Source organism: Acidocella aromatica, from assembly GCF_014201825.1.
Lineage (GTDB): Bacteria > Pseudomonadota > Alphaproteobacteria > Acetobacterales > Acetobacteraceae > Acidocella > Acidocella aromatica.
This window is the reverse complement of the sequence record NZ_JACHFJ010000015.1, coordinates 1-44,188: the sequence shown is the minus strand read 5'-3', so window position 1 is coordinate 44,188 and position 44,188 is coordinate 1. Positions and strand designations below refer to the sequence as shown.

Here is a 44,188-nt window from a genome sequence, read left to right as displayed (position 1 = left end):
AATCTGCTCTTCAGAAAATCGGCTGCCCTTCATCGGTCTATCCCCCAGGAACAGACTCTACACAAAAACGGTCACATTCCAGGGGAGCACGTCAAGGGTAGTGATGCACGCCCAGTTTTGTTTTTAGGAAGTGGCGTATCTCGACGATATCTTGGTAGCCCTGGGTGGATGGAATTGTTGAAGCAAATTGCATCTTACGTGGGGGTGGGAGAGGATAAATTTAATTATCTTGCGCAGAAAGTCGACAATGACCCGGCTGCTTTGGGTACCAGTCTAGTTGAAGTTGTACATGAATGGGCCTGGACTTCTGGCCGAAACGAGTTTCCGGCAGAGTATTTTAATTCGTCTACAGATAAATCTGTTTTTTTAAAATTTTTGGTTGCCAATTATCTCAAAACATTTGGAAAAATATCTGAGAATCACGAACTTTCATCTGAATTTGATCTGTTCAGAAAGTTATCTCCGCACGCAGTCATCACTACAAATTTTGATGAATTGGTGGCGGATATGTATCCACATTTTGAAAGGGTTGTCGGAGAAAAGATAATTCCGATGTCCATGAATATCACGGGTGAGATTTATCAAATTCATGGAACTGTAGACGAGCCGCAAAGCTTGGTTCTAACCAAGGAAGATTATGAGCGCTTTATGAAAAAGCGTCGATATATCAGCAGCAAAATGATGACGTACTTTGCGGAGTATCCGGTTTTTATATTTGGTTACGGTTTAGGGGATGCCAATATCAACGCAATCATATCTGATTTAGGTGAGGCGCTAAAAGACTCTGGGGGTTTTATTGATAACATATTCTACGTTGAATGGGTCGAAGATATACTTCAACAGAAAAGTTTAAAAGAAGAGCATGTCGTTCCTGTTGATTTTGCGGGGGCTCCGGCTCTGAGGGTTCGCTCTATCGTCACAAGTGATTTTTCGTGGATATTAGAGGCTCTTTCGGATCTTTCATCTCCAATTTCGGTCAACACAAAGGTATTGCGTCATTTAGCCGCCCGTGTTGTGGAGTTGGTTCGCGTTGATGCGCCTAAAAAAGAAATGCAGATCGATTATAGGGCGGTTGAAAATTTGTCAGATGATCCTGAAGCTTTAGCGTCTGTCTTGGGTATTACTAAGGTTGCAAACCCAAATATAACACATCCATATCTTCTTTCGCAGTTGGCCGGTAAGGTGGGGTACAAAAGTTGGAATAAATTAACGCCTCTTATGTCAAAGGCGAATGATGTTGTGGGCTTCGATATTAAAAGTTCAGATAATGACTATCATATTGCGATTCCGAATGGAAAATCCACTATAACCCGTAAATACTCTGAGAAAATGTTGGGGCTTTTGAAGGAGCTTAAACAAGAGAAGAGTGGAGGGCTAATATAAGGCTACTCCCCCGCCTCCCTAGTCACCCGCACGCGCTCAATCCGCCGCCCATCCATGGACAGCACCTCAAACTTCCACCCGCCAAACACAATCGCATCGCCCGTGCGTGCGGGGCGCAGCAGCAGTGCCAGGATCAGCCCGCCCAGCGTGTGGTAGCTGCCTTCGTTCGGCAGAGTTGGCAGATGCAGCCTGGCTTTTGTCTCATCCACCGGGGTCAGGCCGTCCAGCTCGTACACTGAATCGGCGGCCGGTTCCGGCGCGTGGGCCGAGGGGCCGGAATCGTCGGCGTCGCCCACGATGGCTTCCAGCACGTCGGCGGCCGTGACCATGCCCTCGAAGCTGCCATACTCGTCCAGTATCAGGGCGATGCCGAGTGTCTCGCCCTTCAGCCGCTCCAGCGCCTCCAGCGCCGTTACGGAATCGGGCAGGGCCAGCGGCTGGCGTAGCGCCTCGGCCAGCGAAAACTCCTTGCCGTCCAGCACGCGGTCGAGGATCTCCTTGGCCTGCACCACGCCCGCCACGTTGTCGATCGCGCCGTCGCACACCACGAAGCGCGAATAGGGCGAGGTGCGCAGCCGGGCGACGATGTCCTCCCTCGGCGCGGTGCGGTCGATCCACACGATCTCCGTGCGCGGCGTCATGATCGCGCGTACGGGCTTGTCGGCCAGGCGCAGCACGCGCTCGATGATGTCGCGCTCCTCCATCTCCAGTACGCCGGTCTCGGCACCTTCCACGAGGATCGCCTTAAGCTCTTCCTCGCTCACCGCGCGGTTGTTTTCCGGCGCTTCGCCAAAGACGCGCAGCACCAGCGATGTCGCCTTGCCCAGCAACCACACCGCCGGGGCCGCCACGCGGGCCAGCAGGTTGAGCGGCCCGGCCATGATCGTGGCCACGCGCTCCGGGTGGCGCAGGGCGAGCTGCTTGGGCACCAGCTCGCCAAATACCAAAGTGAGGAAGGTGATGACGATGACCGTGCTCACAACCGCCACCGGCGCGGCATAGGGGGCAATATAGGACAAGCGGGAGAGAGGTTCCTCCAGCCGCGCGGCGAGTTGGTCCCCGCCGAACGCGCCGGTGAGAATCGCGATGAGCGTGATGCCCAATTGCGAGGCGGGCAGGAAGCTCTGCGGATCGTCCGCCAGCTTGCGCGCGTGGGCGGCGCCGGGCACGCCCTCGCGCTCCATGAGGCTGAGCATGGCCCGGCGAGCCGAGACGAGGGCAAGCTCGGCCAACGCAAAGGCGCCGTTGAGCAGGATGAGCAGAGCCAGGATGAAAATCTGAAGTGCGAGGGCCATGGCCATGCTTGTATCGAAAATTTGCGGGGCGTGCAGCCATGCCGCGCATGGCTGACGTTCGTTTTGCCTTAGTTGGGACACAATCGCGCCCAGCCGACGCCTTACTGGAACGTCATAAATCGTTACACGCGGGGCTAGTCCCGGGGTTTTTGGATCGCAAGGCCATGACGTACCAGTCACCAATCCAGCGCCAGGAGGCGCTCATCTCCACCGCCAAGCAGCGCAAGGGCTGGGCGAATCCGGCATCCTGGGCGGCTGCGCTCGGCGTTGGCGTGGTGGCGTTTGGCTTGTGGGGGGCGGCCAACCGGCCCGCGACCAATATCGCTCCCTATCACGGGGAGATCGGCGGTTTCGCCTTCTCGCCCTTCCACAAGGGCGAGAGCCCGGAGAGCGGCAAGTACCCCAGCACGGTTGAGATCAAGTCCGACCTTGCCCTGGCCGCCAAATACACCCACAACATCCGCACCTACACGGTCGAAGGCGATCTCGGCCAGATCCCGGCCCTGGCCGAGGGCATGAACCTCAACGTCACGCTCGGCGGCTGGCTGGACCGCCACCCGGACGCCAACGCCAAGGAGTTGGCCAAGCTGGTGCAGGTGGCGAACGCCAACCCCGATGTGAAGCAGATCATGGTCGGTAACGAGACCATCCTGCGCACCGACCTCACCGTTCCGCAGCTCGTCGCTGACATCAAGCAGGTGCAGGCGCAGACGCATGTGCCCGTCTCCACCGCCGAGCCCTGGCATGTTTGGTTGAAACATCCTGAACTCGCGAACCAGGTCGATTTCATCACCGTGCATCTGCTGCCCTATTGGGAAGGCGTGCCGGAGAACATCGCGGTGCAGGATACGATGAACCGCTTCGAGGCGGTGCATAAGGCCTATCCGAACAAGCGCATCGTCATCGGCGAGGTGGGCTGGCCCTCCGACGGTATCGACATCGGCGCCGCCCGCGCGAGCAACATCAATCAGGCCCGCTTCCTGCGCGATTTCTTCAACCTCGCGCAGCAGAAGCACATCGACTACTTCGTGATGGAAGCCTTCGACCAGCCCTGGAAGACCAGCTTCGAGGGCCGCGCCGCCGGCTACTGGGGCATGTTCACCCTGGACCGTCAGGCCAAGTGGTCGCTGACCGGCCCGGTTGAGAATAATCCGCACTGGATGGACTACGCTCTGGGCGCGACCCTGGCCTCGCTGGCGGCCACCATGCTGCTGCTCTCCCGCCGCCCGGATATCCGCTTCCTCGGCAAGCTCACCTTCGCGGCGCTGGTGGAAGGCTTCACCGCCATCCTGGCTCTGCTGTTCATGAACATGAGCGAGACCTATCTCTCGCTGGGTGCCGCCGCCGTGTGGGGCGCGCTGGCCGCCGGGCAGGGGCTGCTGCTCTTCCTGCTGATCGCCGACAGCTTCGATCTGGTCGAGACCATCTTCGGCCGCGTCGCCAAGCGCCATTACGAGCCGATCCCGGCCCCGGCTGGCGCGAAGCTGCCCAAGGTCTCCATCCATCTGCCCATCTGCAACGAGCCGCCGCACATGGTGAAGCAGACGCTCGATGCCCTGGCTAACCTGGACTATGACCGCTTCGAGGTTCTGGTCATCGACAACAACACCATGGACCCCGCTGTGTGGGAGCCGGTGGCCGAGCATTGCGCCCGCCTGGGGCCCAAGTTCCGCTTCTTCACCCTGGGCAAGTACAAGGGCTACAAGGCCGGCGCGCTGAACTTCGGCCTGCGCGAGACCGCCCCGGACGCCGAGATCATTGGTGTGATCGACTCCGACTATCTGGTGGAGCCCGACTGGCTGCGCTCCATGGTTCCCGCCTTCGACAACCCGAAGGTCGGCTTCACCCAGTCGCCCCAGGACTACCGCGACAATGACGGCTCGCTGTTCAAGCGGATGATGTTCTGGGAATATGCGGGCTTCTTCCACGCCGGCATGGTCACCCGCAACGAGCGTAACGCCATCATCCAGCACGGCACGATGACGCTGGTCCGCAAGCAGGCGCTGCTCAACGAGCACGGCTGGGCGGAGTGGTGCATCACCGAGGACAGCCAGCTCGGCCTGCGCCTGTTCCGCGCCGGGTACGAGGCGGTGTACTCCAAGAAGTCCTTCGGCAAGGGTGTGATGCCGGACGACTACACGGCCTTCCGCAAGCAGCGTTTCCGCTGGGCCTATGGCGCCATGCGCATCGTCCGCGCCAATGCCGACGCTCTGTTCAACCCCTTCAACAAGGAGCTGACGCTCGGCCAGCGCTGGCACTTCATCACCGGCTGGCTGCCCTGGTTCGGCGATGCGCTGGGGATTGTGTTCCTGGCCATGGGCCTCGCCTGGTCGGCCGGGCTGATCCTGGACCCGGTGCGCTTCGAGTTCCCGATCGTCCTCTTCATGCTGCCCTCGATCGGCCTGTTCTTCTTCAAGATCGCGCAGATCCTCGCCCTCTATAAGAACCGCGTGCCCTGCGGCTTCGGGGACCGGATCGGCGCCGCGGTGGCGGGGCTGGCTCTGTCGCACAGCATCGGCAAGGCGGTGTGGAAAGGCCTCTTCAGCAACAAGCTGCCCTTCCTGCGCACGCCCAAGATGGAGAACGCCCCGGCCCTGGTGCAGGGTCTGGTGATGGCCCGCGAGGAGCTGGTGATCCTGGCTCTGACCTGGGGGGCGGCGCTGGGGGTCGGCTTCGGCCACCACTGGGCGACGCTGGAGGCCAAGCTCTGGGTGGCGGTAATGGTGATCCAGTCCATGCCCTACCTCGCCTCGGTCGGTGTCTCCATCCTGGCCTCCATGCCGGCCAAGGCCGCCAAGCCGGTGATGGTCCAGGCCCCGGCCAAGGCGCCCGCCAAGCTCGGTGCCATGCATCCGGCGGCTGGCGACTAAGCCGAAGTGAACTTAGACCTAAGCAAAGGGCCCCTTTCCGGGGCCCTTTTTGCGATTAAGCTTGCATCGCCGAGCCTATCCTGTGCATAAGGCCGTCACCAACCGCGAATGCGCGACCAGGGCGTTTATGTCCCTGGCCTTGGCGGCTGGTTTGTCTTTTGGGGGCGGGGACGTCCCTTCTCGGGCATTTTTGTACCCGTCCTTTTCCAATATCGCGCGTGGAAGCCGGACAATATCGCCATGGAGCTGTTCCTTGGCGCCGGAGACGTTTGTTTATGACTGATACGACTTTTGAAGCTTTTGGCTTCGCTACCCCCATTCTCGCCGCGCTGAAGCATGCCGGCTTCATCAAGCCCACCCCGATCCAGGCTGGCGCCATCCCGCATGGCCTCGCCCGCAAGGACGTGCTGGGCCTCGCCCAGACCGGCACCGGCAAGACCGCCGCTTTCGCGCTGCCCATCCTGCAGGTCATGGCCGGGCATAAGCTGCATAACCGCCGCTTCTCCACCCGTGCGCTGATCCTGGCGCCGACCCGTGAGCTGGCCGTGCAGATCGAGCAGGAATTCAAGAAGTTCGGCGCTGGGCTCGGCCTGCGCGTGGTGCTCATCGTCGGCGGCGTGGGCCGCTCCGGGCAGGTTACGCGCCTTTCTCGCGGGGCGGACATCGTCGTCGGCTGCCCAGGCCGCGTGCTGGACCTGATGAACACCAAGGAGCTGATCATCGACCAGTGCGAGTTCTTCGTGCTGGACGAAGCCGACCGCATGCTGGACCTCGGCTTCTTCCCCGATATCCGCAAGATCGTGACGCATCTGCCCACGCGCCGCCAGTCTGCCCTGTTTTCGGCCACCATGCCGGCGGAAATCTCCAAGCTGGCGGAAGGCCTGCTGCGTGACCCGGTGAGGGTGACGGTGGCGGCGGTGTCCTCCACCCCGGCGCGCATCGCCCAGAGCGTGCATTTCGTCGATGGCTCGCAGAAGCGCGACCTGCTGGTGGACCTGCTGCGCGACCCGGCCCTTACCCGCTCCATCGTGTTCACCCGCACCAAGCGCGGTGCGGACCGCGTGGCCCTGCAGCTGAACGCCGTGAAGATCCCGGCCGTGGCGTTGCATGGTAATCTCGGCCAGAACGCTCGCCAGCGTGCGCTGGATGCCTTCAAGTCCGGCGAGGCCCGGGTGCTTGTGGCGACCGATATCGCGGCCCGCGGCATCGACGTTTCTGGTGTGTCCCACGTGGTGAACTTCGAGCTGCCGAATGAGCCGGAGAGCTATGTGCACCGCATCGGCCGTACCGCCCGTAACGGCGCCGAGGGCGTGGCCGTGGCCTTCTGCGATGCGACCGAGCTGCCGTACCTGAACCAGATCGAGAAGCTCACGGGCATCAAGATGGAAGTAGCGGGCGGCACCCGTCCGTCCCAGGCGATGCCGGTGAAGAAGCCGCAGCGTCACCCGGACATGGTGGTGCGCAAGGTGAAACCCGCCAAGCCCCGCCGCCCGCAATATGGCGAGCAGCGCAAGACGCGAGCTGCGTAAAACAACCAAAGGCGAGGGCATTGCTCCTCGCCTTTTTTAATTATAGCGGCCTGACACCTGCTTCGGTGGCGATGGCGTGCAGGTGCAAATCCATCTCCTCCACCGGCACATGCGCCACTTGCTGCGCGGCATAGGCGCAGCCCAGGCGGAAGGCGTGGGGCAGTTCGGCTAAAGTGCGGTCGTAATACCCGCCGCCATAGCCCAGCCGATGGCCCTTGGCGTCGAACGCCACCAGTGGCACCAAGATGAAATCAGGCACGATCGGAGCGCCCTCGGGGTAGAGCGTACCGAAGCGTCCGCGTAGCAGTTCGGCTTGCGGCGTCCAGGCGCGGAAGATTAGCGGGTTACCGCGTGGAGGTGTTTCCGGCAGGCCGATGACATGGCCGCGCTCATGCAAGCCATGCAGCAGCGGGCATATGTCGATCTCATGCGGCATCGGCCAGAACCCGGCCACCACAGCGCCCGGTGGCACGATGCCCGAAGCCAGCACATGCTTGGCTAATTTCGTGCCCAGGCTCGGGTCCCAGCCCACGCGCAGGCCCAGTATTTCCGCCCGCAGCGCCGCTTTTTGTTCGGCAAGCTCCAAAGTCTTAAGGCGCGGTCAGGCGGAATTCGATCCGCCGGTTCTGCGCGTAATCGGCCGGGGTGTTGCCGGTGGCGATCGGGTTGTTCGAGCCTAGCCCCGAGGTGACCAGCCGGTTCTCCGGCACGCCGTCGGCGATCAGCAAATCCAGCACCGTCAGCGCGCGTGCCGAGGACAGGTCGAAATTCGACTTATACGGTCCGCCCTTGATCGGCTGCGCATCGGCATAGCCATCCACGGAGAGCACCCAGTTTACATTTGGCGGGATCTTCGCGGCGATCTCCTTCACCGCATTCGCGACTTCCGCGATCTCGGCCTGACCCTCCGGGGTGATGGTCGCCTCATCCACGGGAAAGAGCACGTCGCTCTCGAACACGAAGCGGTCGCCGACGACCTTGATATTCTTCTGGCCCTTCAGGCTTTCCGAGAGTGTGCGGAAGAACACGCTTTGGTATTGCTGCAACTCCTCCACCTTGCGGGCTAGCGCCTCGTTAAGCTGCTTGCCGAGGTCCACGATTTGTACCTTGTCCTTGGCGTCGGCGGCTTGGGAGGCATCCAGCGCCGTCTGCAGCGCGGCGAGCTGGGCGCGCAGCGCGGCCATCTGCTGGTTCAGCAGCGCGATCTGCGCCTCATCCTGGGCGGAGAGCTTCTGCGCGTCGGCGAGTTTCTGCTGCATGTCCGGCGTACCGGCGATGGCTTCCATCTGCGCCTGCAAGGCCGAGATGCGCCCGGTGGCCGAGGCGGCTTGGGACTGGGCGTCGGAAAGCTGGGCCTGGAGCGATTTCTGCGCGCCTTGCAGCGCGGTGATGGTGGCCGTATCCGCCGAGAGCTGCTGGGTGAGGCTGGCATTGGCCGTCTGCGTACTGGCGAGCTGCGCGTTCAGTGCGGCCAACTCCTGGCTCAGCGTCGCATCCTTGGTGGTTTCCATGGAGAGACTCTGCGTAAGCTCGGCGATCTGCTGCTTCAGCTTGTCGATGGTGTTGTTGGAGCCGGTCAGCGCCGAGGAGAGGAACGCCTCGGCCAACACGAACACCAGCAGCACGAAGATGGTGACCATGAGCAAGGTGGAGAGCGCATCCACATAGCCCGGCCAAGCCTCCAGCCCGTTGCCCGTGCCGCGCCGCCGGCTCATGCGCGGGCGTTATCCGCCAGCCCGGCGATGGTGCGGGTCATCACCTTCAAATCGCTGCGCAGCTCGGAGAGGTTCTGGGCGCGGCCCTGTTCGCTCTCGGTAAGCAGGCGGGAGAGCAGCAGCTCGATATTGCGCAGATGCGCGCGTGCCACCTCATCCGCTGGTTTGGGCTCGGCGAGGCGCGCGAGGGCCGGTGTCAGCTCCGTCTGCGCGGTGGCGATTTTTTCCATCAGCTGCTGGTTCACGCGCAGCGTGTCGGAAAGATGCGCGAGGCGCTCGGTCATCGCCACTACGGCGGCATGGCTTTGCACCCGGCCTTCCTCGCCGCGCGCCAGCAGGCGCTGGAGCTGGTCCATGTTCTCCGCCGTCTGTTCCAGCAATGCTTGCACGTAGATGGGGATGCTGCCATCGCCATCGCCCGAAAGAGCACCGGTGGAAAGCCGCGTCAGCCCCGCCAACCATTCTTCAAGCTCATTGAAGAAGCGGTTCATCGCCTGTCCGGCGGTGAGGTCCAGAAAGCCAAGGATCAGCGCGCCGGAGAGGCCGAACATTGAGGAGGAGAACGCCGTGCCCATGCCCGCCAGCGGTCCGGCCAGCCCGCCCTTGAGCTGCGCGAACATCCCGTTCACATCCCCGCCCGCGAGGTTCATGCCGTTGATGACCTCGGCCACGGAGTTGACCGTGCGCAGCAGGCCCCAGAACGTGCCCAGCAGGCCAAGGAAGATCATCACCCCGGTAACATAGCGGGAGAGTTCGCGGTTCTCGTCCAGGCGGACGGAGATGCCATCCAGGATCGTGCGCATCGCGGGGCCGGAGAGGGTGATGCGCCGCTCGCCATCGGCGCGGCCGTGCAGCATGCGCGCCATCGGGGCCAGCAGCACCGGCGGCGTCGCCTGCTCCAGCCGCTCGCGGTGGCGGCGGAAATCCTCGACCCACGCGGCCTCGGGATACAAACGCTGCACCTGACGGATGTTCCAGAACACGCCGAACAGCTCCACCGCCACGATGACCGTGTTGATCACCGGATTGGCCATGTAGAAGCGCGCCAGCTGTGGCGCGAGCAGGGCCGCGACGCTGTATACCACCACACAGAACAGGATCATGCGGATCAGGTAGTTGGTCGGCTTTGTCATTTTCCGGCTCCCGTGCCCGCGGCCACAATCGTCTGGTCGTCAGCATGCCCGGGTGTCGCGCCCGCGGCGCGGGGCACGATGTTCTGCACCGGCACGCCGCAGGCGGCGAGCACGGCCTTCACCGCAAGAGCGCGGGAGAGCGAGAGCCGCATGGCCGCCGAGGGATCGGAGGGGTTGGCCGGGGCATGGGCATCGATGCTGACCATGCCGCCCTCGTGGCAGAAGGGCCTGAGCGCATTGGCGGCGCTGGCTGGCAGGTCTGCGCTGCCGGGGGCGAAGTTGATCCGCACAGGGGCCAGAGCTTTCAGCACCTCCGTGGGAACGGAGGGCGGCGGCGGCGGCGCCTTGAGCGTTGCCGGGGCGGCTTGCGGGGCGGCGGGCGCGGCCTGGGGTAGCGGCGGTGGTGCGGGTTTGGCCGCCACAACCGCCGGGGCCGCGTGGTGATGATGCGCGATATGCGGCATGGGCGCTGTAGCTGCGGGTGCCGGCTTGGGGGCGGGCGGCGGGGCTGGCGGGGTGCCAGCCAGTTGCTGCAACGCCGCCGCGTTCACTGCCACCTGCGCCTGCGCGCATGGGGCAACCAGAGCCGAAAGACCTGCCAGGAGCAAAATTCGCTTCACGGCAGAAACCTTAACGTCAAGCCTTGGCCGCCGCCAGACCGTCCTGCACCACTTCCAGCAATTTGGGGTGCAGATGCGGGTTTGCCGCCACCACGGTGTTGGCGATCTCATCCTTGCCTTCGGCATCGGTGGCATAGCCGCCGGCCTCGCGCACGATCAGCATGCCCGCCGCGATGTCCCACGGGTAGATGCCGGTTTCCCAATAGCCATCATAACGCCCGGCCGCGACCCAGGCGAGGTCCAGCGCAGCGGAGCCGAAGCGGCGGATGCCCGCGACCTGCGGCATCAGCGTGCCCAGCGTGCGGGCGAAGGAGAGGCGGCTGCGCGAGGCGGAGACGGCGAAGGGAATGCCGGTGGCGAACAGCGCGTCCTTCAGGTCGCGCCGGGCGGAGACGCGCAGGCGCTTGTCGTTGAGATACGCGCCGATGCCTTTCTCGGCCCAGAACATCTCGCCGTTCACCGGGCAGTACACCACAGCGGCATGGATCTCGGAGCCGCCATCCGGCAGGCGCTTCTCCAGCGCGATCGAGATCGCCCAATGCGGGATGCCGTGCAGGAAGTTGGTGGTGCCGTCCAGCGGGTCGACAACCCAGCGCCAGGCCCATTTATCGGAGCCGGAAGCACCTGACTCTTCCATCAGGAAGGCATAGCCCGGGCGGGCCTTCTCCAAATCCTCGCGCAGCGACTGCTCGGCGCGCAGATCCGCCTGGCTGACGAAATCCCCCGGCCCCTTAACGGAAACCTGCAGATTCTCGACTTCCATGAAATCGCGCAGCAGACGCTTCGCCGCTTTGTTCGCCGCGGCGTGCATCACGGTCATGTGCGGGGAAAGACGTGGCATCATGGCAATGCACTCCTCGTGTCAGAATAAAGTGAGGGGGCCGTTGGCCCCCTCGTGTTGGAGATCAGCCCTTGGCGCGTTCCACGTAGCTGCCGTCCTCGGTGCGCACCACGATGCGCTCGCCAGCCTCGATGAAGGGCGGCACCAGCGTTTTCACGCCGTTGGAGAGCTTGGCGGGCTTATAGGAGGAGGAGGCGGTCTGCCCCTTCACCACCGGGTCGGCCTCGACGACTTCCAGCGTCACCTGCGGCGGCAGGGTGATGCCGACCGGGTCGCCTTCGACCAGCGCAACGATGACGGCCATGTTGTCCTGCAGGAAGGGGGCGGAATCGCCCAGGATCGCGGCGGGGACCATGAACTGCTCGAAGGTCTCGGGATCCATCAGCACGAGGTTCTCGCCATCGGTGTAGGAATAGGTGAAGTCCCGGTCCTCGGTGGTCAGGCGCTCGACGGTATCGGCGGTGCGCCAACGCTCGTTGGTCTTGTTGCCGGTCTTCAGGTTGCGCATTTCCACCTGGATGAAGGCGCCGCCCTTGCCGGGGGTGATGATCTGCTGCTTCAGCACGGTCCAGCGCTGGCCCTCGTGTTCGATGACCTGCCCGGCGCGGATAAGGTTAGCCTGCTGCTTCATGGGTTCTGCCCTGCCGATTGAAAACTTGAATGATCGTAAGGCGGGGGCTTACGCCGCCAGGGCGATTTCGGCAAGCCACCCCCTGGGGGCGCGGCAAGCAGGTTAACGGGAAAATAGCGATTCCGCAGGGTGGGGCTGGGAGATTAACACGCCGTTCATCGGTGCGGTTCTAGGTTGAAAGCAGCTTGTAGTCGTGAAGGGTTGCAAAAAGCCGCCCGGCCCAAGGATCGCCTTTCATGAACACGTCCTCCATCGGCATTGCCCTGGCGCGCAAGGGCGCCAATGCGTCGCTGCTGGTTCTGCCCGCCGCCATGGGGCTTGCCGCCCCGGCCGCCGCGCAGAGCGTGATCTCCACCAGCCACTATGCGCCCGTGAACCTCGCGCGGTATGGCAATGCGGGGGTGAGCATCGCCAACGGCGTGACGGTTGATAGCCAGAGTTGGGCGGCGCTGTGGGATTTGAGCCCGGCTCAGCTCAGCAATGCCGGGCAGGTGCAGGCCGCCAATGGCGCGGGCATCTGGCTCGGCGGGGGCGGCGGCGTCACCAATACAGGCAGCGTGGCGGGCAATAACGCGGTGGAGTTGTGGGCTTCGGGAAGTGTGGCCAATAGCGGCAACATCAGCGCCACGCGCTACGGCGTGGTGGTGAATGGCGGCGCCGGGCAGGTCAGCAACAGCGGCGCCATCAGTGCGGGGTTCGACGGCGTGAGCCTCAACCAGGGCGGCGGCGTGACCAATACTGGCTCCATCTTTGGCGGGCATATCGGCGTTTACACCGGCAACGGCGCGGGCAGCGTGACCAATAGCGGGCAGATTTCCGCCAGCCGGGGCGATGCCGTCTCGCTCTATTCCGGCGGCAGCCTCACCAATACCGAGACCGGGCGGCTGCTGGGCGGCTATTCCGGCGTGTATGCGGGCGGCGACGGCTCGCGCATCACCAATGCCGGGCTGATCAGCGGGCCGGATTTCGGCGTGTATCTTACCGGTGCGTCCTCGCTCAACAATAGTGGCACCATCGCGGGAGGGATCGGCGGCGCGATCGATACCGGGGGTGGCGGGGTGGTGGAGAATACCGGGCTGATCACCGGCACCACCGCCGGGGTGAAGCTGGCCAAGGGCGGCACGCTGGACAATGCCGGGACCATCGCCGGGGCGACCGGAATTATTGCCAGCGGGGCGGTGGATATTATCGACACCGGCAGCATCATCGCCACCGGGGGCGGTAATGCGATCAGCCTGTCGCGCGGGGCGAGCAGCATCACGCTGGGCACCGGGGCGCAGATCGTGGGGGATATTGCAGGCAATGGCACGGCGAGTTCCATCTCGCTCACCGGCGGCGGCACGCTCTCCAGCGACATCATGGGCTTCGGCAGTGGCGGGTCGCTCATTGTGGCGCAGGGGGCGAGTTGGGCCGGTACCGGCACCTGGAATGTGGCGCAGATGGTGAATAATGGTAGCTTCTCCGCCGGGCTGGCCACGGCCCCGCTGCGGCTGAACGGCAATTTCAGCCAGAGCGACACGGGCACGCTGGTGGTACTGGTGAAACCGGGGCAGGTTTCCAGCTTCAGCGTCACAGGCACGATCAAGCTGGGTGGCACACTCACTTATGTACTGGCACCGGGCACCTACACCCCCGCGAGCTACCAGTTCTTGGAGGCGGATGCCGGCCTGAGCGGCAGTTTTGCCCAGGTGGAACAGGTGGCGCAGCCGCTCACGCTCTCGCTGAACAGCCAGGCGGCGCGGCTGCTGGTGAACAGCAACTTCACCGTGGCGCCACAAGGGGCGGGGTTGCTGCCCGACCTCTCACAGGCCATGACGCTCGACGCCCAGACCATGGACGATCTGCTGCTTGGCCACGCCATGTCGCCAGGGGCGGGGGCGGAGTGCCGCAACGCCCCGGCCCAGGGGGACGGTAAGGCGGGTATCGCCTCGGCCATCGCCAGCGGGTTCTGCGCGGCCGGAGGCTGGGTGGAGGCGGCGGGCTCCAACCTCGCCACCGATGGTTTCAACATGACCGGCGGCGGGTTTCTCGCGGGGGTGGACCATGCCATCCCCGCGACGGACGGGCGGATCGGCCTCGCCGCAGGGTATGATGATGCCGCCATGCGCGGCAAGGGCACGGGAACCGCCGATCTGGAGACGGTCCGCCTTGGCCTCTACGCCAACCAGCCTATGGGGGCGTTCGTCCTCAGCGGCGCGGTGCTGGATGGTATCGTGAACGCCAGCACCGCCCGCCAGACCGGGGCGGACGCCGCGGTGGCGCGGGAGAATGGCAATGTGCTGTCCCTCGCGGCGCAGGCGGCGCTGCCGCTGGCCTGGGGCGGATGGGACATCAGCCCCGCCGCCGGGCTGCGGGTGACCCGCGTGGCCATTGGTGGGCTGGCGGAAGGCGCTTCGGTGCAGGCTTTCGCGCTGAATGGCGGCGCGTCCTCCGGCGCCACGGTGACGCCGTTCCTGCACCTGAATTTGGGCCGCGGTTATGTTGCCGCCTCGCACATCGTCATCACCCCGCGCGTTACTTTCGGGGTCGAGGGCAGCTTGGGCAATCCTGGCGTGGGGCTGGGGCTGGCCACGCAGGACGGCACAGCCTTTACCCTCAACCCGCAGGAGCTGTCGCCGGTCTCCGGCGTGGTGGGGCTGGGGCTGCGCATGGCCAAAGGCGATTGGGCGCTGGATATCGGCTATAGCGGCCGCTTCGCCGGCAACTGGTCGGCGCAGAGCTTGCAAGCGGCAGTCTCGGCGCGGTTTTAAGGGACTGGTTCAGACGAAAAAATTCTTTAGTGAATTGAAATTATTGAAAATTTTTACGGGGTTTGGCGCGCTTTTTATAAAAAGCGCGCCAAGATTCACAGCTTATGTCAGCGGCGCGCCGCTTGCACAGGCGGGGCAGCTGACCAGCCCACGGCGATGGTGAACCACTACCGTGGTCCCGGCGGGAATTTCAGCATGGCAGTAATCGCAGATCAGGGCGATCGGGAACACTTCCTGGCCGACGCCTTCAAAGACGATATCCTGGCCCCCCATACGCTTAGGCCACGTCTCTTGCTTGACGATATCGCCGCGGAAATGTTCCTCAAAACGCACCCACCGGTCAATTTGATCTTGGGTTAGGCCATTGGCGCGCAATGATTTCAGCATGAGCGCCTGCCGGTGATCCATCAGCTCATCTGAGATGATCATCCAGTGATGCGCGTTGCGCGGGCGATTGCCAAAATAGACTTTCTCGCCGAGCAGGCAGCGTTTCATGAACACGTATTGCTTGTCGGTCACATGTTCTTTTTGGACATTTTCGAAGAAGGGGGCGAGTTGCTCGTCGGCATAGACCATGTCGTAGAACGCTTCCAAGATTTTGCGAACCTTGTCGCCGTCTTGTTGCAGTTCCATCCATAGGGCGGGGTCGGTTTCCGGGTAGGGGATCTCGGATTCCGTGGGGGCGGCACTGGCTTTCTCGGCCAGCAGATCATCCGCATTCACGGGGGCCAGCTGCATATCGCCCGCGGGCTTGCAACGGCAGGGCATGAAGTAAGATTTGGCCCGCAAGGTTTCCGAGAGGCCACGCTGTGTCCGCTCGGGCAGTTCGCCTTCCAGGCACTTCAATAAGCACGTCTGGCAGCTGCCGGCCTTGCAGGAAAACGGCACTTCGATCCCGGCCCTGAGCAGGGCGTTGAGCACGGTCTCGTTGGTTCGTACAGCAACGGACCGTCCCATATAGGTAACGACGGGGGCGTGCGTTTCAGTCACCACATAATTCCGATCTTGCGTAAGGGGGCTGTGAGCAGGCTTGGCATATTCATGTCTCTGGGCGGGAGAGAAGCCGGAAAATTACGCGGGTAAGTTTGGCTGTTTTGATGAAGTGGCGCTTGCGTGCTGAATGAAATGGAAGCAGGGAGGAAGCTGCTTGTAGGTGATGTTCTGATGAATGTTAATTTTTGTCAAGATTTGTGCCCGCCGCAAGCTCCCCAATGGGCTCTCAGCATACGGCATGGCATACCGGATTTGCCGAAGACCCGCGTGAGGGTGGGCATGCGATGCGGGCGGATAGAGGCAAAGTTCCCAAAAAGGGGCGAAGCCATGATTCAAAGTGGGGCAGGGGCGTTATAGCGGCACTTTCCCCAGCCCGCCGGGACGGTCGAGGATATAAATCGGAAACGCTGTGCCGCTGATCTTGCCGCGCAGGTTGCGCAGAAGCTCCCGCCCGCGCTCCGGTTCCACATGGAAGCGCGCGGTGCCGGGGGCGGGGTCTAGCTGGTGCAGGTAATAAGGCTTGATCCGCGCGCGCAGCATGGCGCGGAACAAATCGGCCAGCGCGGCTTCACTGTCGTTCACGCTGGCCAGCAGCACGGTCTGGCCCAGCAGCGGAATGCCCAGCCGTGTCAGCTTGCGGCAGGCCTCGTTGGCGTCCGCCGTCAGCTCCCGCGCATGGTTGCTGTGCACCGCGATGTAGAGCGGCTTCTCGATCTCCAGCGCCTCCAGCAGCGTCTCGTTCACCAGCGACGGATCGGCCACAGGCACGCGGCTATGGATGCGCAGCAGCTCCACATGCGGGATCGCCGCCACTCGGCGCAGCATTTCGCCCAGGCGGCGGGGCGAGAGCATCAGCGGGTCGCCGCCGGTTAAAATCACCTCGCGGATGCCCGGATGCGCCGCAATGTAAGCGTAGGCCGCCTCCAGCTCATCGGCCGAGAGCACCCCGCCATCCGGCCCCACCTGCTCGCGCCTGAAGCAGAACCGGCAATAGACGGGGCAGGCAAGCAGGGGTTTCAGCAGCGCACGGTCCGGGTAGCGGTGCACGATGCCGGGGAGGGGCGAGAGCGCCTCGTCGGCGATGGGGTCCGTGCTCTCATGCGGGGCGGTGATTAGTTCGGCGGCGCTGGGGATGAATTGCAGCCCCAGCGGATCGTCCGGCGACTCGATGAGTGCGGCCAGGGCGGGCGGCACGGCAATGGCGTAGCGCGCGCCGACGGCCTCGGCCTCGGCGACGCGGTTCTGGGGCAGCAACCCGGCGCGGGCCAGCTCGTCGGGGCGGCGCAGCGTGCGGGGCTTGGGGGAAATACCATCCGGCATCGGGGTGATGTAGAACGTGCGCCATGCGCTCTCAACCCTGGCAGACACTGCCCGACCGTTTTCCCCGTCTCCTGCGCCGCCAGCGCCTGGCCGCCGCCGTGCGCGCCTTCTTCGCCGCGCGCGGCTATACCGAGGTGGAAACCCCCTACGCCGTGGCAGCGCCGGGTGAGGAGGTGCATCTGCGCGCCCGTCCGGCGGGCGACAAATGGCTGAACACCTCGCCCGAATTCGCCATGAAAAAGCTGCTGGCGGGCGGCTCGGGGCCAATCTTTCAGCTCGCCCGCGTCTGGCGCGACGAGCCCTGGTCCGACACCCACGCCCCTGAGTTCACCATGCTGGAATGGTACTCGCTGGGCGCGGACATGCAGGCGCTGATGGACGAAACCTTTGCCCTGCTACGCGCCACTCTGCCGCCCGAGGTGAGTTGCCGGGGCATCACCACGCGCCTCGACGAGCCGGAATTCCTCACCGTGGCCGAGGCCTTCCAGCGCTATGTGGGGGCGGATGTGTTGGCCACCGCCGATGACGCGCCCGCTTTGGCCGCCCAGGCTGGTGCAAAACTGCGCGAGGGCGAGGATTGGGAGGATTTGTTCTTCCGCCTGCTGCTGGAGCGGATCGAGCCGCATCTGGGCCGCGAGCGCCCGACCTTCCTCACCCATTGGCCCGCCGCCCAGGCGGCGCTGGCGCGCAAATGCCCGGATGACCCGCGCGTGGCGGAGCGGTTCGAGCTGTATGTTTGCGGCATCGAGTTGGCCAATGCCTTCGTCGAACTCACGGATGCCGAGGAGCAGCGGGCGCGCTTTATCGCCGACCGCGCGCGGCGGCATGCGCTCTATGGCGAGGATTGGCCGATGGACGAGGAGTTCCTTACCGCCGTGGCCGCGCTTCCCGCTTGCTCGGGCATCGCTCTGGGGTTCGACCGGCTGGCCATGCTGGCCACGGGTGCCGCGCGCATTGCCGATGTTTTGTGGCTGCCTTGACGTAAGTCATCAAATTGTTACGTGCAAATGGTATATCCCAGCGCTTAGGAGGGTTTATCCATGCGCCGTGCCGTTCTCGCCTTGCCGCTAGCTCTTGCCGCCTGCGCCCACGGGCCGAGCCTGCAATCGCGCATGGCCGCTTATATCGGCGCGCCAGAGGCGAGTCTCGTGCAGTCGCTGGGCGTGCCGGACAAGCAGATCACCGTGGATGGCGTGCAGTATCTCGCCTATGTCCATGGTCATGCTGAGGTCATGCCAAACAACATCGCCATGGGTGGCTTCGGGCCTTGGTACGGGCCGTACTGGGGGCCGTATTATGGGGGGTACATGCAGCCCTTTCCACAGAATATCCAGGTCTGGTCCTGCGAGATCACCTTCGCCCTGAAGGATGGCAAGGTGGCGGGCTTCACCCTTAAGGGCAATGATTGCCGTTAAGCTGCGGCGATGGCCTTGAGCATCGCCTGAACACCGGCGGCGGGACCGTCGGGGTGGTTCCATACCGCGCCGACCACGGCCAGGAATTCCGCGCCCGCACGCACCAGCGGCGCGCAATTTTCAGCCGTGATGCCGCCGATGGCCACACAGGGCACTTCCATCGTCTCGGCCCAGATCTGCAACGTCTCGATCTCCGCCATTTCCGGCGGCTCCTTGGTGGAGGTGGGGAAGAATGCGCCAAAAGCCACGTAATCCGCCCCAGCCTCCGCCGCCTCCATCGCGAGATGGCGGGAGTTATGACAGGTCACGCCCAGCGTCAGCTCGCCCAAAATCTTGCGCGCCTGCTTGAGGGGCATGTCCGTCTGGCCGACATGGGCGCCGTCGCAGCCGAGCTTCATGGCCAAGTCCGGCCGGTCGTTGAGGATGAAGGCGACATCCCGGCTCTGGGCGATGGGGCGCAGGCGGTCCACCGTGCGGGCAATCAAATCGTCCGGGACGTCCTTCAGGCGCAATTGTAGGGCGGCCACGTCCCCGGCATCGAGGGCGGCGGCAAGTTGGGCCTCGAAGTTATCGGGCAGAACCGGCGGGGTAATGAGGTAGAGGCGGCAATCGTTTGTCATGGCACCAGAAGCTGGAAAATAAAGAAGCGGCCTTTTTGGAAAAAGGCCGCCCCCAAAAACTTTTACAAATTGTTAGCTTAGAACTTGCCGAGATAGATGTCGATGATCTTGCCCAGCAGCTCCAGGACTTCCTCGCGCGGGCGCTGGAAGGTGTTGCGGCCGATGATCGAGCCGTTGGCGCCGCCATCGCGCAGGCCACGGATTTCCTCATACAGCGCGTCCAGGTTCTTGGCCTCGCCGCCGGAGAACACGACGATACGCTTGCCGGCGAAGCAGGACTGCACGACATGGGCGGTGCGCTTGGCCATGGTCGAGGCGTCGAACCCGGCATAGGACTTCTTGGCGGCTTCGAGCGAGATCACATCCGTGGGCGGCTTGACCTTGATGATGTGGGCACCCAGCAGAGCGGCCATGTGCGCGGCGTAGGCGCAGATGTCGAGCGCGGTTTCGGCGGCCTTGTCCAGGTTCGGGCCGCGCGGATAAGGCCACACAACCACGGCCAGACCGGCTGACTTGGCCTCCTCGGCCATCTCGCGGATTTCTTCCATCAGGTCGAACGCGAATTCGGAGCCTGGATAGATGGTGAAGCCGATGGCCGAGCAGCCCAGGCGCAGCGCGTCGGAGACGGAGCCGGTGATGGCCTGGTTCTTGTCGGTGGCGAGCGAGTTGGAGGAGTTGACCTTCAGGATGGTCGGGATCTGACCGGCGAACTCGGAGGCGCCGACTTCCAGCATGCCCAGCGGGGCGGCATAGGCGGAGAGCTCAGCGTCGATGGCGAGCTGGTAGTGGTAGTACGGGTCATAGGCGGCGGGGTTGGGGGCGAAGGAGCGGGCCGGGCCATGCTCGAAACCCTGGTCCACCGGCAGGATCACCAGCTTGCCGGTACCGCCCAGCTTGCCCTGCATCAGGATGCGGGCCAGATTCGCCTTGGTGCCGGGGTTGTCGCTCTCGTAATGCGAGAGGATTTTCTTAACGGTCTGCGTGATCGCCATTTTGTCCCAACCTATGAATAATTTTGCAACCGTGCGCCCTGTAGCCGATGGCTCGGCGGATGTCATCCGCCTTGGGGCGCGTCGTGGCGGCACAAAAGCTCAAAAAATGCGGCCAAATCATGGTGCCGGGGGCGCTGGCGGTAAAAAACTTCCGGTGAGCCATGCCGCGATGTGCCGGGGGGCGCCGGGTGTGGACAGATCCAGCGCCGGGGGCGGGGCGGAGAGCAGCAGCGCCCCCTGGGCGGCGGCGTATTCGGCCACCTGGCTCCAGGCCGGGCAGGGGGCGAGCACTACGCCCGGCAGGCCGAGCTTCAGCGCCTCCCAGGCGCGGCCGGGGGCGGGGCCGCAATCGAGCAGCGCGGGGCCAGTATATGCCGCCGCCGCCAGCAGCTCGCGCCACCATAAACCGCCCGCATAAAGCGCGGCACCGGGGGTGGAAAGCAGGGTGACGGGGTGGCCGCAGGCCATGGCGGCGCGGATATCGGGCAGCCCATGCACGATGACCGCAGGTGGTAAACTCATTACACTATAATCATGTTTTGGGCGTTAAACCTTACCTTGACCGCCCACGGCGCGGTCATGTTCTATAGTCGCATGTCTGAGTCTGAATCAGAAGACGAAATCCTGGACCGTATCGAAGCCGCGCTGCGCAAGATCGCCAGCCTGTCCAAGCCTGCTGGCGGTGAGGCTCTCGACCGCGCCACCTTGGCCGAGGGGCTGGATCAGGTGATCAACCGCCTGCGCACGGCGATCGATGAGGTCCACCCGCCCGAACCGACGGAGTGACGCCATGGCCCAGGTCACCATACGCATCAATGGTTTCGCCTATACCGTCGGCTGTGAGGACGGGCAGGAAGAGCATCTGGGCCAGATGGCCGCCGAGATCGAGCAGCGGATCACCAGCATCAAGGCGATTGGCGGGCAGTCCGGCGAGGCGCGGTTGCTGATGCTGGCCTCGCTGCTGCTGGCCGACGAACTGCACGACCTGCGCGGGGCGTTGGCCGCCGCCGAGGCTCGCGTGATCGAGGCGCAGGCCGCCAAGCCCGCACCCGCCGATGAGCAGCGCCGCGCCCGGTTGCGCCGGGTGGCGGCCCGGGCGGAAGAGATCGCCGCCGACCTTCTCGATAGCTGAGAGAAGGTTTTAAAACCCTGCCCTGGAGGTCGTCTGGGCGTGATTTTATGCGCTCCGGTGCGCGTGTAGCCCATATACGCTCTGTTCCGGTGCTCAAAAATCTCACTCATGCAACTCACCGAAGCGCGTTTTAAAGCCATCTCTGACCCGCGCATAGGACGCATTGCACCGGCGGCCATCGCCGCCTAAATAGATGGCTGGAGCTGCCCGGTGCGTCAGGCAAATCATCCCCAGGGCCGTTAAGCATCTCCCTCGGGGGCTGGCTCTGTCCGGACCATTGGTCCGGTTACCCGGCGCCCACCTGCACAAGCAGGCCTTGGGAGGATGTACACGCCAACGGCCAGGGTGGCTCCACGTTCCCCGGCAGCGTGGAAAAACCTACGTGTGACAATCGTTTATTGACCTGCCGCCGCGGTTTTGGCATCGTTACGCGGGGTGGGAGAGCTTTATGACACGTTCTGAACTAATCGCCGGGCTGGCGGAAGATAACCCTCATCTGACCGTGGCCGAGGTGGAGCGCATTGTATCGGCGCTGTTTGATGAAATGACAGCCGCGTTAGCGCGCGGCGAGCGTGTGGAGTTGCGCGGCTTCGGCGCGTTTACCGTGAAGAGCCGCCAGGCCCGCGCCGGGCGCAACCCGCGCACCGGCGAGACGGTGCAGGTGGCGCAGAAATCCGTGCCCTTCTTCAAGGCCGGCAAGGAGCTGCGCGAGCGCATCAACAAGCCCGCCCCGGCCCCGGCCAAGGGCAAAAAGAATGGTGGAGCGGAAACCTGACCATCCTGAAAACAATCGCCGGCTTTGTCCTCATCGTCGCGCTGGTGATTCTGCTTCTCTCCAATCGTGATTTCGTCCCGGTGAATTTCTGGCCGTTCGGCGGCATGCCTCTGCCCTTGGGCGGGGTGCTGCTCGGCGCACTGGGCTTTGGCTTTCTCTCCGGGCTGATTTTCCATCTGCCCCACCGTTTCCGTGCGCACCGCCGGGCCAAACGCGCCGAAAAGCGCGTGGCCGAGCTGGAGGCGCAGCTTACCCCGACACAGGATACCCCATGAAACGACTTATCGCCGCGATCGACACGCCCGAGTTGGACCGGGCGCAAGAGCTTGTGCGCGGTGTGGCGCCGCATTGCGGGCTGGTGAAGCTGGGGCTGGAATTCTTCCTCCGCCACGGCCCCGCGGGGTTCACCCAGGCGGCGCAGGGTAATCCGGTGTTTCTGGACCTCAAGCTGCATGACATTCCCAACACCGTGGCCGGGGCCGTGCGCTCGCTGCTGCCGCTGGGGGCGGATATGCTAACCATCCATGCCGGTGGCGGCGCGAAAATGATCGAGGCGGCGGCAAAGGCGGCCTCGGAAGGTGCGAAGCGCCCGAAGATCCTGGCCGTGACGGTGCTGACCAGCCTGGATACCGAGGCCCTGGCGGCGACCGGCGTCTCGGGTGGCCCGGCGCAGCAGGTGCTGCGTCTGGCGCGGCTGGCGCTGGAGAATGGCGCGGACGGGCTGGTCTGCTCGGCGCATGAGATTTCCCGCCTGCGCGACGCCTTTGGCGAGAAGCCGGTGCTGGTCGTGCCGGGCATCCGCCCCAAGGGCGCCGAGATCGGCGATCAGGCGCGGGTGATGACGCCGGAGGAGGCCGTCTCAGCCGGGGCGGATTACATCGTGGTTGGGCGGCCCATTACGGGTGCTGTGGACCCGGTGGCGGCTGCGGCGGCGATCGCCGCGAGCATCGCGTGACCAAGGTCAAAATCTGCGGGATCAACAGCCCCGAGGCGTTCGACGCCACGGTGCAGGCGGGCGCGGATTATCTGGGCTTTGTGTTTTTCCCGCCTTCGCCGCGCTACGTCACCCCGGCTGAGGCGGCGCTGCTCTCCGCCCGCGCTCAGGGTGGGCCGCTGCGCGTGGGGTTGTTCGTGAATCCCGGGTTCGACGAGATTGACGCGGTGCTGCAAAGCGTCTCGCTGGATATCTTGCAGGTCCATGCCTCGCCCGCCGCCGTGACGGCGCTACGGGACCGCTTTGGCCGCCCTGTCTGGCGCCAGCTGGGCGTGACCAGCGCGGCGGATTTCCCCGCCAAGGACGAACATGCCGATGGCTATGTGGTGGAGGCCAAGCCGCCGCCGGGGGCGACGAGGCCTGGTGGCAACGCGGTGAAGGCGGATTGGGCGCTGCTCTCCACCTTCCGTCCCGCCAAGCTCTGGCTGCTGGCGGGCGGGCTGAACCCCGGCAATGTGGCCGAGGCCATCGCCCAGACCGGCACGCCGGGGGTGGATGTATCCTCCGGCGTGGAGACCGCGCCGGGGAAGAAATCGCCCGAACTGATCCGGGCGTTTGTTAAGGCCGCGCGCGGTTAGCGCACGTATTCCCGCACCACCGGGGCCAATGCCTCGGCGATGCGGCGCATGCCCTCGGCATCGGGGTGCAAAGGCGGGTCTGGCGGGTTCAAATGCGGGTCAACGAACAGCGTCGGGTCGGTGTGTCCATCCGTTTGCAGCAGATGCCCGACATCCATGAAGGTGACGGTCTGGCTGTCCGCGTAATGCTGCGCCAGGGCGGCGTTGGTTGTCCGCGTCTGCGCGTCCACCCAGGGGGAGCGGATGGAGGGCAGCACGCCCAGCAGCAGGATATGCGCGCCGGGCAGGCGGCGATGGGTGTTCTCGACCACGGCCTCGATGCCGGGGATGGTCATCGCCGCGTCCCAATGCACCTTGCCGAAATTGTTCGCCCCGATGAGGATGATGGCGAGTTGCGGGTGCAGCCCCTCGACCTGCCCGTGATCCAGCCGCCAGATCAGGCTTGAGGTGGTGTCGCCGATGAAGCCGAAATCCAGCGCGCCGTAGGGGGCGTAATACTGGTTCCAGATGGGTAGGATATCGTCATACCCATGCCCGCCATGGCGCTGCCAGTAATAGGTGATGGAGTCGCCTAGCCAGACAATCTTGGCGTCCGGGTGGGTGCGGGCATCCTCCAGCGACGCGTCCCAATGCTGGTGCCAGACAGGCAGGTTCAGCCGGTCGATGGGTGCTTCGGCGAGGTTCACCTTCGCCTGCGCGGCGAGCGGCAGGGTCAGGGCGAGAGTTGTGAGCAGGCGGCGCATGGTCACAGCCCCAGCATCAGCAGGCCGAAGCTGCCCGCGCCGAACGCCGCGCAATACCAGGCGAAGGGCTTCAGCGCCCAGGAATCGTGCTGCTTGAAATAGCGCATCAGGAAGGCGGTACTGGCATAGGCCACCACGCCCGCCACAATGGCGGCGAGCAGCGAGACGCCGAACAGTGCGTGCAGCTCGTGCGCGCGCAGCAGCTTGGGGATCTCGGCGACGCTGGCGGCGAGGATGACCGGCGTGCCCATGAGGAAGGAGAAATGCGCCGCGTCCTCATGGTTGATGCCCCGGCGCAGGCCGCCGACGATGGCCGAGCCCGAGCGCGAGATACCGGGCAGGAAGGCGAGGCACTGGAACAGGCCGATGATCAGAGCGTCCAGGTTGGTGAGATGCCCGCCGCGCAGGGCGGCGCGGCCGCGCAGGCGCTCGCCCGCCAGCAGCAGGCCGGCATTGGCGATGAGGAACAGCGAGGCGATAAGCGGGCTGCCGAAGAGATGCGCGATCGGCTTTTTCAGTATCGCGCCGATGAGCACGGCCGGGATGGTGGCAATGATGAGCTTGAGCAGCAGGTCGCGCGTCGCGCTCACCTCCGCCTGATAGCCGATGCCCAGCACCCCGCGCGCCATGGCCAGCCAGTCGGCATAGAAATAGGCGAGCAGGCCGATGGCGGTGCCGAGATGCAGCATGACCAGGAAGGGCAGGAAATCCGGGCTGGACTGATCGATGGGCCAGTGCAGCAGCTTCGGCACGATCACGGCGTGGCCCAGGCTGCTGACGGGAAAAAGTTCCGTCGCCCCCTGCAGAATCGCGAATAATACGGCGTGCACGAAATCCATGTTGTCTCCCCGTCAGGCTGCGGCGCGGCATTGGCGCCCGCATCTGCATTGCAGAATTCTCCTCCGCCGTTAAGTCAGGGGCATGCAAGTTTCACAAACCCCGGGACGGGCCATGGTTGCGCTGCTGGCGGTCGCCTGCGCCGTGGTGGTTGCGAATATCTATTACGTGCAGCCGCTGATCGGGCTGATCGGGCCGGATGTGCATATGAGCCCGCGCGCGGCGAGCCTGATCATGAGCTGCACGCAGCTTGGCTATGCGGCAGGGCTGCTGCTGCTGGTTCCGCTAGGGGACATCGTGGAGAACCGGCGGCTGGTGGTGCTGACTATCGCCGCCTGCATGCCGCCTTTGCTGTTGGCGGGGCTGGCACGTTCGGGGCCCGAGATGCTGGTGGCCGGTGCGGCGGTGGGTGTGACCTCGGTGGCGGTGCAGATGCTCGTGCCGCTGGCCGCGCATATGGCGCCGGAGCAGTCGCGCGGGCGCGTGGTCGGCACGGTGATGAGCGGGCTGCTGGTGGGCATATTGCTCGCCCGGCCTGTGTCCTCGGCCATCACCGCCGCGTTCGGCTGGAGGGTGGTGTTCTTTCTTTCGGCGGGGCTGATGGCCGTGCTTGCGCTGCTGTTGCGCTGCATGCTGCCCGAGCGCAGCCCCGGCGCGCGGCAGGGCTACGGCGCGCTGCTGGCCTCGCTGTTCGCCTTGCCGTTCAGGGTACCGATTTTGCGCCAGCGGGGCTTGGTGCAGTCGGCCTGTTTTGGCGCATTCTCGTTGTTCTGGACCGGTGTGCCGCTTTATCTGTCGCGGGATTTCGGCTTCACACAGCGCGGCATTGCGGTGTTTGGCTTGGCCGGGGCGGCGGGGGCGCTGGTGGCGCCCATCGCGGGAAGCTTGGCCGATAGGGGGCATGGCCGGGCCGCCACGTATGGCGGGCTTGCGTCCATCGCCTTGGCGTTCGCCTTGGCGTGGGCGGGTGGCGAAGTGCATTCGGCGCTGGTGCTGGCGGGCGCCGCCATGCTGCTCGATGCGGGGGTGCAGACCAGCCTGATCGTCGGTCAGCGGGCCATCTACGCGGAAGCGGCGGAGATCCGCTCGCGGCTGAACGGGCTGTTCATCGCCGTGTTCTTCGTCGGCGGGGCGGCGGGTTCCGCGGTGACCGGCGCGCTGCTGCTGCATGGCGGCTGGCAGGAGTTGTGCGGGCTGGGAGCGATGCTGCCGCTGCTGGCGTTGGGGTATTGCCGGCTGGTGCGGGCGTGAGCGCAGGCGCCGTTTGGGCGGTGGTGCTGGTTAGCCTGGGGTGCGTGCTCATCCGCCCCTGGGGGATGCGCGAATGGATGCCCGCCCTGGCGGGGGCGGTGCTGTTGGTGCTGGGCGGGGCGCTGCCGCTGCGTGAGGCACTGGGCGCGGTGGGGCAGGGTGGCGATGTGTATCTGTTCCTTACCGGCATGATGCTGCTGGCCGAGCTGGCCGCCGACCAGGGCGTGTTCGCTTGGGCGGCGGGGCTGGTGGCGCGGGCGGCGAATGGCTCGGCGCTGCGGCTGTTTGGGCTGATCTATGCCATGGCGGTGGTGGTGACGGTGTTTCTCTCCAACGATGCCACGGCCGTCGTCTTCACCCCTGCCGTGGCCGCCATGGTCCGGGCGGTGCGGGCCGAGGACCGCCTGCCTTATCTGCTCATCTGCGCCTTTGTGGCCAATGCCGCCTCCTTCGTGCTGCCGATCTCCAACCCCGCCAACCTCGTGGTGTTCGCTGATGCCATGCCGGATCTTGGCCATTGGCTGGGGGCGTTTGGCTTGTCTTCGGCGGCGGCCGTCGGCGCCACCTTCCTGGCTCTCTGGTTCACCCAGCGGCGCGGGTTGCGGCAGTGTCTTGCTACACCGGGGGCGGTTGCCCCGCTTTCGCGCGGCGGCAGGCTGACACTGGCTGGGCTTGGCGGGATGACGGTGCTGTTGCTCACAGCCTCTGGGCTGGGCTGGCGGTTGGGCTTGCCAACGCTTTGCGCCGGGTTGGGCAGTGCCGCGCTGGTGGCGGTATTTACCCGGCAGCCGGTCTGGCGGCTGGCGCGGGAGGTGTCCTGGGGCGTGCTGCCGATGGTGGCGGGACTGTTCGTAATGGTCGGGGCGCTGGACCGGCTGGGGCTGGCTGAAGCGATAGCGCGGAGTGTGCGGGCCGTGCCGGGCGGTGAGGTCTGGGCCGTGGGGCTGGGGCTGGCGGGGTTGAGCAACCTTATCAACAACCTGCCCGCCGGGCTGCTGGCCGGGCATGCGCTGGGGCAGGCGGGCCAAAGGGTGACTGCCGCGGCGCTGATCGGTGTGGATCTCGGCCCGAACCTCTCCATCACCGGCTCGCTCGCCACGCTGCTCTGGCTGACGGCGTTGCGCAAAAACGGGATCAGCGTGTCCGCTTGGCGGTTCCTCCGCTTGGGCGCGGTGGTGATGCCGCCGGCCTTGCTCGCGGCGCTGGTGGCGCTGGCCTTGGCGGGCTGAGGATCGCCGCATGACGTTGGCTCGGGGAGCTGTGCGCGGGGCGGCGTGGGGCTTTGCCACTGTGCTGGCCGAGCGTGGGGTTGGCTTCATTGTCCTTGGGTTGCTGCTGCGGGTGGTGCCGGCCTCGGTGGTGGGGCTCATCGCCATTGCCTCCGCGATTTCCGATCTCGCAAGGCTTGTCGCCAATAGCGGGGCGGGGGAGCAGGTGCAGGCCAGCCCGGGCGACATGAACGTGGAGGCGGCGGCGTTCTGGAGCCAGTTCCTCGCCTCGCTGCTGTTCATGGCGCTGCTCTTTACGCTCGCGCCGGGATTTGCCGCGCTGTACGGCCAGCCCGTGCTGGCCCCTGTGTTGCGCATCATGGGGCTGAATGTGGTGCTGACGGCGTTTCTCGTCGTGCCCTCGGCGCGGCTGGCCACGCAATTCCGCTTCCGCGCGGTAGGCCTGATCTCGTTGGGCAGCACGGTTGCCGGTGGGGCGGTGGCGCTGCCCTGCGCCTTTGCCGGGCATGGGGTGGCGGCGCTCGTTGCGCAGCGCATGGCGGGGGGGGTGCTTTATGCCGTGGTGGCGTCTGTTGCCGCGCGCTGGGTGCCGCCACGTCCGCCCTCCTGGCCTGTGCTGCGCGAGGGCTTCCGCTTCTCTTTTCCGCTGATGCAGGCGGGGCTGGTCGATTACATCGCCGTCACGGGCTATGTGATGCTGGCGGGCTTGCGCATGCCGGTGGCCGTCCTTGGCGAGTTCCGCATCGCCCAGCGCTTGTTCGAGGTGCTGCAGGAGGTTGCCTTCATGCCCGCGCGGAACGTGTTCATGCCGGTGCTGGTGGCGGTACGGCACGATCCCGCCCGGCGCTTCGAGACCACGCGGCAGATGCTCGACCTGCTCTCCATGGTCATCTTTTTCGTCAGTGCCGTGTGCGGGGCGGCGGCGAGGCCCATCGTGCTGCTAATGTTCGGGGCGCGTTGGGAGGCGGCGGTGCCGGTATTCGCCGTGCTGACCCTGACGGCCCCGGCGGCCGCCTTATACAGCGTGGTCAACCCGATGCTCACCAGTGCAGGGCGCACGCGGCTGGTTTCGCGCTATGCCTTAGTCAACGCCGTCACCATTGCCGTGGCGGCATGGTTCGCGGCACCTTATGGGCTGCTGGCACTGGCCTGGGCGTTAACGGCGCGTGGGGTGCTGGGAGTGGGGCTGTTCGCGCTGGCCATGCGCCAGGGGCTGGAGGGGGCGGTGGGGCCGGTGTTGCGGCTGCTGATCCTGCCCTGCGTGGCGTTGGCCATGGCAAGACTGGCGGCCTGGGCGGCGCTGTTGGTGTTCCCTGGCCAGAACCTGCTGGCGCAGCTTGGCGTGGGGGCCGCGGTTTCGGGGGGCGTGTTCGCCCTGCTGGTGTTGGCTTTGGCGCCGCGCCGCATGTGGGAGATGGCGCGGCGGCTGCATGGGGCCCTGCTCGGCGCGGGAGGGGGATGACGGGCAATTTGCTTGCCCCTGGCGCCCCGTGCTGGTTGAATGAAACCGCGCCATGAGAGATTTATCGCCCTTCACCCTGCTGCGTCCCCAATGCCAGAGTGCCGCTCTGGTGCTCACCTCGCCGCATTCGGGGCGGTATTACGGCGTGGAATTCCTTGCCCAGGCGCGGCTCGACGCACAGGCCATCCGCCGTTCCGAGGATAGTTACGTGGAGGAGCTGTTCGGCGGAGCCCCCGCGCTGGGGGTGCCGCTGCTGGCGGCGGAATTCCCGCGCGCCTGGTGCGATGCCAACCGCGAGCCCTGGGAGCTGGACCCCAGCATGTTCGCGGACGAACTGCCCGACTACGTGAACCGCCACAGCTCGCGCGTGGCGGCGGGGTTGGGGACGATCGCGCGGATCGTTGGCACAGGCGAGCCGATTTACGCCCGCAAGCTGAGCTTCGCCGACGCCGAGGCGCGCGTGCGCACGTGCTGGCAGCCCTTCCACGAGGCGCTGGCCGGGCTGATTGAGGAAACCCAGGCTGAATTCGGACATTGTTTGGTGCTGGATTGCCATTCCATGCCGACCCCGCCGGGACGGAACGCAAACCGGCCCGATATTGTGCTGGGCGACGGCCATGGCACAAGCTGTACCCCGGCTTGGACCGCGTATATCGAGTCCTTGCTCACCGGATACGGATTTTCCGTGCGCCGCAACGACCCCTATGCCGGGGGCTTCATCACCCGCCATTACGGCCGCCCGCGCGAGGGCGTGCAGGTGGTGCAGCTCGAGGTAGCGCGCGGGCTGTACATGCATGAGCGGCAATTCGCCCGGAACGCACGCTTTGCCCTGGTGCAGGAGCGTTTGAGCGGTTTTCTGCGGGATATGGCCGATGCCATGCGCCTATGGGGGGGCGCTGGCCCGGGCTATTGCGCGGCGGCCGAATAAAAAAAGGCGGCGCTAATACAGCGCCGCCAAGTTTAGGGAGGAAACGTCCAAGAAACAGGGGAGAAACTCACCCTGTATTTATTTGTATATGCCAATTTATGTTGCAGTGCAAGAAAAATTTTGCAATGCAGCAAAGCAATCCATGCAGCGGAAAGTAAAACAAATAAATTCAGATACTTGGTTGTTTGTGGCGGATTGCGCGCCAGGGAGGCTTTACCTTCCCGCTGCTGCCGATTATGAAGGTGGCACGCAGGGCGTAGCAATTTATGCTTGCCCTGGCCGTGTACGGAGGGGTGGCCGAGAGGCTGAAGGCGGCGGTTTGCTAAACCGTTATACGCTGTCAAGGCGTATCGTGGGTTCGAATCCCATCTCCTCCGCCACGCACTTTGAAGTGTTGCAGCAAAATACAGCAACAATCAAAACTGCCCAAATTTATGGTAACACCTATCTGGATACACTCAGTTGCCGCACGTTGGCGGATCAGGGCGTATGGCAGGCTGTATCATGCCAATATAAATAAGTAAGTAATACTGACCTTTTTTCCTTGTTTTTCACGCGCGCGTGCATGAGAGATAGCCCTTTTGTCCCTGGACCGCATTTTACAGATTTGAGGGTGTACCCCTGCTAATCCTGCTAAAGTTGCTAAACCGCGCCACCCCCCCAGGTAACAAAAAACCCCGGCGCTATGTCCGGGGCTGGTTTGGAATTGCGTGGAGGGCGGCGTAGTGGAGTCCGCCGCCCTCCTGCTCGCCTGCGGGTGGAGGGAACCAAAAACCCCGCTAGGCGGTTTCTACCCGAACAGCTTCCGCTTCGGGCGCTGGCCTTCCCCGGTAGTGCTGCCCGGTAGTGGCGCGTTTGCATCGGTCCGCAACTTATCCACCGCCACCGCCCAACTTGCCGCCAAGTCGCCGCGCGGGCCGTGGAATAGCAAATGCCAATCGGGAAGGCCGGGAACAGTTCGGGCGGGCGGCTGGAGCTGCGCTTCACGCTTCGCGCGAGAATAGGGGCCACTGATTCCGATGGCGGCCAGGGCTTCGTATCGCTGAATGAGTTCGGCCTCCAGGGCCTTGATCTCGCCCAGCAGCTTAGAGACTTCGGGAGAAGCCTCGATTACTGCCGATAGGGCGCTGTTCAAGCTGCTCTGGCACCAGCCCAGAGCCTTCTCGGCATCCTGAGCTTGGCGCTTCAACTCGCCCCGTGCAGCGCGGGCAGCGTCCAGATCGGCGCGGGCGGTGTCCAGTTCGGCTTGCAACTCCTGGCGGGTGGAACGCTTCGGAACCTCCCGGCCAAGCCTCGCGGCCACCATGTCGGCCACAGCCAATTCCTGCGCCTCCGAGAGAGCTTTTTCGGCAGCTTCAACTCGGCGCTCGGCGGAGGAAATTGGCTCCCATGAATTTGAGGAGAGGGAGGCCAGTGCGGTTTTTTCCTGCTCAGCCTGCTTCAAGGCCGCGATGGCGGCGGCTAGTTTCTCGCGCTCCGGGGTCATCAGAGCTTCCTTGGCGCGGGCACGCCGTAGTGCCTGGAGACGCTGCTTGATGCTTTGGCTGCCGCTGCACCTTGGCCGGTTGCCTGGGTGTGCAACGCCTTCAACCCGGCAAGATTGATGGCGCTATCGGCGGCAATGCCCAGCGAGGCGAGGCTCTCAACATAGCGCTCGCGCTCGCGCATTTCAGCTAGGCGTCGCGCAACTTCGGCTTTCAGATTCATATGAGGTTCCCCTAACAATGTGGTAGTATATTACCACATTTTGCCCGGCCATTTCTACTTCGTTTTCTACTCAAAGGGTTTTGTCACGCTCTGTCTTTTCTCCATTGCGTGGAGTTGGGATCATCGGGCCTAGGCTGCCATCCGATTGGCGGTACATCCGCCCAACTTCGCGCAGTTCTCCGTTCTCGCCACGTTCAACGATGACGCGGCAGATTTGAATGGCCTTTTCCGGCGCAGGGGTCTTGGCTTCCAGCCTGGTCAGCCGGTCTTTGATTTTAGCCATTTTGCTTGCTCCTTTCCTCCAGCGCCGCGATGCGCTGCTCTAATTCGTGGGTCTCGATTGCCTTGCGCTGGCCTTCCACCAGCCCGGCAAGGGCGGCGGCTTCGTCGGTGGTGATCTCGCCCCGTGCGGTAGCTTCAATGATTTGCGCCGTGGCCTCGATGACGTCCGATGCGGTTTTGATTTTGGGCAAGTCGATCATCACCGGCACGCCCCGCCGCACTGGCCAGAGACGATCCATGATGATCTTCGCGGCCTGCATGTCGCCGGTTTTAGCGGCGGTGATGACGGCGCGCAGGATGCCCTCGGCGTCGGCCTGACCTATCTGCTCTAGGGCCATCAAGGCGGCGTTGCGGGTGCCTTTTGGCTTGCCCGCTGGGTTGCCAGATTGTCCCGGCTTAAACCGGGTCTCCTGCTTTTTCCCTGCTTTTTCAGACATAGGGAGTCCTTTCAGGTGAATGAATTTGCCCGCCACGGCGGCGAAAAGGTTAAAACCGCCTGCGGGCTGTCGGTGTTTATTGTGCCGCGCCCCACGGACCGACTAACGGGCGATGGTCAGCAGGCCGCGCACCATACGTTCGTGTTCAAGGTTGATGATCTTCCGGCCTTCGCTGCCAGGTGGTGGAAGTTCCGGCTCGTTCATGATCGCGTGACGCTCGGCTCGTTCAAGCTCAGCATCGAGGCGGCGTTCCTCCGCCTCGCGCTTTGGGTTCGGTTTGCCGATTGCTTGCCACGGGTCGAATTTCAGTAAGCCGCTCATGGTGCTAACTCCCAGGCATCGCGGCGCGGCGCACCGTCCAGCATCGTCTTGGGCGGCAGCCGCGTCACCCATCCGCTCTCTTCCAAGATGGCGATGATCCGCTTGGCTGTGGCTGCATCACGTAGCTGGTTCGGCCCGCGCTGGTAGATTTCGGCAAGATGGCGTTTGGGCTTGCCCTCAGTCTGCCACCACTCCACGAGATGCCGGGCCAGTTTCAGATCGGGGGCGATGCTTGCGCCGTCCGCCAGGCGCTTCATCTCGGCGGCGTAGTGCTGCACCAGGGCGATGCCGTTTGCCATTGCCTCGGCCCCCACCTCTACCGCTTCGGGATCGCCGTATGCCTCGAGCACCGCAGCCAGCCGCCCAGAGTGCTCCGCCATTTTGCTGGCGAAACCGCGAATAGAGGAAAACTCACCGCCTGGTGCAAGCCGCTGCTCGATTTCATCATGGAAGGCCACCATCATGGCCTTGGCGTCGTCGGTGAGTGTCAGCACTTGGGGATCAAGCCCGCCGGAACCGTCGAGCATCCGATGCGGCCTGTCGAGAAACTGCGCTAGACGGGCCTTGTAGTCGGCCAAAACCAAGGCACACTCTCGCGGGGCCTCGCGATATTTCCGCGTCCCCGCAGTGCTTGCCGGGGCCACAATCAACATGCGCGCCATCAAGCCAATGTCGGCAAAAGCGGGGTCGCATGTGAGGATTTCGGCAACGCCAGGCTGCGCCATAAGGTGCATCGAGCACCGCCTGCCAGGCAGGAAGGTATTGCCGGTCAGCACGCGGCGGCGGCGGATCGGGCCGCCATCCCAGAGCACATTCAGCAGCCCAGCAGTGCGGATTTTCGATTCGTCAGACATGCCATGCCCGCCCAGCATTAAACCGCCCTCGGCACTGAACACGCCACCCCATGGCCTGGATTCGGCAAGCTGGAGCACAATGCCCTCAGGCGTGGCGTCACTCATCAGCAACATCGGCGGCGCTGGGGGCTTGGGTTCCGCGCCAACCGCCTCAATGGCGCTTCTCGCTGCGGCTCGGCCATTTTTGGCAGCCTTTCGGGCCTGCTCAATGGCTGCTTTCCAGGCGGGATGATCGGCGGCGAAGTATCGCGCCTCGGCCTCGTAATCGGCGCGCAGTTGTTCCTCCTTCGTAAAAACAGGGCCGAGAGCCAAGTTATCCACGCTGGATTTGCGCTCGCCAGATTCCGCGATGCTCAGGCACAACACCGTCAACGCGCTGCGGCCATTCAGCAGCTCAACATCGCGATGCGGCGCGATGACCAGCGCGGCGGCGGCAAGAACCGATTGAGCACAGATCGCCCAGGGTGCTTGGGTTTTCATGTGGATGGCGTCGGCCACGTCGCGCAGCCCGCCCAGGGCTTCGATAGGATATTCAGCAGCCGGTGGAATGTCGCGGTACAGCGGGCGCTTGGCGTCCGGCGGGGCCGATGCGGCGGCCACGGCGTTGGCGGCGATGGTGGCGGGGTCGAATTTGAGAATCTTGCCGGTGTCGCTCATCGGGCAGCACTCCCCAGTGCGCTGGCAATCGTCGCCTGCACCTCGGCGGCTTCCAGCCCGGCAGCAATGCCAGCGTGAGCCATCGCCCCGGCAATCTCAGTGGGTGAGAGCGAGCCAGATTGAACGAAACGCGCCAAGCTGAAGGTCTCGGCGTTTAAGGCCGCGTTCCGACTGCCGGTTGTGGTGCCTGCAACGCGCTGCACAGCGTTGTGGAGGGCGGCGGTGGCGTAGTTGCGCGCCTTGTCCCCGTGGGTGACGTGCAGAGGCTGCCAGGAAGGTGCTACGGCGGGTTTGGGGGCAGGCGTGAGCCATTCCGGCCACTCGGCTATAGGGGCGTCAGAGAGCACCTCTAGCCTAGCGCTGGGCCAGTAGATAATTGAGCCTCCCTCGGCCCGCACGTCGATGCCAGGAGCAATGCGAGCTGTACTGCACCGTAGGCCCGGCTTGTGGATGAAATACAAGTGTAACCCGCCGCTGCGCGTGCGGTGCGCGCGGGTTGCGGGCAGGCGGTGGCGATTGTCGCGCCACCACTCAAGGCCATTGTGCTGGCGGTCGATGTCGAGCACTGCCAGGTTGCTTGTTTCCCCGGTGCGGATGCCGACCAGCACGAAGCCAAATTGGACGTGCATGGCGCGGATGCGCTCTGGATCGGTGCTGGCGGCCTTGTGGCCGTTCGGCGTGCGGGGCGTTTTATCTTGGGCCACCGGGTAAACTGCCCAGCCACGGGCGGCGCATTCAAGAGCGTGCTGTAGGGGTGTCATTTCGTGCCCCCTTCAACCATCTCCAGCAACGTGGCTGCTAGGCGCTCGCATTCGGCGGCGTCAGCCAGTTGAACCGCGCGGCAACGCGGATCAGGCTCCCGGCGGCGGCGCAGCCACTCGCTGCGGCTGGTGAGATGCGCGGCGGCGCGGCGCAAGGTGCGGGTGGCGGTGGAGTTTTTGGGCTTATGCATGTTGCAATCTTTCAAGATTGCGCTTGTACTTTGAGCTGGGAGAAACTAGGTTTCTGGTGTCAGCCGAGAAACCCGTTACGTGCTTCCCAGCCCCGTGCCACAAGCGCGGGGTTTGGTTTTTAAGCGGCGTTGGCCTTCGGAAGGCTTGCGATAAACTGATTCAGGCTATCAGCCGGAACCACGGTTGCGCGTCCGATCTTGCGAGATTCCAGTGCCCCGGACTTCACGAGGCTCCAAAAGGTGGAATGGCCGATGCCAAGCGCAGCTTGGACCTCGGCGGGGCGGAAAAGTAACTTCATAGCATTAGACATTTTTGGCTCCGTTGACTTGGAGCCTGATTATGGACACCAATGGATGCCTGCATAATCTGCACAAAACTATGAATTTTAGGGGGTTTCGTGCGGGGGTGGTGGAAACAACGCCCACTCGCCATCCTTCGTGTACCAAGGCGGCTGCAAAAGCGTTTCGACATGCTTTCTGATTGTCCGGCCCTGCATTGGAATGCTGACCTCGTTAAGTGTTGCAATCAAGAAACGAGCAAACGGCCCTTCCGTGGTTGCGCCTGGATTTCTCTTCATGGCGTATTTCCAAAGCGAACCTAAGAAGGCGATGACTGCGGGGTCCTCGTGATTTGTTGGACGCTTCGGTTGTTTCGGCCTATCCATTTTTTCAGAAAATTCGGCAGCTTCTAAGAAGGTGTCTAACTCATCGACCAATGCTGGATGGCTAATTTCGGAACAGTAGGGATTTAGTTCGAACCTCAAGCGTTTTGCAGCAGCGATTACCTGTGGAGAGAATTTAGGCAGCTTTGAAACCCGGTAATTTTCAAGGTGCATCTCCACCCGTTCCCACCACCAGGGCGGCATGGGCGGCAGGTCGCAGCTAGTGCGGATGCGTTCTTGCGCTGCTTGGTCCAGAGAAACCACCAAATGCGTAAATCGCTCTTTAATTTCAGCCCGCTGCGATTTTATAAAATCCTCCCAATACAGGTCCCGCCTAATGAGCGCCTCATCGGTTGGCGCTGTCGGATTAGGCGTGCTATTCGTGGGCTTGATCTCGGTCATTTGGTTGCAGTCCTTTTGTCTGGATCATCAGGGCGCGGTGAGGGTGATGACCTCCCGCGCCCGCTTGTTTCACGCGGTGGCGCGGATCGTCGTCACGTTCCCGGCTGGCTTAACAGCCGGGCTGGTGCAGTGCCGCGCCCATGCATCCATCAGCTTGCGCCGCTGCTCGAAGTGATCGGTGCGGGCATAGGCGGCTTCCACCTTGTTCTTGTTCGTGTGGGCCAGTGCGGCCTCGGCCACCTCGCGCGGGAAGTTCGTGCTCTCGGCGCACCAATCGCGGAACGTGGAGCGCATACCGTGAACGGTAAACCCCTCAGCCACGGTGGCCAGGGCCTTGCTTAGGGCCACGTCCGATAACGGCTTGCCGGGTTTACCGCCAGGGAACACGAGCCCATCAGGCTTGTTCTGTAGGGGGCGCATGGTCTCCAAGATTGCCACGGCGGCGTTACTCAGTGGCACGCGATGCTCTTGCTTTGCTTTCATGCGCGAGGCGGGGACGGTCCATGTCTTGGCCGCCAGATCAAGCTCGTTCCATCGGGCCCCGCGCGCCTCACCGGACCGGGTGGCGGTCAGAATCAGGAGCCGCAAGCATAGCGCGCTGGTGCTACCGCTGGCGACCAGCTTCCCCCACGCCTCTGGTAGATTGGCCCAGGGCAGGGCGGCATGGTGTTCAACGGCGCGCACCTTCGCCCTGGCGGGCAATACTTGGTCAAGGTAGCCGGTCCAGCGTGCCGGATTGTCCCCGGTGCGCCAGCCGTGCACCCCGGCATAATCGAGCACGGCTTCTACGCGGCCACGCAGCCGGGAGGCGGTCTCCGGCTTCTCCTTCCAAATTGGGCGCAGGATACGCAGCACCTCGTCCAGGCCGATGCTGCCGACCGACATGCTGCCGATGACCGGGCTGGCGTAGGTTTTTAGGGTGTTGGTCCATTGCGCCGCGTGCTTTTCATTCTTCCAGCCTGCCCGGTGAGCCTCGATATAGAGCTTCGCCACGGCATCGAAGGTCCGGCCCTCGGCATTCATGGCCAGGGCTTGGCGTTCACGGCGCTGGTCGAGCGGGGAGATACCTTCGCGCAGATCGTTTCTGAGTTTTCGGGCGGCCTCGCGTGCCTCGGCCAGCGTTACATCGCGCAGCGGGCCAAGGCTCATCCAGTGCGGCTTGTTGGCCATCTTGTACCGGAACGCCCAGGATTTGGACCCGTCATGCCGGACACGAAGATAAAGGTTATCGCCGTCCGGGTAGTTTCCGACCTTCACCAGGGCGTTGATAGCCAAGGCGGTCAGGCGCTTGCTCGGCCCTTTAGCCATTAGGCAGCCCGCCGATTAGCAAGTTTAGCAACTTTAGCAGGGGTACAGGTGCAAATGCTCATTTTTGCGTGTCCGGCGCGGGGTGAATCTCTTTGGTGGATACACCCTAAATCAACATTGTTGCATACGCAAGAGGATTTAGGCGGACGGATTTAAAGCAAAAACAGTCATATATACTAGTTTTTGTCGATGTCCATAAACGGCTGTGGATACATGTTAGGCGGACATCTCCTCCGCCACGGGCCTGCGTAGCTCGCTGGGCAGCCTAGAGCCACATCCCAAAAAGCTACATTATTCTGTCAATAATTCCCCTTTCGCCGGGCTCGTATTGGCACCACTGTGCGCCTAACTCCCAATAATCAACGTGAGAAAATCGTAGGTTAGGCAGAGCTTTAGGCCGAGGCAAAGAGTGTAGAAAAACTGACCGAGGGGCAGGTGAAGAAGCTGTTGCGCACCGGGGAACCCGGCATGAACGGCGATGGTACTAACCTATGGCTGTAAATCGGCAAGGCCGGCAGCGCAGCAGGTGGCCGATGGCCGCTGTTTCGAGGCCGTGGCCACGTTATACATAGAGACGTAACGCGCCGGGTGATGGAACGCCAAACATGCGAGCCTATGTCTTCCCGCATTTTGGCGCCAAGCCGGTGGCAGAGAGCGGCAGCGTGTCCGCACTAGGCAGTGCGCTTTGTGGTGTTGAGCGCCCGCCGTTCCGGTAAAGGCAGGGGGCGACGTGGAGCGAGTTTGATCTGGAGAACGCGATGTGGGCGATTCCGGCGGCATGCAGCAAGATGAACACTCTGCACCGCGTGCAGCTGAGCGTGCAAGCAGTGGCGGTGCTGCGCGAGGCGGAGAAACTGAAGCGGGGCGTTGTCTGATATCGTACTGAATAAGTGGGGTCTGGATAATGCCACACTGAACAGTTCCGCTCAAACGAAAAGAAGTTTGCGACAATACGAGTAGCTTTGTCAGGGGAGCTTCTTTCGATCATTGTTTACAACTTTGAAGATTCCAAAGAAGAGCAGAAACGGCAACTGGGCACTACACTTCAATAGCTTGGTGCAACACAGCGAGACATTAAGGGTGAATTTTTTCGTTGTTGATCTAACGATATTGTGCATCTCATAAGATGCAATTTAGAAACAAATGAACTGGGCTCGGGACTTATTTTTTTATGGTAGAACGAGTCCCGAATCTCTTGACTAAGCCACTGAGATATAAAAAATATTTAATTTACTTCATATTTGAACTTGTTGTGCGAAAGTTTACGCACTCGAAGTACGTTAATCAATCAAACTGAATTTTGAGTGGGAATGTTGTGTTCATGCTTTGCCCTCCCAAAAACAAAGAGCGTTCGACACTCGCTCATTACATGCTGATAGTTACGTTTCCTTTATTTATCTATGCCATTTTTTCTTTGATTTTTTTTGGCAGAACGGGGAGCTTGACGCACTGGTACTTGGGAGTGGGCAGAGACCCGCTATCTGTCATATGGTTCCTCCACTGGTGGCCCTTTGCCATTTCTCATGGTCTAAATCCATTTATTTCAAATTATGTTTGGTTTCCCCATGGGGATAACATGACATGGCGGACCTCGGTGCCGTTTGCTGCTCTGTTAAGCTTCCCAATCACGGTGCTGGGCGGTGCGGTCCTGTCCTACAACCTATTAAGCTTGATGGCGCCAGTTCTCTCCGCGTGGACGGCCTTTCTGTTGGTGCGATACCTGACACGTGACTGGGCTGCAGCTCTTGTTGGAGGCTACTTATTTGGATTCTCCTCTTACGAAAGTGGCCAGCTTCAGGGGCATCTTAATCTCGATCTAACTTTCTTGATACCTCTTGCGATCTTGTTGTGCGTAAGACGCATCCGGAGACAAATGGGGCGCACAGGCTTTGTGATAGGACTGGCGGTAATTTTTTTGGTTCAGCTAGGGCTGTCAAGCGAAATTTTGGCGACATTGGTCTTTCTTGGCGTAATCACATGGGCCATCTTCCTGGCATGTGCCCCAAAGGCCGATCGGCTTGGCTTGTGGCGTCTGGCAATCGACATTGTTTTTGCAGGCATGGTCATGACAATATTGGCCGTGCCATTTTTATTTTATTTGGTAGAAGGTTTGTCAGAGGTTCCACCAATAATCAACTCTGCAACAACTTATTCAGCTGACCCACTAAACTACTTGATACCGACAGGGGTTGCCTACCTTGGGAGAACGGTTTTTGCTGCTGTTGCTAGTCAATTCACTGGCAACACAGCGGAACAAGGAGCCTACTTAGGTTTGCCTCTGATTTTCCTCATGATGCTTTATTTTCGCGCTCATATTACTCTTCCTTATGTTAAAGCCTTGTTGATTACAGTAATTGTACTCGCCGTATTGAGTTTAGGGCCCTGGCTACATGTTGCTGGAGTGCAAACTCAAATGCCGTTGCCTTGGCGGCTTGGTGAAAAACTTCCTTTGATTCGCTCGGCGCTACCAACACGTTTCACGATGTACGTGTCGCTTATTTCGGCGATTGTCGCGGGGCTATACTTGGCGACGCCGAGCGTTGGGCGTGGGCCGTCCCGGCGGTTTGCACTCGCCGGGCTTGCATGCCTGTTTATTGTGCCCAATGCACGTATGCATACCTGGACCCGCTGGCCAGAACAGCCGTTTTTTACGCCGCAAAATACGAAACAAGCGCTCGGCACGAAAGCAAATGTAATTATTCTTCCCTTTGCGGACGAAGGGGAGGGGATGGCTTGGCAGCTGGACGAGGGCATGCAATTTAGCCAATCGGGCGGTTATACCGGCTTCGCTCCGTATTCGGAACAGGCCTTTCCAATTTTGAGTGAGTTTCTTACGGGGGTGCCTGGGCCCGACTTCGGCAATGATCTTGCCGCTTTTTGTGAAACGCATCATGTCGATGATATTCTGATCGGCCCGGGCACACAGCCCCAGTTGGTCGCGGCAATTGCGGCGCAGGGCTGGCTGCAGCACATGGACCATGGGGTCGATGTCGTGAAGGTTCCGCTGCCATCAGCGCTTAATTATTACTATCTGGAGGGTGATTATTGGCCTTCATCCGCGCAGCAGAACTGGATGGGTCGGCAGGTTCGTATTGTTACCCATGGAACACCAGTAGAACTGACAATAACGGGGAAAGGGCGGCCCCTTTCTGTCCCTGTACAAATTACGGTTACTACTCCATCGAGTCAGGTCGTTTATACTGTCGGACAAGCAACGATGCAGGTCCTTTATATACCGGCGGATACGATTGTTACCTTGACGGCGAATCAAACATTTGTTCCAAATAGAATTATTTACAATGGGGACAAACGAGAGCTGTCTGTCTTATTGTCAATTAAAAAAGGTTAAACCAGTGGAGGGTATTAAGGGGCTCTTTCAAAAAGCTCTCGCGCAATGCGGGGCCCACGATTCATGGGGCAGGATGTTTTCGCCTCTGAGCCCTGACACATGGCGTTCGATCGCAGACACGGAGAATAGTCATGCCGGATCAAAATACATTGATTGAGGCCGCGCTAGGATTGCTGGATCGTTATATCAAGGTCTTGCAAAATGCTACCGGTAGCTCCGAGTTTAACCAAAACTACTATCTAACGCATCGGGCCCGCTTTGCCCGGACGCTGGAACTCATCCCCGCCGCCAAAGGCAACAAAAAAGCACTCGAGATTGGTGCTACGGCATTCTTTCAAGTCGCGCTGCGCGAGGTGTTTGGCTATGGTTTCGTCGCAGGCACAGCGTTCAGCGAGCGGGTAGAAGAGAAGATCTATCGTAGAACCATCGACGTGGCGGGGCATCGGGCTGAAAACCTGACTTTGAGCATTAATGTTGAAAACGATATCTTCCCCTTTCCGGATGCTAGCCTCGATTTCGTTCTGTGCTGCGAGGTTATCGAACATCTCGATGTCGATCCTATGTTTATGATGAGTGAGATTAACAGAATCTGCGCGCTTGGTGGGCAACTGCTGCTAACCACGCCCAATTGTTGCTCGGCGCGCAATGTCAACAAAATGTTGAATGGATGGCGGCCGCATTTTCACATGCAGTACTACCGCAACCGTTCTCCATATAGGCATAATTTTGAATATGATGTGCACGCCCTAGTGGCCCTGGTTAAAGCCGCGGGGTTCGAGGTTGAGCATGTGGCCAGTCACGATGTCTTTGAAGCGCCGATGCCTGACATTGTTGAAATGCTGAATCGCCAAGAATTTCCAACAGACTTTCGTGGTGACTGTCTATTCTTAATGGCGCGAAAAACCTGCGCGATCCGCGATCGCTGGCCCGCCGAGATGTATGTAACCCCATCAGAATGGCCCTAAATGCTAAATAAGCTCTTTAATCTGTTTGAACGCGCCTCACCACGTTTAGCGGAAGAAGTTCGCGAAGCTAGATACACGCTCCGTGGCTGGCGTTTTAACGACCTCATGCGGCACCAGGAGGACGTGCTGAGCCGCATGCCCACGAACCAGGCTAGCATCGACCATAGTCTGGCGGTTTTGCGCACCCGGCAGTTGTCCGGCCCGCGCCTTGCCTTCATCAGCAATATGCCGCCGGATACAACCGGCATTGCCTCTTGCTCTTTTTACACTTGGCAGGGCAGCGAGTTGCCGGTCGATATCTTCTGTCCGGTGACGGACACGGACTGGTTTTTCGCGAATGAACTGCGTCTGCGCGCTGGGGGAAGGGAGGGTACATACCTTTTCGACGCCGGGACTTTTCTGACTGCAGATTGTTTGCACCGCTATGCAGCCATCGTGATTGCCCTCGGCAATTCTGGGCACAATGTCTATATCCACGATATGCTGCGCAAGGCTGGAGAACTGGATGGCGACCTAAACCGAGTATGCCTCTATGTTCACGACCCCGTGCTTCTGCACTTGGTCGAACGCGGTACAGGGCTGACCGGTGCAGCTCTAATCGACGCCCTTGTCCGCATCAAGGCCAAGCACGGGCCGGTTACGAACGCAAACCAGATAGATGCGCGCAGGGTACATGAAAGCTTAGCCGATGCAGGATATTGCGGCGCCAGCTATTTTGCTGACCTTGGAGTTAAGCGCTTCCTGGTGAATTCCAATGCTGCGGCAGAAATTCTGCGGCATGATATGGAGGCGATGGGAGGCAGCATAGAAACGCTGTTCCATCCGGTCTTTTTGCCGTCTGGCATACAGCGCACACGGCCAGTCAGCAAAACTCCAGACGCGCCGCTGGTCGTGGGTAGTTTTGGCTACGCAGGGTCTTCGAAGCGCACCGAGTTGCTTGTGGCTGCGGTACATGAGCTACAACGCGAGGGGATAAACGTTCGCCTGCTGCTTGCTGGTTTCGGTACGGCTTATTACGCGGATGTGCATGCGACCATGCTGGCCGGGATCGCGTTGGACGTGAGGGATGCGCCAACCGACCGGCAACTTTGCGAGGCTATGCTGGAGGTCGATGTTGCTGTGCAGCTTCGCGCCACGAACAGAGGCGAAAGTTCCGGTATCGTTCCTCAGCTAATCGCTCTGGGTCAGCGTACCATTGTTTCCGATATTGGCGCCTTCCGCGAATATGGAGGTGCGGTCCAGAAGGTGCCAGAACAGGTAACTGCGTCCGAATTGGCCAAAGCCGTTTTGGCTGCCGCCATTGCCCCGGCGCCAGAGGAGGCGATGCGGAACTACGCCCAAAATCATAGCCCGGCGCGATTCCGAAGTCGGTTGCTGGAAACCCTAGGGATCAGGCTTGAGCGTCCGGCACCGTCGGCGACTTGCCTTCCATTGCCTATTGACCAGCCGCTCATTCCCTCCTCCGAATTTGAGTAGCTGACATGATTGAACTCGCGTCTCACATGGTCGAGGGGGCAAGAGTCGCAGGCAGCGTGCATGCCACAGCACCGGCGAACACGCCGAGCGTTACGGTGCGCCGCCGTTCGAGGTGGTCTATCCAACAGGCGGAGAGTCCCGATAGCGCGAGAAGGACAAATACCATCAATCGTCTCGGTTCCGCATTCTGCAAGACCGGTATGTCGATATAGCCGAAATCCTCGCTAAGGTTGCCCGTATAGTGCTGCGGGTTTTGTTGTTTGTATTGTTTCGATTGTGTTGTATTCTCCCGAGGACAGGTAAACATCAAGCACGCATTAATTGTGAGAGCTTGCAGGCGCGCGCAAGCCCAGCGCGCCGCCGACCTGTCTTGCGGAGGATGAGCGATGTCCACTGAGGCGGTTGCGGTTTTGGCGGTTGGCGTGGGGCTCCTGGCCCTGTTGTTGATTTGGGGGAGCTTGTTCCGCCGCCCGGGTGATGGGCAGATCCTCGCTACTGGCATGCCGGGGCGGGCTACCGTGCTGAGTGTGCAGGAGACCAAACCCCGCGGCGGTGTCGGTCCAGAGGCGCTTGTGCGGCTGGATGTCGCCCCGCGCGAGGGGGCGCATTTCGAGGTTCTGCTGCAAATCCCGTTCACGCAGCGCCATGCCCGGGCGCTGAAGCCAGGGCAGGTGGTGCCTGTGCGGTTTGACGTGCTCCCCTGGAATGTGACCGTTTTTGTGTAGAGTCTGTTCCTGGGGGATAGACCGATGAAGGGCAGCCGATTTTCTGAAGAGCAGA

General features: G+C 62.4%; 45 protein-coding genes, 1 tRNA gene and 1 other RNA gene. 23 read left to right on the top strand and 24 right to left on the bottom strand.

Annotation, left to right across the window (positions count from 1 at the left end):
* Positions 1 to 1,383, top strand: a 1,383-nt coding sequence (locus HNP71_RS13025; RefSeq protein ID WP_221246898.1) for an SIR2 family protein, incomplete at its 5' end; no start/stop codon positions are given.
* Positions 1,384 to 1,385: 2 nt separating this feature from the next.
* Here the strand turns inward: HNP71_RS13025 and HNP71_RS13020 are convergent.
* The gene (locus HNP71_RS13020) at positions 1,386 to 2,678 is read right to left on the bottom strand and encodes a hemolysin family protein (protein WP_183267381.1); all 1,293 of its coding nucleotides are present in this window, start codon (positions 2,676 to 2,678) and stop codon (positions 1,386 to 1,388) included.
* 164 nt (positions 2,679 to 2,842) lie between these two features.
* On the opposite strand from HNP71_RS13020, the gene HNP71_RS13015 reads away from it, so the two are divergent.
* Together HNP71_RS13015 and HNP71_RS13010 are read left to right on the top strand one after the other, a co-directional pair.
* Positions 2,843 to 5,548, top strand: coding sequence for a glycosyltransferase (locus HNP71_RS13015; protein WP_183267380.1), 2,706 nt, complete (start codon positions 2,843 to 2,845; stop codon positions 5,546 to 5,548).
* Between the two features lie 275 nt (positions 5,549 to 5,823).
* Entirely contained in the window at positions 5,824 to 7,077 is a 1,254-nt protein-coding gene (locus HNP71_RS13010; protein WP_183267379.1) for a DEAD/DEAH box helicase, read from the top strand.
* 40 nt (positions 7,078 to 7,117) lie between these two features.
* Here HNP71_RS13010 and HNP71_RS13005 read toward each other — a convergent pair whose 3' ends face one another.
* The 6 genes from HNP71_RS13005 to efp all read right to left on the bottom strand — a co-directional run bounded on the left by HNP71_RS13005 (position 7,118) and on the right by efp (position 12,017).
* Positions 7,118 to 7,663, bottom strand: a complete 546-nt coding sequence (locus tag HNP71_RS13005; RefSeq protein ID WP_183267378.1) for a 5-formyltetrahydrofolate cyclo-ligase — start codon at positions 7,661 to 7,663, stop codon at positions 7,118 to 7,120.
* A 4-nt stretch (positions 7,664 to 7,667) separates the two neighbouring features.
* Positions 7,668 to 8,792, bottom strand: coding sequence for a peptidoglycan -binding protein (locus HNP71_RS13000; RefSeq protein WP_183267377.1), 1,125 nt, complete (start codon positions 8,790 to 8,792; stop codon positions 7,668 to 7,670).
* Positions 8,789 to 9,925, bottom strand: a complete 1,137-nt coding sequence (locus tag HNP71_RS12995; protein WP_183267376.1) for a flagellar motor protein MotA — start codon at positions 9,923 to 9,925, stop codon at positions 8,789 to 8,791. The genes HNP71_RS13000 and HNP71_RS12995 overlap by 4 nt, the downstream gene beginning before the upstream one ends.
* Positions 9,922 to 10,545, bottom strand: coding sequence for an OmpA family protein (locus tag HNP71_RS12990; RefSeq protein ID WP_183267375.1), 624 nt, complete (start codon positions 10,543 to 10,545; stop codon positions 9,922 to 9,924). The genes HNP71_RS12995 and HNP71_RS12990 overlap by 4 nt, the downstream gene beginning before the upstream one ends.
* Positions 10,546 to 10,561: 16 nt before the next feature.
* Positions 10,562 to 11,389 carry an inositol monophosphatase family protein gene (locus HNP71_RS12985; protein ID WP_183267374.1) on the bottom strand — a complete coding sequence of 276 codons (828 nt, stop codon included), beginning with the start codon at positions 11,387 to 11,389 and terminating at the stop codon, positions 10,562 to 10,564.
* 61 nt (positions 11,390 to 11,450) lie between these two features.
* On the bottom strand, positions 11,451 to 12,017 hold the full coding sequence (gene efp, locus HNP71_RS12980; protein WP_183267373.1) for an elongation factor P: 567 nt from the start codon (positions 12,015 to 12,017) through the stop codon (positions 11,451 to 11,453).
* 236 nt (positions 12,018 to 12,253) lie between these two features.
* Between efp and HNP71_RS12975 the strand changes: the two genes are divergently transcribed.
* The gene (locus HNP71_RS12975) at positions 12,254 to 14,767 is read left to right on the top strand and encodes an autotransporter outer membrane beta-barrel domain-containing protein (RefSeq protein WP_183267372.1); all 2,514 of its coding nucleotides are present in this window, start codon (positions 12,254 to 12,256) and stop codon (positions 14,765 to 14,767) included.
* Positions 14,768 to 14,869: 102 nt separating this feature from the next.
* Here HNP71_RS12975 and HNP71_RS12970 read toward each other — a convergent pair whose 3' ends face one another.
* A complete protein-coding gene (locus tag HNP71_RS12970; protein ID WP_183267371.1) occupies positions 14,870 to 15,757 on the bottom strand; it encodes a 2Fe-2S iron-sulfur cluster-binding protein in 888 nt (295 codons plus the stop codon).
* 354 nt (positions 15,758 to 16,111) lie between these two features.
* The gene (locus HNP71_RS12965) at positions 16,112 to 17,080 is read right to left on the bottom strand and encodes a lysine-2,3-aminomutase-like protein (protein WP_183267383.1); all 969 of its coding nucleotides are present in this window, start codon (positions 17,078 to 17,080) and stop codon (positions 16,112 to 16,114) included.
* A 23-nt stretch (positions 17,081 to 17,103) separates the two neighbouring features.
* Here HNP71_RS12965 and epmA point away from each other — a divergent pair, with 23 nt between their 5' ends.
* Together epmA and HNP71_RS12955 are read left to right on the top strand one after the other, a co-directional pair.
* Entirely contained in the window at positions 17,104 to 18,060 is a 957-nt protein-coding gene (gene epmA, locus HNP71_RS12960; protein WP_183267370.1) for an EF-P lysine aminoacylase EpmA, read from the top strand.
* A gap of 60 nt (positions 18,061 to 18,120) precedes the next feature.
* Positions 18,121 to 18,495: a hypothetical protein gene (locus HNP71_RS12955; RefSeq protein ID WP_183267369.1), complete on the top strand. Its 375-nt coding sequence runs from the start codon at positions 18,121 to 18,123 to the stop codon at positions 18,493 to 18,495.
* On the opposite strand, the gene thiE is transcribed toward HNP71_RS12955, so the two are convergent.
* The 3 genes from thiE to HNP71_RS12940 form a co-directional block, all read right to left on the bottom strand.
* A complete protein-coding gene (gene thiE / locus HNP71_RS12950; RefSeq protein ID WP_183267368.1) occupies positions 18,492 to 19,115 on the bottom strand; it encodes a thiamine phosphate synthase in 624 nt (207 codons plus the stop codon). The two genes, HNP71_RS12955 and thiE, sit on opposite strands and share 4 nt — an antisense overlap.
* 77 nt (positions 19,116 to 19,192) lie before the next feature.
* A complete protein-coding gene (locus HNP71_RS12945; protein ID WP_183267367.1) occupies positions 19,193 to 20,107 on the bottom strand; it encodes a class I fructose-bisphosphate aldolase in 915 nt (304 codons plus the stop codon).
* Positions 20,108 to 20,224: 117 nt separating this feature from the next.
* Entirely contained in the window at positions 20,225 to 20,629 is a 405-nt protein-coding gene (locus HNP71_RS12940; protein WP_183267366.1) for a hypothetical protein, read from the bottom strand.
* 72 nt (positions 20,630 to 20,701) lie between these two features.
* On the opposite strand from HNP71_RS12940, the gene HNP71_RS12935 reads away from it, so the two are divergent.
* The 7 genes from HNP71_RS12935 (at position 20,702) to HNP71_RS12905 (ending at position 23,586) form a co-directional block, all read left to right on the top strand.
* On the top strand, positions 20,702 to 20,893 hold the full coding sequence (locus HNP71_RS12935) for a hypothetical protein (protein WP_183267365.1): 192 nt from the start codon (positions 20,702 to 20,704) through the stop codon (positions 20,891 to 20,893).
* A 4-nt stretch (positions 20,894 to 20,897) separates the two neighbouring features.
* Positions 20,898 to 21,239, top strand: a complete 342-nt coding sequence (locus tag HNP71_RS12930) for a cell division protein ZapA (RefSeq protein ID WP_183267364.1) — start codon at positions 20,898 to 20,900, stop codon at positions 21,237 to 21,239.
* Between the two features lie 197 nt (positions 21,240 to 21,436).
* A non-coding RNA gene (gene ssrS, locus HNP71_RS12925) (6S RNA) lies at positions 21,437 to 21,595 on the top strand.
* A gap of 92 nt (positions 21,596 to 21,687) precedes the next feature.
* The gene (locus HNP71_RS12920) at positions 21,688 to 22,014 is read left to right on the top strand and encodes an integration host factor subunit beta (protein ID WP_183267363.1); all 327 of its coding nucleotides are present in this window, start codon (positions 21,688 to 21,690) and stop codon (positions 22,012 to 22,014) included.
* 44 nt (positions 22,015 to 22,058) lie between these two features.
* On the top strand, positions 22,059 to 22,289 hold the full coding sequence (locus tag HNP71_RS12915) for a lipopolysaccharide assembly protein LapA domain-containing protein (protein WP_183267362.1): 231 nt from the start codon (positions 22,059 to 22,061) through the stop codon (positions 22,287 to 22,289).
* Entirely contained in the window at positions 22,286 to 22,969 is a 684-nt protein-coding gene (gene pyrF / locus HNP71_RS12910) for an orotidine-5'-phosphate decarboxylase (protein WP_183267361.1), read from the top strand. Before HNP71_RS12915 ends, pyrF begins: the two co-directional genes overlap by 4 nt.
* Positions 22,966 to 23,586 (top strand): phosphoribosylanthranilate isomerase, encoded by a 621-nt coding sequence (locus tag HNP71_RS12905; protein ID WP_183267360.1) that lies wholly within the window; start codon positions 22,966 to 22,968, stop codon positions 23,584 to 23,586. The genes pyrF and HNP71_RS12905 overlap by 4 nt, the downstream gene beginning before the upstream one ends.
* On the opposite strand, the gene HNP71_RS12900 is transcribed toward HNP71_RS12905, so the two are convergent.
* Together HNP71_RS12900 and HNP71_RS12895 are read right to left on the bottom strand one after the other, a co-directional pair.
* Positions 23,583 to 24,329, bottom strand: coding sequence for a GDSL-type esterase/lipase family protein (locus HNP71_RS12900; protein ID WP_183267359.1), 747 nt, complete (start codon positions 24,327 to 24,329; stop codon positions 23,583 to 23,585). The genes HNP71_RS12905 and HNP71_RS12900 overlap by 4 nt on opposite strands.
* A 2-nt stretch (positions 24,330 to 24,331) precedes the next feature.
* Positions 24,332 to 25,168, bottom strand: a complete 837-nt coding sequence (locus HNP71_RS12895) for an undecaprenyl-diphosphate phosphatase (protein WP_183267358.1) — start codon at positions 25,166 to 25,168, stop codon at positions 24,332 to 24,334.
* A gap of 112 nt (positions 25,169 to 25,280) precedes the next feature.
* Between HNP71_RS12895 and HNP71_RS12890 the strand changes: the two genes are divergently transcribed.
* The 5 genes from HNP71_RS12890 (at position 25,281) to HNP71_RS12870 (ending at position 30,416) form a co-directional block, all read left to right on the top strand.
* On the top strand, positions 25,281 to 26,417 hold the full coding sequence (locus tag HNP71_RS12890) for an MFS transporter (RefSeq protein ID WP_183267357.1): 1,137 nt from the start codon (positions 25,281 to 25,283) through the stop codon (positions 26,415 to 26,417).
* Positions 26,414 to 27,646, top strand: coding sequence for an SLC13 family permease (locus HNP71_RS12885; RefSeq protein WP_183267356.1), 1,233 nt, complete (start codon positions 26,414 to 26,416; stop codon positions 27,644 to 27,646). Before HNP71_RS12890 ends, HNP71_RS12885 begins: the two co-directional genes overlap by 4 nt.
* Before the next feature lie 10 nt (positions 27,647 to 27,656).
* Positions 27,657 to 29,108 carry an oligosaccharide flippase family protein gene (locus tag HNP71_RS12880; RefSeq protein ID WP_183267355.1) on the top strand — a complete coding sequence of 484 codons (1,452 nt, stop codon included), beginning with the start codon at positions 27,657 to 27,659 and terminating at the stop codon, positions 29,106 to 29,108.
* A gap of 52 nt (positions 29,109 to 29,160) precedes the next feature.
* Complete coding sequence (locus tag HNP71_RS12875) at positions 29,161 to 30,036, top strand: N-formylglutamate amidohydrolase (protein ID WP_183267354.1); 876 nt, start codon at positions 29,161 to 29,163, stop codon at positions 30,034 to 30,036.
* 287 nt (positions 30,037 to 30,323) lie between these two features.
* A tRNA-Ser gene (locus HNP71_RS12870) sits at positions 30,324 to 30,416 on the top strand.
* A gap of 410 nt (positions 30,417 to 30,826) precedes the next feature.
* Here the strand turns inward: HNP71_RS12870 and HNP71_RS12865 are convergent.
* The 4 genes from HNP71_RS12865 to HNP71_RS12850 all read right to left on the bottom strand — a co-directional run bounded on the left by HNP71_RS12865 (position 30,827) and on the right by HNP71_RS12850 (position 32,462).
* The gene (locus HNP71_RS12865) at positions 30,827 to 31,522 is read right to left on the bottom strand and encodes a hypothetical protein (protein WP_183267353.1); all 696 of its coding nucleotides are present in this window, start codon (positions 31,520 to 31,522) and stop codon (positions 30,827 to 30,829) included.
* Positions 31,522 to 31,743: a hypothetical protein gene (locus HNP71_RS12860; protein ID WP_183267352.1), complete on the bottom strand. Its 222-nt coding sequence runs from the start codon at positions 31,741 to 31,743 to the stop codon at positions 31,522 to 31,524. Before HNP71_RS12860 ends, HNP71_RS12865 begins: the two co-directional genes overlap by 1 nt.
* Positions 31,744 to 31,813: 70 nt before the next feature.
* Complete coding sequence (locus tag HNP71_RS12855) at positions 31,814 to 32,026, bottom strand: hypothetical protein (RefSeq protein WP_183267351.1); 213 nt, start codon at positions 32,024 to 32,026, stop codon at positions 31,814 to 31,816.
* Positions 32,019 to 32,462: a DUF5681 domain-containing protein gene (locus HNP71_RS12850; protein ID WP_183267350.1), complete on the bottom strand. Its 444-nt coding sequence runs from the start codon at positions 32,460 to 32,462 to the stop codon at positions 32,019 to 32,021. Before HNP71_RS12850 ends, HNP71_RS12855 begins: the two co-directional genes overlap by 8 nt.
* Positions 32,463 to 32,477: 15 nt before the next feature.
* Here HNP71_RS12850 and HNP71_RS12845 point away from each other — a divergent pair, with 15 nt between their 5' ends.
* Positions 32,478 to 32,774 (top strand): hypothetical protein, encoded by a 297-nt coding sequence (locus HNP71_RS12845; RefSeq protein WP_183267349.1) that lies wholly within the window; start codon positions 32,478 to 32,480, stop codon positions 32,772 to 32,774.
* Between the two features lie 5 nt (positions 32,775 to 32,779).
* Here HNP71_RS12845 and HNP71_RS12840 read toward each other — a convergent pair whose 3' ends face one another.
* The 6 genes from HNP71_RS12840 to HNP71_RS12815 all read right to left on the bottom strand — a co-directional run bounded on the left by HNP71_RS12840 (position 32,780) and on the right by HNP71_RS12815 (position 37,618).
* Positions 32,780 to 34,294 carry a YfjI family protein gene (locus tag HNP71_RS12840; protein ID WP_183267348.1) on the bottom strand — a complete coding sequence of 505 codons (1,515 nt, stop codon included), beginning with the start codon at positions 34,292 to 34,294 and terminating at the stop codon, positions 32,780 to 32,782.
* The gene (locus HNP71_RS12835; protein ID WP_183267347.1) at positions 34,291 to 35,055 is read right to left on the bottom strand and encodes a bifunctional DNA primase/polymerase; all 765 of its coding nucleotides are present in this window, start codon (positions 35,053 to 35,055) and stop codon (positions 34,291 to 34,293) included. Before HNP71_RS12835 ends, HNP71_RS12840 begins: the two co-directional genes overlap by 4 nt.
* Complete coding sequence (locus HNP71_RS12830; RefSeq protein WP_183267346.1) at positions 35,052 to 35,246, bottom strand: hypothetical protein; 195 nt, start codon at positions 35,244 to 35,246, stop codon at positions 35,052 to 35,054. Before HNP71_RS12830 ends, HNP71_RS12835 begins: the two co-directional genes overlap by 4 nt.
* Positions 35,247 to 35,365: 119 nt before the next feature.
* Positions 35,366 to 35,557, bottom strand: coding sequence for a helix-turn-helix transcriptional regulator (locus HNP71_RS12825; protein ID WP_183267345.1), 192 nt, complete (start codon positions 35,555 to 35,557; stop codon positions 35,366 to 35,368).
* 75 nt (positions 35,558 to 35,632) lie between these two features.
* Complete coding sequence (locus HNP71_RS12820) at positions 35,633 to 36,310, bottom strand: hypothetical protein (RefSeq protein WP_183267344.1); 678 nt, start codon at positions 36,308 to 36,310, stop codon at positions 35,633 to 35,635.
* A gap of 69 nt (positions 36,311 to 36,379) precedes the next feature.
* Complete coding sequence (locus HNP71_RS12815; RefSeq protein WP_183267343.1) at positions 36,380 to 37,618, bottom strand: tyrosine-type recombinase/integrase; 1,239 nt, start codon at positions 37,616 to 37,618, stop codon at positions 36,380 to 36,382.
* Between the two features lie 1,369 nt (positions 37,619 to 38,987).
* Between HNP71_RS12815 and HNP71_RS12810 the strand changes: the two genes are divergently transcribed.
* The 4 genes from HNP71_RS12810 to HNP71_RS12795 all read left to right on the top strand — a co-directional run bounded on the left by HNP71_RS12810 (position 38,988) and on the right by HNP71_RS12795 (position 44,133).
* Entirely contained in the window at positions 38,988 to 40,967 is a 1,980-nt protein-coding gene (locus tag HNP71_RS12810) for a glycosyltransferase family protein (protein WP_221246896.1), read from the top strand.
* A 131-nt stretch (positions 40,968 to 41,098) separates the two neighbouring features.
* Entirely contained in the window at positions 41,099 to 41,932 is an 834-nt protein-coding gene (locus HNP71_RS12805; protein ID WP_183267341.1) for a class I SAM-dependent methyltransferase, read from the top strand.
* On the top strand, positions 41,933 to 43,408 hold the full coding sequence (locus HNP71_RS12800; protein WP_183267340.1) for a glycosyltransferase family protein: 1,476 nt from the start codon (positions 41,933 to 41,935) through the stop codon (positions 43,406 to 43,408). It begins immediately after the preceding gene.
* Positions 43,409 to 43,794: 386 nt separating this feature from the next.
* Positions 43,795 to 44,133: a hypothetical protein gene (locus tag HNP71_RS12795; RefSeq protein WP_183267339.1), complete on the top strand. Its 339-nt coding sequence runs from the start codon at positions 43,795 to 43,797 to the stop codon at positions 44,131 to 44,133.
* Positions 44,134 to 44,188 lie beyond the last annotated feature (55 nt).

Excerpts from the sequence above, each read along its gene's own strand:
- HNP71_RS12935 (WP_183267365.1), top strand. The coding sequence starts at position 20,702 with ATGTCTGAGTCTGAATCAGAAGACGAAATCCTGGACCGTATCGAAGCC.
- HNP71_RS12855 (WP_183267351.1), bottom strand. The coding sequence starts at position 32,026 with ATGGCTAAAATCAAAGACCGGCTGACCAGGCTGGAAGCCAAGACCCCT.
- HNP71_RS12985 (WP_183267374.1), bottom strand. The coding sequence starts at position 11,389 with ATGATGCCACGTCTTTCCCCGCACATGACCGTGATGCACGCCGCGGCG.
- efp (WP_183267373.1), bottom strand. The coding sequence starts at position 12,017 with ATGAAGCAGCAGGCTAACCTTATCCGCGCCGGGCAGGTCATCGAACAC.
- HNP71_RS12875 (WP_183267354.1), top strand. The coding sequence starts at position 29,161 with ATGAGAGATTTATCGCCCTTCACCCTGCTGCGTCCCCAATGCCAGAGT.
- HNP71_RS12820 (WP_183267344.1), bottom strand. The coding sequence starts at position 36,310 with ATGACCGAGATCAAGCCCACGAATAGCACGCCTAATCCGACAGCGCCA.
- HNP71_RS12860 (WP_183267352.1), bottom strand. The coding sequence starts at position 31,743 with ATGAATCTGAAAGCCGAAGTTGCGCGACGCCTAGCTGAAATGCGCGAG.
- HNP71_RS12900 (WP_183267359.1), bottom strand. The coding sequence starts at position 24,329 with ATGCGCCGCCTGCTCACAACTCTCGCCCTGACCCTGCCGCTCGCCGCG.
- HNP71_RS12955 (WP_183267369.1), top strand. The coding sequence starts at position 18,121 with ATGCGCCGTGCCGTTCTCGCCTTGCCGCTAGCTCTTGCCGCCTGCGCC.
- HNP71_RS12995 (WP_183267376.1), bottom strand. The coding sequence starts at position 9,925 with ATGACAAAGCCGACCAACTACCTGATCCGCATGATCCTGTTCTGTGTG.
- HNP71_RS12805 (WP_183267341.1), top strand. The coding sequence starts at position 41,099 with ATGCCGGATCAAAATACATTGATTGAGGCCGCGCTAGGATTGCTGGAT.
- HNP71_RS12945 (WP_183267367.1), bottom strand. The coding sequence starts at position 20,107 with ATGGCGATCACGCAGACCGTTAAGAAAATCCTCTCGCATTACGAGAGC.
- HNP71_RS12795 (WP_183267339.1), top strand. The coding sequence starts at position 43,795 with ATGTCCACTGAGGCGGTTGCGGTTTTGGCGGTTGGCGTGGGGCTCCTG.
- HNP71_RS12975 (WP_183267372.1), top strand. The coding sequence starts at position 12,254 with ATGAACACGTCCTCCATCGGCATTGCCCTGGCGCGCAAGGGCGCCAAT.
- HNP71_RS12800 (WP_183267340.1), top strand. The coding sequence starts at position 41,933 with ATGCTAAATAAGCTCTTTAATCTGTTTGAACGCGCCTCACCACGTTTA.
- HNP71_RS12835 (WP_183267347.1), bottom strand. The coding sequence starts at position 35,055 with ATGACACCCCTACAGCACGCTCTTGAATGCGCCGCCCGTGGCTGGGCA.
- HNP71_RS12825 (WP_183267345.1), bottom strand. The coding sequence starts at position 35,557 with ATGTCTAATGCTATGAAGTTACTTTTCCGCCCCGCCGAGGTCCAAGCT.
- thiE (WP_183267368.1), bottom strand. The coding sequence starts at position 19,115 with ATGACAAACGATTGCCGCCTCTACCTCATTACCCCGCCGGTTCTGCCC.
- HNP71_RS13010 (WP_183267379.1), top strand. The coding sequence starts at position 5,824 with ATGACTGATACGACTTTTGAAGCTTTTGGCTTCGCTACCCCCATTCTC.
- HNP71_RS12930 (WP_183267364.1), top strand. The coding sequence starts at position 20,898 with ATGGCCCAGGTCACCATACGCATCAATGGTTTCGCCTATACCGTCGGC.
- HNP71_RS12920 (WP_183267363.1), top strand. The coding sequence starts at position 21,688 with ATGACACGTTCTGAACTAATCGCCGGGCTGGCGGAAGATAACCCTCAT.
- HNP71_RS13015 (WP_183267380.1), top strand. The coding sequence starts at position 2,843 with ATGACGTACCAGTCACCAATCCAGCGCCAGGAGGCGCTCATCTCCACC.
- HNP71_RS12840 (WP_183267348.1), bottom strand. The coding sequence starts at position 34,294 with ATGAGCGACACCGGCAAGATTCTCAAATTCGACCCCGCCACCATCGCC.
- HNP71_RS12940 (WP_183267366.1), bottom strand. The coding sequence starts at position 20,629 with ATGAGTTTACCACCTGCGGTCATCGTGCATGGGCTGCCCGATATCCGC.
- epmA (WP_183267370.1), top strand. The coding sequence starts at position 17,104 with ATGCGCTCTCAACCCTGGCAGACACTGCCCGACCGTTTTCCCCGTCTC.
- HNP71_RS12830 (WP_183267346.1), bottom strand. The coding sequence starts at position 35,246 with ATGCATAAGCCCAAAAACTCCACCGCCACCCGCACCTTGCGCCGCGCC.
- HNP71_RS12890 (WP_183267357.1), top strand. The coding sequence starts at position 25,281 with ATGGTTGCGCTGCTGGCGGTCGCCTGCGCCGTGGTGGTTGCGAATATC.
- pyrF (WP_183267361.1), top strand. The coding sequence starts at position 22,286 with ATGAAACGACTTATCGCCGCGATCGACACGCCCGAGTTGGACCGGGCG.
- HNP71_RS12810 (WP_221246896.1), top strand. The coding sequence starts at position 38,988 with ATGCTGATAGTTACGTTTCCTTTATTTATCTATGCCATTTTTTCTTTG.
- HNP71_RS13000 (WP_183267377.1), bottom strand. The coding sequence starts at position 8,792 with ATGAGCCGGCGGCGCGGCACGGGCAACGGGCTGGAGGCTTGGCCGGGC.
- HNP71_RS12880 (WP_183267355.1), top strand. The coding sequence starts at position 27,657 with ATGACGTTGGCTCGGGGAGCTGTGCGCGGGGCGGCGTGGGGCTTTGCC.
- HNP71_RS12815 (WP_183267343.1), bottom strand. The coding sequence starts at position 37,618 with ATGGCTAAAGGGCCGAGCAAGCGCCTGACCGCCTTGGCTATCAACGCC.
- HNP71_RS12895 (WP_183267358.1), bottom strand. The coding sequence starts at position 25,168 with ATGGATTTCGTGCACGCCGTATTATTCGCGATTCTGCAGGGGGCGACG.
- HNP71_RS13020 (WP_183267381.1), bottom strand. The coding sequence starts at position 2,678 with ATGGCCCTCGCACTTCAGATTTTCATCCTGGCTCTGCTCATCCTGCTC.
- HNP71_RS12965 (WP_183267383.1), bottom strand. The coding sequence starts at position 17,080 with ATGCCGGATGGTATTTCCCCCAAGCCCCGCACGCTGCGCCGCCCCGAC.
- HNP71_RS12850 (WP_183267350.1), bottom strand. The coding sequence starts at position 32,462 with ATGTCTGAAAAAGCAGGGAAAAAGCAGGAGACCCGGTTTAAGCCGGGA.
- HNP71_RS12865 (WP_183267353.1), bottom strand. The coding sequence starts at position 31,522 with ATGACCCCGGAGCGCGAGAAACTAGCCGCCGCCATCGCGGCCTTGAAG.